This is a genomic window from Tateyamaria sp. LSS28 (assembly GCF_059611725.1).
The window spans coordinates 54,909-110,145 of record NZ_JCAPFI010000009.1 but is presented as its reverse complement, the minus strand read 5'-3'; the positions used below and the strand labels follow the sequence as shown (position 1 = coordinate 110,145).

General features: G+C 60.5%; 53 protein-coding genes, 1 tRNA gene and 1 riboswitch (1 of these 55 running past the window's edge). Of the genes, 28 read left to right on the top strand and 26 right to left on the bottom strand.

Translation table 11 applies throughout. The features are described 5' to 3' along the window. The 3 genes from ftsY to AC53L6_RS22390 all read left to right on the top strand — a co-directional run. Positions 1-1,141: signal recognition particle-docking protein FtsY (gene ftsY, locus AC53L6_RS22400; RefSeq protein ID WP_496909435.1), on the top strand; the 1,141-nt coding region annotated here is incomplete at its 5' end. A 60-nt stretch (positions 1,142-1,201) separates the two neighbouring features. Further along, a complete protein-coding gene (locus AC53L6_RS22395) occupies positions 1,202-2,104 on the top strand; it encodes an EamA family transporter (protein ID WP_496909434.1) in 903 nt (300 codons plus the stop codon). 13 nt (positions 2,105-2,117) lie between these two features. After that, positions 2,118-2,738 carry an inner membrane-spanning protein YciB gene (locus tag AC53L6_RS22390; protein ID WP_299603971.1) on the top strand — a complete coding sequence of 207 codons (621 nt, stop codon included), beginning with the start codon at positions 2,118-2,120 and terminating at the stop codon, positions 2,736-2,738. Here AC53L6_RS22390 and AC53L6_RS22385 read toward each other — a convergent pair. From AC53L6_RS22385 to AC53L6_RS22375, 3 genes are read right to left on the bottom strand one after another with little or no spacing between them, the layout of a single operon-like run. After that, entirely contained in the window at positions 2,735-3,451 is a 717-nt protein-coding gene (locus tag AC53L6_RS22385; RefSeq protein ID WP_472727429.1) for a cyclic nucleotide-binding domain-containing protein, read from the bottom strand. The genes AC53L6_RS22390 and AC53L6_RS22385 overlap by 4 nt on opposite strands. Before the next feature lie 29 nt (positions 3,452-3,480). Then, a complete protein-coding gene (locus AC53L6_RS22380) occupies positions 3,481-4,167 on the bottom strand; it encodes a glutathione S-transferase N-terminal domain-containing protein (RefSeq protein ID WP_496909433.1) in 687 nt (228 codons plus the stop codon). Positions 4,168-4,191: 24 nt separating this feature from the next. Then, positions 4,192-5,130, bottom strand: a complete 939-nt coding sequence (locus tag AC53L6_RS22375) for an alpha/beta hydrolase (protein ID WP_496909432.1) — start codon at positions 5,128-5,130, stop codon at positions 4,192-4,194. A 113-nt stretch (positions 5,131-5,243) separates the two neighbouring features. Then, a riboswitch (SAM riboswitch) is annotated at positions 5,244-5,321 on the top strand. 71 nt (positions 5,322-5,392) lie between these two features. Here AC53L6_RS22375 and metZ point away from each other — a divergent pair. From metZ to AC53L6_RS22350, 5 genes are all read left to right on the top strand, one after another. Then, entirely contained in the window at positions 5,393-6,580 is a 1,188-nt protein-coding gene (gene metZ, locus AC53L6_RS22370) for an O-succinylhomoserine sulfhydrylase (RefSeq protein ID WP_496909431.1), read from the top strand. A 152-nt stretch (positions 6,581-6,732) separates the two neighbouring features. Next, positions 6,733-7,836, top strand: a complete 1,104-nt coding sequence (gene folE2, locus AC53L6_RS22365; RefSeq protein WP_299750335.1) for a GTP cyclohydrolase FolE2 — start codon at positions 6,733-6,735, stop codon at positions 7,834-7,836. Positions 7,837-8,052: 216 nt separating this feature from the next. Further along, on the top strand, positions 8,053-8,280 hold the full coding sequence (locus tag AC53L6_RS22360; RefSeq protein WP_299209523.1) for a hypothetical protein: 228 nt from the start codon (positions 8,053-8,055) through the stop codon (positions 8,278-8,280). 104 nt (positions 8,281-8,384) lie between these two features. Continuing rightward, positions 8,385-9,833, top strand: a complete 1,449-nt coding sequence (locus tag AC53L6_RS22355) for a TrkH family potassium uptake protein (protein ID WP_299703698.1) — start codon at positions 8,385-8,387, stop codon at positions 9,831-9,833. 38 nt (positions 9,834-9,871) lie between these two features. Next, entirely contained in the window at positions 9,872-11,413 is a 1,542-nt protein-coding gene (locus AC53L6_RS22350) for a thiamine pyrophosphate-binding protein (protein ID WP_496909430.1), read from the top strand. 26 nt (positions 11,414-11,439) lie between these two features. On the opposite strand, the gene AC53L6_RS22345 is transcribed toward AC53L6_RS22350, so the two are convergent. Together AC53L6_RS22345 and AC53L6_RS22340 are read right to left on the bottom strand one after the other, a co-directional pair. Next, positions 11,440-11,718 (bottom strand): hypothetical protein, encoded by a 279-nt coding sequence (locus AC53L6_RS22345; protein ID WP_496909429.1) that lies wholly within the window; start codon positions 11,716-11,718, stop codon positions 11,440-11,442. A 124-nt stretch (positions 11,719-11,842) separates the two neighbouring features. Further along, positions 11,843-13,579: a serine protease gene (locus tag AC53L6_RS22340; protein WP_496909428.1), complete on the bottom strand. Its 1,737-nt coding sequence runs from the start codon at positions 13,577-13,579 to the stop codon at positions 11,843-11,845. Between the two features lie 176 nt (positions 13,580-13,755). Between AC53L6_RS22340 and AC53L6_RS22335 the strand changes: the two genes are divergently transcribed. From AC53L6_RS22335 to glmM, 9 genes are all read left to right on the top strand, one after another. Then, positions 13,756-14,697, top strand: a complete 942-nt coding sequence (locus tag AC53L6_RS22335) for a glycine--tRNA ligase subunit alpha (RefSeq protein ID WP_496909427.1) — start codon at positions 13,756-13,758, stop codon at positions 14,695-14,697. Continuing rightward, positions 14,694-15,215 carry a DUF6446 family protein gene (locus AC53L6_RS22330; protein WP_496909426.1) on the top strand — a complete coding sequence of 174 codons (522 nt, stop codon included), beginning with the start codon at positions 14,694-14,696 and terminating at the stop codon, positions 15,213-15,215. Before AC53L6_RS22335 ends, AC53L6_RS22330 begins: the two co-directional genes overlap by 4 nt. Then, complete coding sequence (gene gltS / locus AC53L6_RS22325) at positions 15,212-16,414, top strand: sodium/glutamate symporter (protein ID WP_496909425.1); 1,203 nt, start codon at positions 15,212-15,214, stop codon at positions 16,412-16,414. The genes AC53L6_RS22330 and gltS overlap by 4 nt, the downstream gene beginning before the upstream one ends. Positions 16,415-16,423: 9 nt before the next feature. Then, positions 16,424-18,607, top strand: coding sequence for a glycine--tRNA ligase subunit beta (gene glyS, locus AC53L6_RS22320; RefSeq protein WP_496909424.1), 2,184 nt, complete (start codon positions 16,424-16,426; stop codon positions 18,605-18,607). Positions 18,608-18,860: 253 nt separating this feature from the next. Beyond that, complete coding sequence (locus AC53L6_RS22315) at positions 18,861-21,398, top strand: putative PEP-binding protein (protein ID WP_496909423.1); 2,538 nt, start codon at positions 18,861-18,863, stop codon at positions 21,396-21,398. Between the two features lie 154 nt (positions 21,399-21,552). Beyond that, positions 21,553-22,194: a cell wall hydrolase gene (locus tag AC53L6_RS22310; RefSeq protein ID WP_299209493.1), complete on the top strand. Its 642-nt coding sequence runs from the start codon at positions 21,553-21,555 to the stop codon at positions 22,192-22,194. A gap of 92 nt (positions 22,195-22,286) precedes the next feature. After that, complete coding sequence (locus AC53L6_RS22305; protein WP_496909422.1) at positions 22,287-23,216, top strand: dihydroneopterin aldolase; 930 nt, start codon at positions 22,287-22,289, stop codon at positions 23,214-23,216. Next, complete coding sequence (gene folP, locus AC53L6_RS22300) at positions 23,216-24,193, top strand: dihydropteroate synthase (protein WP_496909421.1); 978 nt, start codon at positions 23,216-23,218, stop codon at positions 24,191-24,193. The genes AC53L6_RS22305 and folP overlap by 1 nt, the downstream gene beginning before the upstream one ends. A 1-nt stretch (position 24,194) precedes the next feature. After that, the gene (gene glmM / locus AC53L6_RS22295; protein ID WP_299209486.1) at positions 24,195-25,541 is read left to right on the top strand and encodes a phosphoglucosamine mutase; all 1,347 of its coding nucleotides are present in this window, start codon (positions 24,195-24,197) and stop codon (positions 25,539-25,541) included. A gap of 52 nt (positions 25,542-25,593) precedes the next feature. Here the strand turns inward: glmM and AC53L6_RS22290 are convergent, their stop codons facing one another. The 3 genes from AC53L6_RS22290 to AC53L6_RS22280 are packed head-to-tail and all read right to left on the bottom strand — an operon-like array spanning position 25,594 to position 27,168. Next, positions 25,594-26,511 (bottom strand): DMT family transporter, encoded by a 918-nt coding sequence (locus AC53L6_RS22290; RefSeq protein ID WP_496909420.1) that lies wholly within the window; start codon positions 26,509-26,511, stop codon positions 25,594-25,596. Next, a complete protein-coding gene (locus AC53L6_RS22285; protein WP_299603924.1) occupies positions 26,501-26,848 on the bottom strand; it encodes an antibiotic biosynthesis monooxygenase family protein in 348 nt (115 codons plus the stop codon). Before AC53L6_RS22285 ends, AC53L6_RS22290 begins: the two co-directional genes overlap by 11 nt. Continuing rightward, positions 26,845-27,168, bottom strand: coding sequence for an NIPSNAP family protein (locus tag AC53L6_RS22280; RefSeq protein WP_299209477.1), 324 nt, complete (start codon positions 27,166-27,168; stop codon positions 26,845-26,847). Before AC53L6_RS22280 ends, AC53L6_RS22285 begins: the two co-directional genes overlap by 4 nt. A gap of 71 nt (positions 27,169-27,239) precedes the next feature. On the opposite strand from AC53L6_RS22280, the gene AC53L6_RS22275 reads away from it, so the two are divergent. From AC53L6_RS22275 to AC53L6_RS22265, 3 genes are read left to right on the top strand one after another with little or no spacing between them, the layout of a single operon-like run. Then, entirely contained in the window at positions 27,240-27,923 is a 684-nt protein-coding gene (locus tag AC53L6_RS22275; RefSeq protein WP_496909419.1) for an ArsR/SmtB family transcription factor, read from the top strand. Positions 27,924-27,953: 30 nt separating this feature from the next. Next, complete coding sequence (locus AC53L6_RS22270) at positions 27,954-28,292, top strand: ArsR/SmtB family transcription factor (RefSeq protein WP_299703669.1); 339 nt, start codon at positions 27,954-27,956, stop codon at positions 28,290-28,292. After that, positions 28,264-28,716 carry an SRPBCC domain-containing protein gene (locus tag AC53L6_RS22265; RefSeq protein WP_496909418.1) on the top strand — a complete coding sequence of 151 codons (453 nt, stop codon included), beginning with the start codon at positions 28,264-28,266 and terminating at the stop codon, positions 28,714-28,716. Before AC53L6_RS22270 ends, AC53L6_RS22265 begins: the two co-directional genes overlap by 29 nt. Positions 28,717-28,754: 38 nt before the next feature. Here the strand turns inward: AC53L6_RS22265 and ilvC are convergent, their stop codons facing one another. Then, positions 28,755-29,777, bottom strand: a complete 1,023-nt coding sequence (gene ilvC / locus AC53L6_RS22260; RefSeq protein ID WP_299546074.1) for a ketol-acid reductoisomerase — start codon at positions 29,775-29,777, stop codon at positions 28,755-28,757. A 133-nt stretch (positions 29,778-29,910) separates the two neighbouring features. On the opposite strand from ilvC, the gene AC53L6_RS22255 reads away from it, so the two are divergent. The 3 genes from AC53L6_RS22255 to AC53L6_RS22245 all read left to right on the top strand — a co-directional run bounded on the left by AC53L6_RS22255 (position 29,911) and on the right by AC53L6_RS22245 (position 32,064). After that, positions 29,911-30,366 carry an Lrp/AsnC family transcriptional regulator gene (locus AC53L6_RS22255; protein ID WP_496909440.1) on the top strand — a complete coding sequence of 152 codons (456 nt, stop codon included), beginning with the start codon at positions 29,911-29,913 and terminating at the stop codon, positions 30,364-30,366. Beyond that, complete coding sequence (locus AC53L6_RS22250; protein WP_299603909.1) at positions 30,363-30,821, top strand: Lrp/AsnC family transcriptional regulator; 459 nt, start codon at positions 30,363-30,365, stop codon at positions 30,819-30,821. The genes AC53L6_RS22255 and AC53L6_RS22250 overlap by 4 nt, the downstream gene beginning before the upstream one ends. Positions 30,822-30,936: 115 nt before the next feature. After that, positions 30,937-32,064: an aminotransferase class V-fold PLP-dependent enzyme gene (locus AC53L6_RS22245; protein WP_496909439.1), complete on the top strand. Its 1,128-nt coding sequence runs from the start codon at positions 30,937-30,939 to the stop codon at positions 32,062-32,064. Positions 32,065-32,103: 39 nt separating this feature from the next. Here the strand turns inward: AC53L6_RS22245 and AC53L6_RS22240 are convergent, their stop codons facing one another. Further along, positions 32,104-33,309, bottom strand: a complete 1,206-nt coding sequence (locus AC53L6_RS22240) for a UbiH/UbiF family hydroxylase (RefSeq protein ID WP_496909417.1) — start codon at positions 33,307-33,309, stop codon at positions 32,104-32,106. A gap of 62 nt (positions 33,310-33,371) precedes the next feature. Beyond that, positions 33,372-34,019 (bottom strand): pyrimidine 5'-nucleotidase, encoded by a 648-nt coding sequence (locus AC53L6_RS22235; protein ID WP_496909416.1) that lies wholly within the window; start codon positions 34,017-34,019, stop codon positions 33,372-33,374. A 105-nt stretch (positions 34,020-34,124) separates the two neighbouring features. On the opposite strand from AC53L6_RS22235, the gene AC53L6_RS22230 reads away from it, so the two are divergent. Continuing rightward, on the top strand, positions 34,125-34,778 hold the full coding sequence (locus AC53L6_RS22230; protein WP_299209450.1) for a GntR family transcriptional regulator: 654 nt from the start codon (positions 34,125-34,127) through the stop codon (positions 34,776-34,778). Here the strand turns inward: AC53L6_RS22230 and AC53L6_RS22225 are convergent. Beyond that, on the bottom strand, positions 34,775-36,664 hold the full coding sequence (locus tag AC53L6_RS22225; RefSeq protein WP_496909415.1) for a glycosyltransferase: 1,890 nt from the start codon (positions 36,662-36,664) through the stop codon (positions 34,775-34,777). The genes AC53L6_RS22230 and AC53L6_RS22225 overlap by 4 nt on opposite strands. Before the next feature lie 81 nt (positions 36,665-36,745). Next, a complete protein-coding gene (gene carA / locus AC53L6_RS22220; RefSeq protein WP_496909414.1) occupies positions 36,746-37,894 on the bottom strand; it encodes a glutamine-hydrolyzing carbamoyl-phosphate synthase small subunit in 1,149 nt (382 codons plus the stop codon). Positions 37,895-38,099: 205 nt separating this feature from the next. On the opposite strand from carA, the gene AC53L6_RS22215 reads away from it, so the two are divergent. Then, positions 38,100-38,570 (top strand): GatB/YqeY domain-containing protein, encoded by a 471-nt coding sequence (locus AC53L6_RS22215; RefSeq protein WP_299209442.1) that lies wholly within the window; start codon positions 38,100-38,102, stop codon positions 38,568-38,570. A gap of 215 nt (positions 38,571-38,785) precedes the next feature. Here AC53L6_RS22215 and AC53L6_RS22210 read toward each other — a convergent pair whose 3' ends face one another. The 5 genes from AC53L6_RS22210 to ctaD form a co-directional block, all read right to left on the bottom strand. Beyond that, positions 38,786-39,268 carry a DUF2244 domain-containing protein gene (locus tag AC53L6_RS22210; RefSeq protein WP_299209439.1) on the bottom strand — a complete coding sequence of 161 codons (483 nt, stop codon included), beginning with the start codon at positions 39,266-39,268 and terminating at the stop codon, positions 38,786-38,788. Positions 39,269-39,378: 110 nt separating this feature from the next. Further along, complete coding sequence (locus AC53L6_RS22205; protein ID WP_299209436.1) at positions 39,379-39,984, bottom strand: peptidoglycan-binding domain-containing protein; 606 nt, start codon at positions 39,982-39,984, stop codon at positions 39,379-39,381. A 297-nt stretch (positions 39,985-40,281) separates the two neighbouring features. After that, complete coding sequence (locus tag AC53L6_RS22200) at positions 40,282-40,497, bottom strand: hypothetical protein (protein WP_299603892.1); 216 nt, start codon at positions 40,495-40,497, stop codon at positions 40,282-40,284. 6 nt (positions 40,498-40,503) lie between these two features. Next, entirely contained in the window at positions 40,504-40,896 is a 393-nt protein-coding gene (locus AC53L6_RS22195; protein ID WP_496909413.1) for a hypothetical protein, read from the bottom strand. Positions 40,897-40,930: 34 nt separating this feature from the next. Next, positions 40,931-42,604: a cytochrome c oxidase subunit I gene (gene ctaD, locus AC53L6_RS22190; protein WP_299209430.1), complete on the bottom strand. Its 1,674-nt coding sequence runs from the start codon at positions 42,602-42,604 to the stop codon at positions 40,931-40,933. Positions 42,605-42,980: 376 nt separating this feature from the next. Here ctaD and AC53L6_RS22185 point away from each other — a divergent pair, with 376 nt between their 5' ends. Continuing rightward, a complete protein-coding gene (locus tag AC53L6_RS22185) occupies positions 42,981-45,461 on the top strand; it encodes a Hint domain-containing protein (protein WP_496909412.1) in 2,481 nt (826 codons plus the stop codon). Between the two features lie 88 nt (positions 45,462-45,549). Here AC53L6_RS22185 and lipB read toward each other — a convergent pair whose 3' ends face one another. Together lipB and AC53L6_RS22175 are read right to left on the bottom strand one after the other, a co-directional pair. After that, on the bottom strand, positions 45,550-46,206 hold the full coding sequence (gene lipB, locus AC53L6_RS22180) for a lipoyl(octanoyl) transferase LipB (RefSeq protein WP_496909411.1): 657 nt from the start codon (positions 46,204-46,206) through the stop codon (positions 45,550-45,552). Positions 46,207-46,210: 4 nt separating this feature from the next. Next, on the bottom strand, positions 46,211-46,870 hold the full coding sequence (locus tag AC53L6_RS22175) for a DsbA family oxidoreductase (RefSeq protein ID WP_496909410.1): 660 nt from the start codon (positions 46,868-46,870) through the stop codon (positions 46,211-46,213). Positions 46,871-47,025: 155 nt separating this feature from the next. Between AC53L6_RS22175 and AC53L6_RS22170 the strand changes: the two genes are divergently transcribed. Together AC53L6_RS22170 and AC53L6_RS22165 are read left to right on the top strand one after the other, a co-directional pair. Next, complete coding sequence (locus AC53L6_RS22170) at positions 47,026-48,387, top strand: peptidoglycan-binding domain-containing protein (RefSeq protein ID WP_299703639.1); 1,362 nt, start codon at positions 47,026-47,028, stop codon at positions 48,385-48,387. Positions 48,388-48,506: 119 nt separating this feature from the next. Continuing rightward, a tRNA-Leu gene (locus AC53L6_RS22165) sits at positions 48,507-48,593 on the top strand. Between the two features lie 177 nt (positions 48,594-48,770). Here AC53L6_RS22165 and AC53L6_RS22160 read toward each other — a convergent pair. The 6 genes from AC53L6_RS22160 to AC53L6_RS22135 form a co-directional block, all read right to left on the bottom strand. Then, positions 48,771-50,528, bottom strand: a complete 1,758-nt coding sequence (locus AC53L6_RS22160; RefSeq protein ID WP_496909409.1) for an ABC transporter ATP-binding protein — start codon at positions 50,526-50,528, stop codon at positions 48,771-48,773. Between the two features lie 350 nt (positions 50,529-50,878). After that, complete coding sequence (locus tag AC53L6_RS22155; protein WP_299209412.1) at positions 50,879-51,214, bottom strand: hypothetical protein; 336 nt, start codon at positions 51,212-51,214, stop codon at positions 50,879-50,881. A gap of 1 nt (position 51,215) precedes the next feature. Beyond that, complete coding sequence (locus AC53L6_RS22150) at positions 51,216-52,904, bottom strand: thiamine pyrophosphate-binding protein (protein ID WP_496909408.1); 1,689 nt, start codon at positions 52,902-52,904, stop codon at positions 51,216-51,218. Further along, positions 52,901-53,692 carry an alpha/beta fold hydrolase gene (locus AC53L6_RS22145; protein WP_496909407.1) on the bottom strand — a complete coding sequence of 264 codons (792 nt, stop codon included), beginning with the start codon at positions 53,690-53,692 and terminating at the stop codon, positions 52,901-52,903. Before AC53L6_RS22145 ends, AC53L6_RS22150 begins: the two co-directional genes overlap by 4 nt. Continuing rightward, positions 53,685-54,281: an amino acid synthesis family protein gene (locus tag AC53L6_RS22140; RefSeq protein ID WP_299209404.1), complete on the bottom strand. Its 597-nt coding sequence runs from the start codon at positions 54,279-54,281 to the stop codon at positions 53,685-53,687. The genes AC53L6_RS22145 and AC53L6_RS22140 overlap by 8 nt, the downstream gene beginning before the upstream one ends. After that, positions 54,281-55,237, bottom strand: the 3' portion of a protein-coding gene (locus AC53L6_RS22135; protein WP_496909406.1) for an LLM class flavin-dependent oxidoreductase. 75 nt of this gene lie beyond the right edge of the window; only the last 957 of its 1,032 coding nucleotides appear in the window; its start codon lies off the right edge, out of view — the gene reads right to left on this strand; it ends in the stop codon at positions 54,281-54,283. Before AC53L6_RS22135 ends, AC53L6_RS22140 begins: the two co-directional genes overlap by 1 nt.

Sequence of the window (55,237 nt, the reverse complement as noted above, 5' to 3'; positions counted from 1 at the left end):
GCCTGAGCCTGAGCCTGAGCCTGAGCCTGAGCCTGAGCCTGAGCCTGAGCCTGAGCCTGAGCCTGAGCCTGAGCCTGAGCCTGAGCCTGAGCCTGAGCCTGAGCCTGAGCCCACACCGCGTCCGACGGACGTCGCAACCGAAGAACCTGTTGTGGCAACACAAGAGGCGCCCGAAACTGTTGCCCCGAAACCGATGGCAATGCCCGCTGCGGTCGCGCCCGTGTCGCTGGTCGACGACGCACCGGAGCCCGACCAACCCAAGCGCGGCATCCTCGGCCGCCTGCTGGGCCGCCGCGACGCCACGCCCGTCATGCGCCGCACGCTCGACGACGATATGCTGGAACAGCTTGAGGAGTTGCTGATCGCCGCCGACATGGGCGTCGATACCGCCCTGCGTGTCACCGCCAACATGGCCGAAGGGCGCATGGGCAAGAAATTGTCCGTGCGCGAGATCAAGGAACTCATGGCGCAGGAAATCGCCCGCATCATGGATCCCGTCGCCAAACCAATGCCGCTCTACCCGCAAAAGCCGCAGGTCGTGCTGGTCGTGGGTGTGAACGGCTCGGGCAAGACCACGACCATCGGCAAGCTCGCCAGCCAGTTCCGCGCTGCAGGCAAGTCGGTGGTGATTGCCGCAGGCGACACGTTCCGCGCCGCTGCCGTGGAGCAATTGCAGGTCTGGGGTGAACGGGCAGGGGTGCCTGTGCTGACCGCGCCCGAAGGTACTGACCCTGCCAGCCTCGCTTTCGATGCCATGACCAAGGCGCAAGCCGAAGGTGCGGACCTTCTGATGATCGACACGGCGGGCCGTTTGCAAAACCGCGGCGACCTGATGGAAGAGCTGGCCAAGATTGTCCGCGTCATTCGCAAGAAGGATGAAAGCGCGCCGCACAACACGCTCTTGGTGCTGGATGCGACAACGGGTCAGAACGCGCTCAATCAGGTTAAAGTGTTCCAGGAGGTCTCGGATGTGTCCGGCCTCGTGATGACCAAGCTTGACGGGACGGCCAAGGGCGGGGTTCTCGTGGCGCTGGCGGACAAGTTTGGCCTGCCCATCCACGCCATCGGCGTGGGCGAGCAGATCGACGATCTGTCACCCTTTGACCCCGAGGACTTCGCGGCCGCGTTAACGGGATTGTAAGGTGTTTTATCGCGTTCTATCAGGGGGTTGTAAAATGTCCCACGCTGGGACAGCCCCTGAATGACCGCATGGCTGGCCAGTATTGAGGGCACTGAAACGGGGCACACCGTGGCCCTGTACCTCGCCATTTTGGCGGCCTTTCTCCACGCTGTTTTTGGCGCGCTCCAAAAAGGGCGGCATGACCCCTGGCTGACCCGCGGGGCCATCGACGCTTCCTACGGCCTCATGGCCGCGCCCTTCGCCCTCTTCGTGGTGCCCTGGCCCGAACCGCATATGTGGCCCATCTTCGCCGTCGTTTTCGTGATCCACGTCGGCTACAAACTGTTGCAGGCATGGGCCTACACCAAAGGCGATTTCACGGTGGTCTACCCTGTCGTCCGGGGCACCGGCCCCCTGTTTACCGTCATCGGGGCCTACCTCCTCTTCTCCGAAACCTTCACCATCGTTCAATGGCTGGGTGTCGGCGTCTTGCTGGCCGGCATCTACGGCCTCGCGCTCTACAACCTGCGCCACCTCCAAACCAACCGCGAAACGCTTCCCATGGCGCTGGGCCTCGCCGTCATCACCGGCCTCTTCGTCGCTCTCTACACGACCTACGACGCCTACGGCATCCGCGCGACCGAGAACCCGTTCACCTTCCTCGCTTGGTTCTTCATGATTGACGGTATCTTCATGCCGCCCATCGCCTACATGCGCTGGCGCCGTATGCAGGACGCCCCCGCACTGCCGCCCTTGATGTTACGCGGCGTGATCGGCGGGATTGTTGCCTTTCTCAGCTTCGGCTCCATCATGATGGCGACGCGGCTGGATAAAGTGGGCGAGGCGGCGGTGCTGCGCGAAACTTCAACCGTGTTTGCGGCAATCATCGGTTGGCTGGTGCTGAAAGAAACGGTAGGACCGCGCAGAATTGCCTTGATGGCGCTGATCGCCGCCGGGGCGGTCATCGTCGAGATGGGCGGATAACTTGAGGAAGAGCATGGCAGACGCGCGCGAGATCAATCCCCTGTTGAAACAGGTGCTGGAATTGGGACCACCGTTGGTCTTTTTCCTGATCTACCTGCGCATCCGTGACAACACCTATGAAATGGCGGGGACCGAGTATTCCGGCTTTATCGTCGCCACGCTGATCTTCGTGCCCATCATATTGATCGCCATGGCTGTACTGTGGGCCCTGACCGGCAAGCTGAGCCGGATGCAAATCTTCACCGCGTTCATGGTCATCTTCTTTGGCGCGCTCACCGCATGGTTCAATGACGAGCGGTTCTTCAAGATGAAGACAAGCATCGTCTACGGTATGTTCGCTCTGCTTCTGGGGATCGGCCTGCTGCGCGGTCAAAGCTGGCTAGCCTTTGTTCTGAGTGATGCGGTGCCCATGCGGCACGAGGGGTGGATGATCCTGACCCGCAGGCTGTGTGCGATGTTCGCCACCCTTGCTGTGGCGAACGAGGTCATCTGGCGGACCATGTCCACGGATGCGTGGGTCAAGATCGAAACCTTCGGATTTCCGATCGCGATGATGCTGTTCATCTTCCTGCAGTTCGCAGCCCTTCAGGATCACATGATCTCGGACGAAGACGAGGATGCCAAGGGGGCCTAAGCCCGCGCACTCCGCGCATTTGCCGCGTCTTCGTTCCAATCTCCGGAATGGGGCGCGACCGCAAACGCGACCTTGAGTGCCAGATCCTTGGTGATCATCGCCTCGATTGCCAGCGCAAAGCGCGAGTTTTTCTGCGCCCGCTTGCGCAGCTCGGCCACGTCCCACTCCAGCACCTCGCTGCCCGCATCCAGACGGGTCGTGGCGGCACTTGTCTGATGGGTGGCATAGGCAACTTCTCCTACGAACAGGTTGGGCGGCATCGTGAAACGCTCACCCCGTTTCGTGATATGGATGGGGCCGGAAATCACGTAGTACAGCTTATCCGGCTGGACCCCTTCGGTTGTCACTTGCGTCCGTTCATCCAGCACGTGGCGACGTGCGCGTTTGATAAGATCGCGAAAGTCACCGGGCGGCAGTCCTTCGAACAGGGGGTAGATGTCGCGGTGCGCGGCAGGCACGGCAAGGTTAGAGCGGTGCCAGAGCAAGCTGCCCAGACCGATAAGGTTCGCGGTGCCCATGACCATCGACGTATAAATCGCCTCCCACAACGGCGTGTCTGCGGCGGTGAAGTAGTAGTAGGTGTAAAGGCACGTCCCCAGCAGGATCATGAGCCGCAGAACGATCTGGTTTGTGATCAGATAGCCGATGGTAAAGACGGCGCCGGCGGACAGTATCACCGCCTCAGGAGCCACGTAGTCGCTGACCATGAACATGTTTTGTTTCTCCCCCCAGAGCGTCTTGGTCAGTTCTTTGTGTTGAACAAGGTGTCTTGTGCCGACTTGCTTTGCTTGGTTGTGCGCAGATCCAGATGCAGCGCATGTCCCCGTTGCACGGCTGGTCGGTTGCCGACCGTGTCCAACCAGCGCGCCAGGTTCGGCTTGTCGTCCAAGGTTTGTTCCTGACCTTCCCACAGCGACGCCCAGGGCCAGATCGCCATATCAGCGATGGAATAGTCCCCGGCCACGTATTCATTCTCTGCCAATTGCCGATCCAGCACACCGTAGAGGCGCGCGGTTTCATTCCGGTATCGGTCCTTGGCATAGGGAATGTCCTGCCCCATCTGCGGCGCGTATTTGAGAAAATGATGGGTTTGACCGGCCATTGGGCCAACGCCGCCCATTTGCCACATCAGCCATTGATCAATGGCGATACGGTTTCGTTCGGTCCTGCCTCCGAACTGACCCGTCTTGCGGGCCAGGTATTGCAGGATTGCGCCGCTTTCAAAGATCGAGATTGGCGCACCGTCCGGTCCATCCGGATCGGTGATCGCGGGCATCCGGTTGTTGGGTGCGATCTTCAGGAACTCGGGTTTGAATTGATCGCCCGCGCCGATGTTGATGAGGTGGACGTTGTAGGGAAGCCCGAATTCTTCTAGCGCAATTGAGACCTTCCAGCCGTTGGGCGTGGGCCAATAGTACAGGTCGATCATGCAATCCTCCGGGCAGTCCGGCGGTCATGATGCGGTTTTCTGCCATCCAAGCAAGTCCGATGGCATATGTGGCATTGCAAAGATGCGGGACCAACGGGGGGCAGAGGCATCCGGCAGGGCGTCTTGCAGAGCATGCAATTGCAGCTCTTCGCTGTGACGCAGGGCACGAGCGTAGAACTGCAATGCACCGGGCCGGGTGTAGCCCGACCAGTGGCAGACCCGGCGCTTGGGCATGTGGATGTGACCACCAAACCAGGTCAATGCGCCCAATGTGCGTGGGCAATCCAATTGCAACGTAACCGCATTTGCCAGATTGATACCCGCCCCCATCGCACGGTCTTGCGGCACGTCAGCAGCAATCAGCTTTTCGAACATGGCATCGAACACGTCGTTTTCGCGGCTGGTTACATTGAGCAACTCAGCAGTGCGGCCTGCTGGTGTTTCCATCGCCGTTTTCACGGCGCTGGCATAGCTTGCGCCCGTGATAGTGATGATGCGCTGCACTGCATGCGCGGGCAGGTGGTGCAATGCTTCGAACATCACCTCGGACCCCATGGAATGGGTGATGGCGTGGATCGGGCGACGGGGGGCAACGATGCGGATCGTATGGATCGCCTGCGCCAATGCGACACCTGCCGCCCATGCCGAGCGTTGTGCCCGCCACAGATTTCCGCGGGCGCGCCAGCCAAAGGCTATCGCCAATCCTTCGTCCGCACGGCCGCAAGCAAAGCCCAACGCACGCGGCCACTGTGTGTGATACGCGCTTTCGGGGTGGCGCGTGCGTCCGAAGATACGGCCATGGGGGCAAAAGCGCGGTGTGCCGGGGTCGTATTTGAAGCCGTGGATCAGGATGATGATTGGGCCGTTGCCCCGCGCCGCGTTCCGCAGGGCGGGTAGGGCCGGGGCCGGAGAGCCATGCAGCACAAGCCCCTCCGGGCCAGCGTTCAGTCTCAGGATGGGCATGCTGCACCTCCTACCACATTTTGTGGAGCTCCTATGCTCTAGCCATATGACGCAGGCATGAAATTTAAGTTACAGCACCGTGACGGTGTTGACGCCCCTGGCGGGCAGGCGTAATCCAACCACGTGGCGATTTGTTACCGGATTGCGGGCCACGTTAAACATTTCCGCTAAAAGGTCAGGATGAAAGCCCCCCTTTCGCTTGACCCGCGTCTGGGGGTTTTTTGTGGCCTGACCCCTTTCAGGCCCGCGATGGAGTTTGAACATGTCCGACAAGTGGAATGCCCGCACCCGTGCCGTCCATGGCGGCGTCCGCCGCAGCCAGTACGGCGAGGTGAGCGAAGCGATCTTTCTGACGCAAGGCTTTGTCTATGACAGCGCCGAACAGGCCGCGCAGCGGTTTGAGAAAGCGGGGGATGACGAGTTCATCTATGCCCGCTACGGCAACCCGACCGTACGCATGTTTGAAGAGCGGATTGCGATGCTGGAAGGGGCGGAAGACGGCTTTGCCACAGCATCCGGCATGGCGGCTGTGTCCGGGGCATTGACGTCCATGTTGAAAGCTGGCGACCGAGTGGTGTCGGCGCGCGCGCTGTTCGGGTCATGTTTGTATGTCCTGGAAGAAGTCCTGACCCGCTACGGGGTCGAGGTTGAATTTGTCGACGGCACGGACATCGAGGCATGGCGTGCGGCCATCACGGTGGGCACCACGGCGGTCTTTTTCGAATCCATTTCGAACCCTACACTAGAGGTGGTGGACATCGCTGCGGTGTCCGACCTCGCACATGCTGTGGGTGCGACGGTTCTGGTCGACAACGTCTTTGCCACGCCAGTTTTTTCAGACGCCATCGCCCAAGGTGCGGATGTTGTCATCTATTCCACGACGAAACATGTGGACGGGCAAGGGCGCGCATTGGGCGGTGTGATCCTTGGCACGCAAGAGTTCATTCGCAAAACGGTCGAGCCATACATGAAGCACACGGGCGGATCGATGTCGCCCTTCACGGCCTGGGTGATGCTCAAAGGGCTGGAAACGATGGAATTGCGCGTGCGAGCACAGGCCGCATCTGCCCTGCAACTGGCCGAGTCCCTGCATGGGCATAGCGCGCTGGCGCGTGTGATTTACCCCGGTCATCCCGACCACGCTCAGCACGATCTGGTGGCGCGCCAGATGGGCGGGGCCGGGGGCACGGTCCTGTCGCTTGATCTTGCGGGCGGGCAAGAGGCTGCGTTCCGGTTCCTGAACGCGCTCACGATCCCGGTCATCTCGAACAATCTCGGCGACGCCAAGTCAATTCTTACCCATCCCGCGACAACGACGCACCAGCGTTTGCCGCAGGATCAGAAGGACGCATTGGGTATCACGCCTGGTCTTGTGCGCATGTCTGTAGGGATTGAACATGGTGACGATTTGGTTGCGGATATCCTGCAAGCCTTAGAAAAGGCACAATAATGCATCTTTGGGTCATGGTGCCGCAATCTGACAGCGCCCCCTTTTAATTGTCATCCATATTGCAGGTTCACACGTAACTGTTAGCAATATTGGAAATGTGCCTAAGGCGGCTTACCTACCTTGGGCACGCAGACAGAAAGGGGGGCTACTTTATGAACATTCATACGCCCGACATCACCGCAATACCCGAACGCGACGAGGCCGAAGCAGCACTGGATCTTCTCCGCCGCTGGGCCGAGAACGCCACAACAACAGATATCATCGAACTCGATCCATCGGTCGCACGGCTTGTGCCGGGCAGCGATGGTGTCGAGTACCCGGCCTTTTCCCGCGATTATCCCGACGGTTTCGACGTGGATGAGGGATACAAAAACACTTTGCCAGACCTGCAGAACGGTCCATCCAGCCTGATCCGTGGGGCAAAGACACGTATCCAACATGTGGGTATCTCGAACTTTCGGCTGCCTCTGCGCATCGAAAGCCGCGACGGCGCCCCTCTGACGCTCGAGACGTCGGTGACCGGTACTGTCAGCCTTGAGGCGGACAAGAAGGGCATCAACATGTCCCGCATCATGCGGTCGTTCTACAAGCATGCAGAAGAGACGTTCTCCTTTGGCGTAATCGAGGCGGCACTGGATGACTACAAGGCCGATCTCGACAGCTTTGACGCGCGCATTCAGATGCGTTTCAGCATGCCGGTGCAGGTGGAAAGCCTGCGTTCAGGTCTGTCGGGCTACCAATACTATGACATGGCGCTGGAATTGGTCGAGCAGGCGGGCGTGCGCAAACGCATTGTGCATCTCGACTATGTCTATTCATCGACCTGCCCATGTTCGCTGGAACTGAGCGAACATGCCCGCGCAACCCGTGGTCAATTGGCGACACCCCACTCGCAACGGTCAGTGGCCCGCATCTCGGTTACGCTCGAGGATGACGCAGACACGCTGTGGTTCGAAGATCTGATTGACGCCTGCCGTCGTGCAGTCCCAACGGAAACGCAGGTGATGGTCAAGCGCGAGGACGAACAGGCCTTTGCTGAACTAAATGCCGCCAACCCGATCTTTGTCGAGGATGCGGCGCGTCTGTTCAGCGAACAGCTTCTGGCGGATGTGCGCATCGGGGATTTCCGTGTGGTCGCCAGCCATCAGGAAAGCCTGCACAGCCATGACGCTGTTTCAGTCCTAACCGAAGGGGACACGTTCGCTGGCGACAGTATCGACCCGCGCATGTTCCAGACGCTTTTCCACGTGGGCTGATCGTCGGCAGGGCGGAGGACACCTCCGCCTTACGAAGCATGAAGGCGTGCCGCTACAGGCACGCTTTTTTCGTTTCGGCGGGGGACACCCCCGCCTTACAGCCTACAATTGCGCAAGGCGGCCATGCAGTATCGGCATTGGTGTTTTTGCGGCCCAACACCTATGTTTCGATCAACGGGAGGACACAGTTAAACGCATGATATGCAAGGTATCCCAATGGCTTATGTCACCCATTCCAACACATCTATCCTGAGCGCGATCCTCGACCGGATCACCAATTTCTTTGCCGCTCTGGGTCACTCCGCTGCCATGTCGGCCGCGGCGGAAAGCCGCTTCAATCGCATTGAAGCATTGAACGCCAAAACAGACGAAGAGTTGGCTGCGATGAACCTGCGCCGCGAAGACATCGCGGCATATGTGTTCCGCGACATGATGCATCTGTGAACTCCGATCCGGCCCGGTAATGTTTCCGGCCGTTTGAGGACTTACCCTACGGCGCGGTGTCACCTGCTTGACACCGCCCGCGCGGCCCGCCAACGCTGAGCGCAATGATCGACTTGCGCCCTGTTGGATATGTGATTGGCCTGCTCGTGGCTGTACTTGGTCTGGCCATGATCCTGCCCATGCTGGTTGATCTGGCCGAAGGACGCGGGCATTGGCCCGTCTTCGCCGAATGTGCGCTGATCACTGTCATGGTCGGAGGCATGATCGCACTCAGTTGCCAGAATGGTCTCAAGCAAGGGCTGACCATTCAGCAGACATTTCTTCTGACCACCGGTGTCTGGCTGGCACTGCCCATTTTTGGTGCGCTACCCTTCTTTCTCGGTGCAACCGAAGCCCGATTTGTCGACGCCTTTTTCGAAGCGATGTCGGGCCTGACCACAACCGGGTCGACAGTCCTGTCGGGCCTCGATGCGCTGCCCAAGGGGCTGTTGTTGTGGCGCGGCATCCTGCAATGGCTGGGCGGCATTGGTATCATCGTTGTGGCGATGGTGTTCCTGCCCGAACTGCGCGTGGGCGGGATGCAGATTTTCCGTACCGAAGCCTTCGATACATTTGGAAAAATCCTGCCTCGTGCGACCGAGATTGCAAGCCGTATCTCGGTGATCTATGTCGCCCTGACGTTGATCTGTGCGCTGGCCTACATCGCGGCAGGCATGGGCGCATTCGATGCCACGGTGCATGCGATGACCACTATCGCAACGGGCGGATTTGCCAACTACGACACGTCCTTTGCCGTCTTTGGCCCTGCGCCATCCTATGTCGCGACCTTGTTCATGATCCTGGCGGCCTTGCCCTTCGTGCGCTTTGTGCAGCTCAGCGCGGGCACCGCGCGTCCCTTGCTGAAGGACCGGCAAATCCACGTCTTTCTGGTCACGGCCTTGGTTATCGTCACGCTGATCGCCGGGTGGAATCTGCTGCAGCAAAATGCAGTGAACGAGGGGGCTGTGCGGGCGGCCCTGTTCAATACCGTGTCGTTGATGACGGGCACAGGGTATGCCAACGCCGACTACGGTCAGTGGGGCAGTTTCGCGGTTGCCGTGTTGTTCTTTACTGGCCTCATTGGCGGCTGCGCCGGATCAACCGCCTGCTCGATCAAAGTGTTCCGCTATCAGTTGCTGTTCGCCTCGATCAAAGCACAGCTGCAAAAGACGCGCAGCCCGCATGGCATCTTCACCCCGCGCTACGCGGGGCGGCCTGTGGGCGAGGATGTGCTGAACTCGGTCATGTCCTTCTTCATGTTTTTCGTGGTGACGCTTGGTGTCCTATCGGTGGCATTGGCGATGACAGGCCTTGATTTCGTGACGGCGCTGTCCGGTGCGGCCACGGCTCTTGCGAATATCGGTCCGGGTTTTGGCGACCAGATCGGTCCGTCGGGCAATTTCGCGGGTCTTAACGACACGGCCAAGTGGTTGCTGGCTGCCGCAATGCTGATCGGGCGGCTGGAACTGATGGCCGTCTACGTCATCTTTACAATTCAATTCTGGAGAGCCTGATGGCCCAAACTCGCCCCCTTGGCGCGCAAATCTCACACATGCTCAAAGACCGCGGCGTCGATGTGATCTTTGGTATTCCGGGGGTGCACAATCAGGAAATGTACCGTGGTATCGAAGAGGCGGGGATCACCCATGTGCTTGCACGGCACGAGCAGGGTGCCGGGTTCATGGCCGATGGCTACGCGCGGGCGACGGGCAAGCCCGGCGTGGCCTACGTCATCACCGGGCCAGGACTGACGAACATCATGACGCCCATGGGGCAGGCATATTCTGACAGCGTGCCAATGTTGGTGATCTCTTCCTGCCTGGATGAGGTGTCTGCGACGAAGGGGCAGTTGCACCAGATGAAAGACCAGCGCGCGGCGGCTGAGACGGTCTGTGACTGGTCAGAAGAGGCGCGGACGGCAGCGGCGGCGTATGCACTGATTGATCGTGCGTTGATGGAGTTTGAAACTAGGCGCCCACGCCCGAAGTGCCTACAGGTCTCCATTGGATTGCTTGAAGCCGCAGCTCCGGAACCTTTCCGAGAGGTAGAGACTGAGCCTTATCGTACCGATGATGAGGCCGCTGCTGAAACATTGATGGCGTATCTTGGCGATGCGAAAGCGCCAATCTTTATCTTCGGTGGCGGGGTGCAGACTGGTCTTGCACCAGCTGTGGCGGAAGCTGCCGGTGCGGCCAGTTTTACCACCTATGCCGGTCGCGGATTGATGGCGGGCTACCAACTGAATTTTGGAGCATCGCTTGCCAGACCAAGCAGCGCTGATGTGCTTGCGCAGGCGGATGTGGTCATCGCGATCGGCACCGAGTTGGCAGAAGTAGACTTATGGCGCAGAGATTTGGGCCACACCGCAACACTTATTCGCGTCGATATCGATCCGATCGTGCTGAGCGATAGTCAGCGAGCCGATGTCTGCATCCAGGCACGCGCGGATGACGTGCTGACCAGCCTCGCTGAAATGCTCGAACATCATCAGTCAGCGACCCTATGGAGTGCGGATGAAGTTGCCGCGCAGCGTAGACGCTGGCGCGCTGAGGTCGATGCCGAGCGCCCTGCCATTGTGCCGGTTTGCGACGCCCTGCGCGACTGCCTGCCAAAAGGCACGATGATCTACTCCGACATGACCCAGTTTGCCTACACAGCCAAGGAAGTCTGGGACATGGACGAACCCGGCCACTGGCACCACCCAACCGGCTTCGGAACCCTAGGCTACGCTACACCTGCGGCGATCGGCGGCGCCGTTGCACGCAAAGGCAAGCCCACAATGGCCATTATTGGCGACTACGGCTTTCACTACACGATGCAGGAACTGGGCGTGGCCGTTGAGCTTGGCCTGCCGCTACCCATCATTCTCTGGGACAATGGCAAGCTCAAGGAAATCGAGGAAAGCATGGTGCGTGCCCAGATCGCCCCCAACGCCGTGGTCGCCCGCAATCCGGATTTCTGCAAACTGGCCGAAGCCTTCGGAGCTCATGCAGCCGCCCCGCAAACGCTGGACGAGATGCAGGACACCGTCCGCGCTGCATTCAATGCCGACGGTCCGACCTTGATCTACCTGACGCCCCAGATATCAGGGTAAGGCGCACGTGTGGTGCGCCCACCAAACTACATCTTGGAACCCTGAGCGCGGTAGATCCCGCCCCAGGTGGTGCCTGAGATATAGGCCGGGCATCCCTTTTTCCGTGTGTTGACGATCAGAAACCACATCGTTTCGCCGGGACGGCCCGCGCGGCTGTATTCGCAGCCCAGCGGATGGGTCCACCACTGGCCCTGATAGGCGGGCGATGGTTTAACGACCGCAGTGCTTGCCGTTGCAGTGCTGGCGGTTCCGGCCAGGACGATTGCGGCAGGCACAGCGACGGTTTTGAAAAAGGATTTGAACATGACACACTCCAATCACTGAATAAGGTACAGCGCTCCCACGCCTTGGCCTTAACCTGTGTTCATGCCTGTTAACGCAGTCCTAACGACCGTCGGCGAAGTGTGTTCGATTTGATTGAAACCCTTGTCAGTCCCAGCAGCTGACTAGCACCGTCATGCCCGTTGCAGCAGCAGACAGATCAACCGGATCGATCGGAGCCGCGCTGTTCGTGCTGGCCGCAGCCAACCCTGCCTCGGCAAGCACGTCCTGCAGCGCCTCCCGATCCAGTGCAAAGCGCACGCCATCGGGCAGGGCGCGGCCGCCTTGCTCCTGGGGCAAGAGCATCCCCAGAACACCGCCACCGGCGTCCAAAACAGGACCGCCCACGTCACCCGGCAACGTATTCATGGCAAGGCGCGACAGGTTCTGCTCACCGCCCAGACCACGCACATCGCTGAGCGTGCCAAACGTCATCGAAGGGGCGCCCAGCACGCCTTCAAAGCTGAACCCGGCGGCGGCCACTTCGGACTGCAGGCGCGGTTGTGCATCGCTGAAACGCGCGATTGCCAACGGGGCGAGGGTGGAGGTGGGCTTCAGTACAGCAACGCCAAGCGTTTCATTTACCACCGCAACCTCTGCATCCGTTTCGGAATCGACAGTTACGCGTGTACAGCTGTCCACGGCTTGGGAAGTGGTCAGAACAGTGCCACGATTGTCGACAAAGAACCCAGAGCGCGACAAGCGCGGTTTGCGCACCTCCAGCCCGGAAACCAGATCAATCGCCTGTTCCTGCGTGCTGGCGCTGGCAGGGATTACGCCTTCGATCCGGACAAAGCTCTTTTCCATTTCGTCCAGCAAGCGTGTGCGGCGCTCTTCATCACCCGCGGGCCACACCACGGTAAACCCCTTGATCTGCCCATCTTCCAGCGCAACCCGGGTCTCCGACACGCGCGTTGCATCTTCCCCAACCAGGACAAAGGACCGGTCCTTGCGCTCGCGCGGACCGTCCAGCGGCACGATGTCCAAGGTCTGCATGATGTCATAGAGGCCAAAAAGGGTCGTCTGATCGCCCTCCTGGCTGATCAGCAGTACGGTTGCTTCAATGTCCCCCATGCCTTTGTAATGGGCGAACGGATACTCGTATTTCTCAAATGCAACGACACCGGTGGGCATCACCATCTCGATCCCGGCCGTTTCGTCCCTCAGGACCTCAAGGCCCAGACCATCCAGAACGGAATTGTAGTCCTGCAACAGGACAACCCGCTGCTGTGTCGTCAGAATGCCGGTAACGTCAAAGCCCTTTTCCTCTTGCCACCGTGCCATTGCGTTGCGGGTGCCACGGCCAAAGGCGCCATCAATGCCCCCCTGATAGGTTCCGGCCCACTGCAACGCGATCTGCAAGTCTTCGCGCTCGGCGCGGCTCAACTGCCGTTCGCTGCGTTGAGCCTGTGCCGGCGTTTCGTCAGCGGGCGGCGGGGCAGGGGTGTCCAGGACGGGCGTGGTCTCTTCGGGCTCGGTTGGCACAGGGGCCTGTACCACGCCCCGGTTCAGCACATTCGCACCGATGGGCCAGAATTGCTGTCGGAAAGACGAGGTGAACGCGATGAAGCTGTCGCGCGGGATCACGCCCTCGGACCGGTACACACGCAACACCTGTTCGGCATCTGATCGGGCATAGGGGCCAAGGGCAATGCCGTACCAGCCGCCACCCAGGGAAAAGCCATTCACATCAGGCAGATCAGCGGCATAGACGCGGGCGCGCGCGGTCGCTTCGTTCAGGTTGGGTCGCGCCTCGATCTGGATCCAGACGGCGTCGTCCTGGGCACTCACGGTCACCACCGACGCAAGCAGGACAACCCACGCCAGCACAATACGCTTCAACATCACCCGATATCCCCTTGGTTGGTCTTGGTGCCATGCTTTCCGTGGGCGGCAGATTAAGCAGGATTCCGCTCTAATGGAAATGGTGGAATACCCGTAAAAAACCCACCTCGCGCGCAATTGACCATTCGGGGGGCGGGCCGTAGGTAAGTCACGCAATTCAATCGATGGCTTGACCCATGTCCGACACCGTTACACCGCCCCGTTCCTTCCAGGAAATCATCCTACGCCTCCAGACTTATTGGGCGTCCAAGGGCTGCGCGGTGCTGCAACCCTATGACATGGAGGTGGGGGCGGGGACCTTCCACCCCGCCACAACCCTGCGCAGCCTCGGATCGCAGCCCTGGGCCGCGGCCTATGTCCAGCCCTCGCGCCGTCCAACGGACGGGCGCTATGGCGAGAACCCGAACCGCTTGCAGCACTACTACCAGTACCAGGTGTTGATCAAACCCAGCCCCCCGGACTTGCAAGACCTCTACCTTGGCTCGCTCCGGGCCATCGGTATCGACATGGACCTGCATGACATCCGCTTTGTCGAGGATGACTGGGAAAGCCCAACGCTTGGTGCGTGGGGCCTTGGGTGGGAAGTGTGGTGCGACGGCATGGAAGTCTCGCAATTCACCTATTTTCAACAGGTTGGTGGGCATGACTGCCATCCGGTGTCGGGTGAGCTGACCTATGGGTTGGAACGTCTGGCGATGTACATCCTGGGTGTCGATCACGTGATGGACATGCCCTTCAATGACCCGCAAACGCCCATCGCCCTCAGCTACGGCGACATCTTCAAGCAGACGGAAGAAGAATACGCCCGTTGGAACTTTGATGTCGCCAACACCAAGGTGTTGCTGCGTCATTTCGAAGAGGCAGAGGCCGAGTGCGAAAAAATTCTAGCCCAGGCGCATGACGACCCCAAAACCGGCAAGCGCATCATCATGGTGCACCCGGCTTATGATCAGTGCATCAAGGCCTCCCACATCTTCAACCTTCTGGACGCCCGCGGCGTGATCTCGGTCACAGAGCGGCAGGCCTATATCGGGCGGGTCCGCGCGCTGGCCAAGCAATGCGCCGATGCCTTCGTGCAAACTCCGGCCGGTGGCTGGCAGCCGGAGGATGCGGCGTGAGCGGCAAAATCATCGGGGTTGTCATCGTGCTGAGTTCCATCATCGCAGGCGCAACCCTCTACTACTTGCAAATCTACGGCTTCTACGAAGAGGTTGAGACAGCAGAGGTGCAGCTGGTGTCCGTCATCTCCGACACGCCGGAACCCATCCCCTTTGCCGATTTCCAGGCCATCGACGCCGACAGTTCGCCCATCCGCTATCGGGCCTGCTTCACGACGGACATGTCGCTGGCCCTGCTGACCGAAACCTATGTGGGGCTGGAACAGGCAACGCCGCGCAACGCGCCGGGCTGGTTCGACTGCTTCGACGCCGAAGCCATCGCGGCAGAACTTGACGCGGGCACCGCCCTCCCGTTCCTCGGGCAAAAGAACGTCGATTTCGGTGTCGACCGCATCGTCGCGATCACCGAAGATGGGCGCGGCTATGTCTGGCACGAATTGAACGATTGCGGCGACAAGGCCTATGACGGCACCATCGTGGGCGAAGAATGCCCGGACCGTGACCAGATCAGGCAATGACACTGGCCGTTCCAGCCTTCATCACCGCCACGCTGGGCCTCGCCGTTTTCCTGTTCGGGACAATTCTCAACGGACAGTTCGAGGTCCTGCGCCGGTTCAACATCCCGGAACCTGTGTCGGGCGGGCTGATCGCCGCCGTGATCGGGCTGCTCCTCTACTTGTTCCTTGATGTACAGTTCGCATTCGAGATGGACGCCAGGGACTTCTTCCTCGTCCTGTTCTTTGCCGGCATCGGTCTGAATGCCCGGTTCGAAGACCTGCTTACCGGCGGTAAGCCACTGGCAATGCTTCTGATCCTGACTCTGGTGATGATCCTCGTGCAAAACGGGATCGGCGCGGTGGGGGCAGTCCTGTTGGGCTATCCCGCCGCTACGGGTGTCTTGTTCGGCTCCGCCGCCCTGATCGGAGGGCACGGCACGGCAATTGCGTGGTCGCCCGAGGTGGCCGAAGCCAGCGGACTGACCAATGCCCCGGAGCTTGGGATTGCCGTTGCCACGCTTGGGCTCGTTCTGGCCGCGCTGATTGGTGGCCCCATTGCGCGCTACCTCGTCGAAGGCAAAACCCTGACCCCGGATCGACCGGACGAAGGGCTGACGGTTGGCCTGCCCGCCGACAACGGCCCCAAAACACCCATCGACCCGATCACCGTCTCGCGCGTGCTGCTCTACCTCAACCTCGCCATCATCGGCGGCTTCTCGGTCCATCTTGGCCTGATCGAAGCGGGTGTGAAGCTGCCGCTCTTCGTGCCGTGCCTGATCATGGCCATCCTGATCGCCAACACCCGCAGCGCGCTGTTTCCAAACGCAATCCCCGTGGCGCGGACCCCCGCACTGGCGCTCATCTCTGAAATCGCACTCGGCGCCTTCCTCGCCATGTCGCTCATGTCCCTGCAACTCTGGACACTGGTTGAACTGGGGGCGGCCATCGGGCTGATCCTCGCGCTGCAAACGCTGGCCACACTGGCTTTCGTGATCTTCATCCTGTTCCCGCTGATGGGCGGCGGCTACCGGGCCGCCGTTCTGGGGGCAGGGTTCGGCGGCTTTGCCCTCGGCGCCACCCCCACGGCCATCGCCAATATGACGGCCGTGACCAAACGATATGGCCCGTCGCCCATGGCCTTTGTCATCCTGCCCTTGGTCTCGGCGTTCTTTGTCGATATTGCCAACGCCATCGCTATCCAATTCTTCGTCAATCTCTAGAGCGTCCCAATGCCTGACCTTCTGATCGAACTCTTCTCCGAAGAAATCCCTGCTCGTATGCAAAAGCGCGCAGGCGAGGACCTGCAAAAGCTGGTCACAAACGGTCTGGTCGAGGCGGGGCTGACCTACGCCTCGGCCGCCGCCTTCACCACGCCGCGCCGCCTGACGCTGACGGTCGAAGGTCTGCTGGATCAAAGCCCCACCACGCGGGAAGAGCGCAAAGGCCCCAAGGCCGACGCCCCCGAAAAAGCGATCGAAGGGTTCCTGCGCGGCGCGGGCCTGACCCGCGATCAGGTGGAAGAACGCGAGACGCCCAAGGGCAACGTGCTCTTTGCCGTCATCGAAAAGCCGGGGCGCCCCGCGGCCGAGATCATTGCCGAGGTGCTCGAGGCGACCGTCCGCACCTTCCCATGGCCCAAATCCATGCGCTGGGGCACCGGCGCGCTAAAATGGGTGCGTCCTCTGCACTCCATCCTCTGCATCCTGACGGATGAGGCAGGGCACAAAGTCGTGCCGGGCGACGTCGACGGCATCACCTTCAGCGACACGACCGAAGGGCACCGCTTCATGGCCCCGGGCCGCTTCCCCGTCACGTCCTTTGATGACTACAGCGCCAAACTGGCCCGCGCCCACGTGGTGCTGGACGCCTCCGAACGGGCCAACACCATCTGGAACGATGCCACCAACGCGGCCTTTGCATCCGGCCTTGAAGTGGTCGAGGACAAGGGCCTTTTGGTCGAGGTCGCTGGGCTTGTCGAATGGCCCGTGGTCCTGATGGGCAAGATCGGCGACGACTTCTTGGACCTGCCGCCCGAAGTTCTGCAAACCTCGATGAAAGAGCATCAGAAATTCTTCTCGGTGCGGAACCCCAAAACGGGCCGGATCGAACGGTTCATAACGGTTGCCAACCGCGAAACGGCAGACAACGGCGCCACGATTTTGGCGGGCAATGAAAAGGTGCTGAGCGCAAGGCTCGCGGATGCAAAATTCTTCTGGGAGAATGACTTGCGCACCGTTCGTGAAGTTGGACTTGAAGGCATGGCAAAGCCATTGGCTGACGTCACCTTCCACAACAAACTTGGGTCTCAAGCCGAGCGTGTCGCCCGGATCGAAGCACTGGCCCGTGAACTTGCGCCAGTGGTCGGTGCCAAACCTGACCTCGCCGCCGAGGCCGCCCGGATTGTCAAAGCCGACCTCGCGTCCGAAATGGTCTATGAATTCCCTGAATTGCAAGGGATCATGGGAAAATATTACGCCGAGGCCGCAGGTCACGACGATGGCGTGCCTGAAGCTTGCGGCGAACACTATTCGCCGTTGGGGCCGTCCGACGATGTGCCGACAGGGCCCATTTCAGTAGCAGTTGCGCTTGCCGACAAATTAGATACGTTGACCGGCTTCTGGGCGATTGATGAGAAACCGACAGGCAGCAAAGACCCGTTTGCTCTACGCCGCGCTGCGCTGGGCGTCATTCGTTTGATATTGGAGAACGAGTTTTCCTTCTCGTTGCTAATGCACATGGGGGGAGCGGTAAACTTTCACATGGTTTTGGACGGTCCAATATCCGGCGAACCTGCGACTGAATTGGCCGAGCAGATCGGCATTGGCGCGCGGATAGCTGGAGAAGACCAACCTGGTGCCTTGGTTCTTGATGATCCATATGGCTTGCCGCTTGAGGTACTGTCCTTCTTCCACGACCGCCTCAAAGTCTATCTCCGCGACCAGGGCATCCGGCACGACATCATCGACGCCTGCATAGCGATGCCGAACAATGACGACCTCACCCTCCTCGTCAAACGGGCTCGTGCCCTCTCGGAAACCCTCGCCACCGACGATGGCGAAAACCTGATCCAGGGCTTCAAACGCGCCAACAACATTCTCACCCAAGCCGAAGAAGCGGATGGTGTCGAATACTCCTACGGCGCCGACATCAAATTCGCCGAGGAACCGCAGGAAACCGCCCTGTTCGAAGCCCTCGATACCGCCGAGGCCAAGATCGCCCCGGCGATGGAGGCACAGGATTTCACAACCGCCATGCAAGCCATGGCATCCCTGCGCGGCCCCATCGACGCCTTCTTCGAGGCGGTGCAGATCAACGCGAAAAACCAAACCGTCCGCCGCAACCGCCTCAACCTGCTCAGCCGCATCCGCACGCTTTGCCTGTCGGTCGCAGACCTCACCAAGGTAGAAGGCTAGGGCACCGACCCCACTCTTCCCTGTTTCAAAAAATCCCGGGGGTGAGGGCGCAGCCCAAGGGGGCTGGCCCCCTTCCAACGCCCGAAAACCGTTGCGCTCACCCACTTTTCTGCGCGCGCGCCCGGTGTACAGGGGGTGTACGGATGCTGCACGGGGGGTGCCCCCCTGTCACAGGCCAAAAGTCGCGCACGCTAAACCCTTGTGTGGTCAAGGTTTACGGCTATGCTGCGCCTCGCAAAGGAGCGATGCCGCAGTGCAGAATAACCCGAACACCACCCTGGTCACCCCCACCGCCCCCATCACCACTGAAACCCATGGCGGACGGGCGAAATGCCTGCAACGGCTGACCAGGCTTGACCTGCCGGTCCCTCCCACGGTGGCGCTGTCTTTCGACGCCGTGCACGACATCGCCAGTGGCCATCTCCCTGATATTCCAGCGATTCTCGACCAATTCCCGGACGAGGCGCTGCTCTGCGTCCGCCCCTCGTCCGAGGACCCGGATTGGGGCGGCCCCTCCGCCATCCTTAATGTCGGCATGAACAAAACACGGTACGCGGCGCTCTGTGACACGCTTGGTGCTGACGCAGCCGCGGCATTGTTCACGCGCTTCGTGCAAAGCTACGCCATCCATGTCGATCGCCTGGACCCGGACATGTTCGATGACGTGACGGGCGAAGGCCCGGACGCGCTGCGACAGACCTTGGAAGCTTATGAAATTGAAACGGAATTCGCGTTTCCAGCAACGCAGGCCGAGCAACTGGCAGGCGTTCTCAAATCCATGGCCCGTGCGTGGGAAGGCACCTCCGCCCGCCTGCTGCGGCAGGCGAAAGGCGCCCCGGCGGAAGCAGGTCTGGGCCTGATCGTACAGCAAATGGCCTTTGGCGTCGGGCAGGGCGAAAGCGGCTCGGGCGTCCTGCAGCTGGTGTCGTCAAAGACCGGCATGCCGCAGATCACGGGGCGCTATTTGCGCCAAAGCCAGGGGCGCGACGCCCTGCGGAGCGATGCAAAGTCGCTATTCATCACACGAGACCCCCGTGGCCCCTCATTTGAGGAGCTGGTGCCGGATGTTTTCGCCCAATTGGTTGAGCATGCCCGCCTGATGCGCACCAAACTGCGCGAAGAGATGCAGGTCGAATTTACCATTGAAAACGGGGGTTTGCACATTCTTGATGGTGTGCGCGTGGCGCGCTCTTCCCGCGCAGCGGTTCGGATCGCCGTACAGCTTGCGCGTGACGGAATCATTCCGCGGCAAGAGGCACTGATGCGGATCGAACCGCGCGCACTGAACGAGTTGTTGCACCGGCAGGTGGATCGCCATGCCAAGCGGGATATCCTGGGAACCGGCATTGCCGCTAGCCCTGGTGCTGCCACAGGCAAGCTGGTCTTTTCCTCCAATGAAGCACAAGCAAGTGCAGCTCGAAACGAAGATTGCATCCTCGTCCGCCGCGAAACCTCGCCTGAGGATATTCGGGGTATGCATGCGGCCAAGGCCGTTATCACTGAACGTGGCGGGATCACCAGCCATGCGGCTGTGATCGGGCGCGGCATTGGACTGCCTTGCGTGGTGGGGGTGAGCGACATTCGCTTCCAGACCCGCAAAGGGCTGTTGACGACGCCGGACGGGCGCACAGTCGCCGCGGGCGACGTCGTCACCGTGGACGGCACCAATGGTACGATCCTTTTGGGCGCGCCCAAGATGCAGGAAGCGGCCCTTGATGACGCGTTCACCGACCTGATGGATTGGGCCGACGCCGAGCGCGATATCGACATCCGCGCCAATGCCGACACTCCAGCCGACGCCAAAACCGCAAGTAATTTCAATGCCCAAGGAATCGGTCTGTGCCGGACAGAGCACATGTTCTTCGAGCCGGGTCGACTGACGCTCATGCGTGAGATGATCTTTGCCGAAACCAGCGACGACAGGCGGGCGGTGCTGGAACGGCTCTTGCCCATGCAGCGGACTGACTTCAACCAGCTTTTCCGCATCATGCAGGGCAAGCCGGTTTGTATCCGCCTGTTTGACCCGCCGCTGCACGAATTTCTGCCCACCGATCGCAACGGTCAACGCGAGCTTGCCGATGCGCTGAACCTGCCCCTGTCCGATGTCACCCGTCGGATCGAGGCGATGACTGAATATAACCCGATGCTCGGTCTGCGCGGCGTGCGTCTTGGCGTGACCGTCCCCGAGATTTACGATATGCAGGCCCGTGCGATTTTCGAAGCAGCGCTTGATGCTGGCCGTGACCGTGCACCAGTCGTACCCGAGATCATGATCCCGCTGGTGAGCGCCAAGAGAGAGGTCGAGTTGGTGCGCACACGCGTCGACGCAATTGCGGCAGCCGTTGCAGCTGAAAGGGGAGAGGACTTTGACTACCGTCTTGGCGTCATGGTCGAAACACCACGTGCGGCATTGCGGGCGGGTGACATCGCGCAGCACTGTAGCTTCCTGTCCTTTGGCACGAACGACCTGACACAGATGACATATGGATTGTCGCGGGACGATGCTGGGCGGTTCATGTCCGACTATGTCCGGCAAGAGGTCTTTGTCGAAGACCCGTTTCACTCTCTCGATATCGATGGTGTCGGCGAGTTGCTCAAACTTGGTTCAGAACGCGGGCGGGCGGCCAGGCCGGACGTGACGCTGTCCATATGCGGTGAACATGGCGGCAACCCCGAATCAATCGCCTTCTGTCGGCAGGCTGGTTTTGACTATGTTTCGTGTTCTCCGTTCAGGGTTCCGGTGGCTCGGCTGGCTTCCGCTCAATTGGCAATTTCCCACAAAATCGGGTAGGTTTCCGCTCCATTCGCCACAGTATGCTGAGGCGTCTCACAAGCGATATCGCGCCCACGCATAGCGGCCATGTGCGACCAAATCGCCCAAAAACTGGACGAACTGGTCAATTTTCCCTAAATGCCGCTGATCGGAAACGATCCTGGGGTGATCAATGCGACGTTTGGTAAAGGCGCTGCTGGCATGGTCCATGCTGGCAGGGACGCAGCTTGCTGCGGCAGATGCCGAGAATACGAGTGTAACTGGTGAGGCGTTGCGAAACGCGGAGAATCGTGGATTGCGAGGTGTGCCGTCAACACGGCTTGCGGCTTTGCTGACGGAACCGGACAGGAATACCGACATATCGTTTTCGCGCAGCTGGGTTGATGCACAGCCCAAAGCCTTGGGTGATGCACATTGGCGGTGCCTGAGCGAGGCGCTGTATTTCGAAGCCCGTGGCGAAACGGTCAAAGGGCAGTTTGCCGTGGCCGAGGTTATCATGAACCGGGTGCGCAGCGCGCGTTTCCCCGACAATGTCTGCGGTGTGATCAATCAGGGCACGGGTCGCAAGTACCAATGCCAATTCACCTATACCTGCGATGGCGCGCCGGAAACCATCCGCGAGCAACGCGCATTTGAGCGTGTGTCCAAAGTGGCCCGCACCGTTCTGGATGGTCGTGCGCCTGCCCTGACAGAAGGTGCCACGCACTACCACACGACTGCTGTGCGCCCGCGCTGGAGCCGCGTTTACACCAAGACCGCAGCGATCGGTGTGCATGTCTTTTACCGTCACACCTTCCGCACCGCCTCAAACTGACGTTTTCGGGCCGAAGGGCGGCGTCTTTGCCCCTGTCCCCGCGGGGACAGCTTGGGTAGAAGGGCGCAACTTTGACTGCATAGGTCCGCATCATGGCGTCCGAAATCCGTCTTGCCTTTTCCCATCCGTCTGAACGGTCGGAAGCAACTGCCACATCAGCGCCGCTGGATCGCATCTCGGTCCGTGATCACACGGTCGAGGTCGAAATAGGCGCCTTTCAGGCCGAGCGTGGGGTCACACAGCGCATCTGTTTCAACATCGTGGTCGAGGTGCGCCCGCTCACCGGACCGATTGATGACGACGTGGATCGAATCCTGTCCTACGACAAGGTGACTGAGGCGATCGCCTATGAACTGGCCGCCGAACGTCTGAACCTGCTTGAAACCCTGTCCGAACGTGTGGCCGACCGCATCCTGATGGAACCGCAGGCGATGCGTGTCTTTGTCCGCATCGAGAAACTGGACCGTGGCCCGGGCGCGCTGGGGGTCGAGATTGTGCGCAGCCGGGGCACGGCCCGTCCAGTCGCGACCGAGGATATGGAAGAGGACGTGATGCACCCCGAACTGGTGTATCTGTCGAACGACGCTATTGCCTCGGACAATTTGAGCGGTTGGATTGACCAACTTGAGGCGATGGGCCGCCCGCTGATCTTCTGTGTTGGGCCCGCCGATATTGACGCGCCTGAGGCCAGCCACCCGCTGGCGCAACGGCGCATCGACTTGCTCGCCATCGAACAGAATGCGTGGGTGCTCGCGGCCCGTGATTCGCGGTGCAAGGTCGTGGACACCCGGACCGAGCTGGATTGGGCCATGCGGAACGGTCAGGCCTGCGTCTGGGCGCCCTCCAAGATCGTTTTGGATGCGGTGGACGGCCCCTCTGCTAAAGGCGCGGATGCTGTCGCATTGGCATCTTGGTTTGCAGCCACGTTTGATGTTCTGGAAATGCTTGTGATTGGCGATGATGGTCCCAAGGATGCCCCGGTTGCTTTGCGCGCGGTTCCCGTGGATCAGGCCAAGCTGTAATGCGGTATGTCCGCCCGTTGATGCAGGTGGGACCAGCCCGTCCGGATGAGGCGATTGTCTTTGGCGGGTGCTGGTTCACACATGTCGAAACCCTGTCACGTACCGACGCCGCACATATCGTTCCGGTGTCTGACCTAACAGATGTCGAAGGCGCGCGGTTTCGAGATTCTGGGTCTGCGCCGCAGATCATGGGCATCCTGAATACTACACCCGACAGCTTCTCGGACGGGGGACAGCACAACGCGCGCCACGATGCAGTAGCGCATGGTCAGGCGTTGATAAAGCAGGGCGCAGATATCCTCGATATCGGGGGCGAAAGCACCCGGCCGGGCGCTGCAACAGTGGACATGGATGAAGAGATCGCGCGCACTGCGCCGGTGATCCGCGACCTGCGCGCTGCAGGCGTGACCACGCCCATCTCTATTGATACGCGCAAGGCTGCGGTCGCAGAGGCGGCGCTGGATGCCGGTGCGTCCATTGTCAACGATGTTTCGGGCTTTATCTACGATCCTGCTCTTGCCACGCTCTGCGCCACGCGCGGTGTGCCTGTTTGCGTGATGCATGCGCAGGGTGATCCGCAGACCATGCAGGACAACCCGGTCTACGATGATGTTCTGCTGGACGTGTACGACTTTCTGGCCGCACGGATTTCGGCATTGCAGGCGGCGGGCATTGCCAGGGACAAGATCATCGCTGACCCCGGCATCGGGTTTGGCAAAACGCTGGATCACAACCTGACCCTGCTGAACCGGATCAGCCTGTTTCACAGTCTTGGTGTGCCGATCCTTTTGGGCGCGTCGCGCAAGCGGTTCATAGGCACCATCGGCAACGCGCCCGAAGCGTCCGCCCGTGCGCCCGGTTCGGTGGCTGTGGCCCTTGCCGCCCTTGCCCAAGGGGTGCAGATCATTCGTGCGCATGACGTTGCCGAACACGCGCAGGCCATTGCGCTGTGGCGCGCTTCCGTGGCACATCGCTAACATGACAAAGCTTTTTGGGACGGACGGCGTCCGGGGCACGGCCAACACCGCGCCCATGACGGCCGAGATGGCACTGCGCATCGGTGCGGCAGTGGGGCGGTACTTTCGGAGGGATGGCGACAGTGTGCACCGCGTGGTGATCGGCAAGGACACGCGCCTGTCGGGCTACATGTTTGAAAACGCGCTGACGGCAGGTCTGACCAGCACCGGCATGAATGTCTTGCTGCTGGGGCCGGTGCCAACGCCCGCCGTCGGGTTGCTGACGCGATCCATGCGGGCCGATCTGGGCGTGATGATTTCAGCCAGCCACAACCCCGCCCATGACAACGGTATCAAGTTCTTTGGTCCCGATGGCTACAAGCTGAGCGATGCGGCGGAAGCGGAAATAGAAAACCTTGTATCCCAAGGGGTTGACCCTGTCCCCGCGGGGACAATCGGGCGTGCGAAGCGGATCGATGACGGTCGCTTCCGCTATGTGGAACGTGTGAAATCCTCGTTCCCGCGTCAGATGCGGCTGGACGGACTGAAGGTGGTTGTGGATTGCGCGAATGGCGCCGCCTACCGCGTGGCACCCGAAGCCCTTTGGGAACTTGGGGCCACGGTCATCCCGGTCGGGGTGGCGCCGAACGGGCACAATATCAACGAGGGATGCGGGTCCACCCAGCCCCAAACGGCAGCGGAAGCGGTTGTGGCGCATGGCGCCGATGTCGGCATTTGCCTTGATGGGGATGCTGACCGGGTCATCCTGCTGGACGAAAAGGGGCGTGTGGGCAACGGCGATCAGTTCATGGGCCTCATGGCGGCCCGCTGGGCGGCTGAGGGGCGGCTCAAGGGCAATGCGCTTGTCGCGACAGTCATGTCCAATCTGGGCCTTGAGCGCTTCCTTCAAGGGCGCGGTGTTGGTCTGGAGCGCACGGGTGTGGGCGACCGCTACGTGGTTGAACGCATGCGCGAGGGTGGCTTCAATCTGGGCGGTGAGCAATCGGGTCACATCGTGATGACCGACTACGCCACGACTGGCGATGGGCTTATGGCGGGGCTGCAATTCCTGGCGGAACTGGTGCAGTCCGGCAAGCAGGCCAGCGAGGTACTGCATGTTTTTGACCCCGTTCCTCAACTTCTCAAGAATGTGCGTTTCGCTGCCGGGCAGGCTCCGCTGGATATGGACAGCGTCAAGACGGCCATCACCGAGGCCGAGGGCCAGTTGAATGGCAACGGTCGGTTGCTGATCCGCAAATCCGGGACCGAGCCGCTGATCCGGGTTATGGCGGAAAGTGAAGACGAAACCGTGCTTAACGCCAGTGTGGAGCACGTCGTCAAAGCGGTAGAGGCAGCCGTCGCGCCGTGATTTCAACCGGGCGCCCCCCGGGGCCGGTGTACTTGGCGAAATGAAGCTGGGATCAGCGTGCGAACAACCGCTGCAATGCGCCGTATTGGCTGAGGCCCACACCGGCGAGGATCAGCAACATGGCCCAAAGCAGGCTTGGGGGCAGTGGTTCGTTCAGGAGTGCAGCGCCCATGACGACGGACCAGACCGGCACCTGGTAGTTCGTGATTGACATGAAGACTGGTCCTGCGCTGCGGACCACCAAGACGCGCAGCATGTTGGCCGCGGCTGTGGGGATCAGCCCGAGAAAGGCGATGACCACGACAGTCTGCGTGTTCGGCAGGGGCGGCGGCCCCTCAACAATCCAGGCGGCGGGCAGCACGATCAGAGCGGCGATCAGCAGCAGAACAGTCGAAAGCCCGATCGGATCCACCGGCGGCAGGCGCCGCATCAGGATGGATGAGATGCCGTAGCAGCTGGCGGCCCCGATGCAGGCAATCCGTCCAGCAGTCTCTAACTGCGCACCGCTGGCCTCAAAAGCTTGGCCGCCGATCAGGATACAGACCCCTACAAACCCGATGACAAAGCCGAGGCTACGTCGCAGGGTCATGCGTTCGCCAGGAACCAGCAGATGTGCCAGCGGCAGTACGATCAGCGCGACGGATGCCATCGAAACGCCGGCAAAGCCTGAGGTGACATATTGCTGGCCCCATGCCAGCAGCATGAAAGGGATCGCGGAACTGAACCCGCCAATTGCACCCAATGACAACCACGTGCCCGGCGGCACGGGGTCTTTAAACAAGCGGGCACCAAGTGCAGTCCAAATGGCGACCATCAATATGGCGGCAAAGCAAATGCGCCCAGCGGCCAGCCAGAACGGGGTGATCCCGGTCAGGGCAATCTCGGTCACCAGAAAAGTGCCACCCCAGGTGAAACCGAGGATGGCCACCATCACCCAACTGGCGGCGGTGATGCGCGGGCTATCGGTCATGCAGCGCCTTGCTGTCGGCGGGCGCCTCGTCTCGTTCCGTCATGCCATAGTCACGGATCACCCCCGCCACACGTAGGCGGTAGTTGTCGAAATGGATATCGCGGCCTGCGGATTGTGCGTCGCGGTGTTCCGGCAGCTTGCGCCAATGTTCGAGGGCGGCCTCGTCTTCCCAGAACGACAGCGACAGCAGCTTGCCCGGCTCCACGAGGCTCTCGAATCTCTCGACAGAAATGAACCCGGGGATATCGCCAAGGTGTTCTTTGAGCGCGGCAGCCCGGTTCAGATAAGGGGTGCGATGCCCGTCCTTGGGCCAAACCTCGAAGATGACAGCGATCACGTGGAACCTCCCTGCGGCATTGAGACGTTGGTCAGCCATGTCCGATCTTCTTTGAGAATGAATTTCTCGGATTGTGCAAACAGGTAATTCTCACGTCCCAGCGGGTCTGCGGCGAGGCGGGCGCGGTATTCTTCGTAAGCGGCAAGGTTTTCAATGTGATAGATGCCATAGGCGAGCGTGGATGATCCTTCGTGGGGCGCAAAATATCCCACAAGGTCTGCGCCGCAGCGTGGGATCGCTTCGCCCCATCGTTGACCATACTCGGCAAAGGCCGCGCGTTTGGTTGGGTCGATCTGATATTGAATGATGCAGGTCAGCATGTGGGGTCCTTTCTTTCGCGCCGCCGGTGTAGCACTTTGACTTACGTCAATACTTCGGTTACCATCGAACTATGAAAGAAGGTCCAGATATCTCGCAAATCGCGGCGCTGATCGGCGATCCGGCGCGTGCCAATATCCTCACCGCCTTGATGGACGGGCGCGCATTGACCGCGTCCGAATTGGCCGAAGAAGCGGGCGTGGGGTTGTCCACGGCCAGTGGGCATTTGTCCAAGCTGACGGACGCGGATCTGGTCAGCCCGCGCAAATCAGGGCGTCACAAATACTTTCATCTTGCGGATGCCGAGGTTGCGGGTGTGCTGGAAGCGCTGATGGGATTGGCCGCACGGCGTGGCGCCACGCGGGTGCGGACAGGGCCGAAGGATGCTCAGATGCAGGTGGCGCGGGTGTGTTACAATCACTTGGCCGGACGGATGGGGGTGCAGATGTATCGCAGCCTGATCGCGCGTGACGTGCTGGCTGAAGATGGTGAAGACGTCATACTGACCGGGACTGGGCGCGACTTTGCATCCGGGTTCGGCATTGATCTGGCGGCGCTGGAGAAGGGGCGGACCCTTTTGTGCCGGACCTGCCTTGACTGGTCCGAACGGCGCAACCATCTGGCCGGTTCCCTTGGTCGTGCCATGCTGACCCGGATGGAGGGGCAAGGGTGGATGCGACGGGATGCGGGCAGCCGCGCCGTTTTGATGACACCCAAGGGGCAACAGGCGTTTGCAGCTGCATTTCCACGACTTTGACAAACCGTAAGTCATCGCTTACCGTAAGTCATGGCTTACGAAGAATCGCTTGCAGCCCTTTCTGATCCAACACGGCGATCCGTGTTCGAGGCAGTGGCCCATTCGCCCAGTTCAGTTGCAGTTCTTGCGCGCAACCTTCCTGTATCTCGACCGGCGGTTTCACAGCATTTGAAGGTTCTGTCAGATGCTGGCTTGGTTTATGCGCGCGCCGAGGGAACGCGGCGCATCTACTCGGTCAGGGCCGAAGGACTCGCGGAGTTGCGGGCCTATCTTGATCAGTTCTGGGATGCGGTGATGCAGGGGTTTGCCGAGGATGTTCAGCAAATGGAGAGCACGGCGCATGACCAGTCCAATCATCAAAACAATTGACGTACCATGTGCGGCTGACCGTGCATTCGATATCTTTGTCACTCGAATTGCGACATGGTGGCCGATGGATCGGCACGCTGTGTCTGTCGCGACAGGGAAAGCTGCGCTTGCAGTGACAATCGAACCGCACGTGGGCGGGGCGGTGTATGAGACGATGTATGACGGTACACGCAGTGACTGGGGCAAAGTGCTGGAGTTCGAGGTGGGCCGAAATCTGGCAATGACTTGGCACCCGGGCAGCAATGCGGATTCCGCAACACGCGTTGATATTCAGTTCGATGCGATCAACGAGGCCAAGACGCGTGTCACGCTGACCCATAGCGGTTGGGAAGTCTGGGCAGATGAGGCCCACGCCAAGCGTGAGAACTATGACAGCGGTTGGGATTTCGTATTGGGCGAGCGTTACGCCGCCGCTGTTGGATGAAAAAGGCGCCCAATTGGGCGCCTTTTCCGTAGGACAACTCAGTTCTTGGACTTGTCGACCATCTTGCCAGCCGAGATCCACGGCATCATGCCGCGCAGCTTCTCGCCCGTTTCTTCGATCTGGTGTTCGTCGTTGATGCGACGTGTGCCTTTGAAGAAGGGCTGACCAACGGCGTTTTCCTGCATGAAATCGCGCACGAACTTGCCGGTCTGGATGTCGGTCAGGATTGCCTTCATCCGTGCCTTAGTCTCGTCGTAGGGCAGAACGCGTGGGCCGGAGACGTATTCGCCATACTCAGCAGTGTTAGAGATCGAGTAGTTCATGTTGGCGATGCCGCCTTCGTAGATCAGGTCCACGATCAGCTTCACTTCGTGCAGGCATTCGAAATAGGCCATCTCGGGTGCGTAGCCCGCCTCAACCAGCGTCTCGAAGCCCATGCGGATCAGCTCGACCAGACCACCGCAGAGAACGGCCTGTTCACCGAAGAGGTCGGTTTCGCATTCTTCGCGGAAGTTGGTTTCGATGATGCCCGAGCGGCCGCCACCGATAGCGGAGCAGTAGGACAGACCGATTTCCAGAGCACGGCCGGATGCGTCCTTATCGACGGCTACCAGGCAGGGCACGCCGCCGCCTTTGACATATTCGCCGCGCACGGTGTGGCCGGGGCCCTTGGGCGCCATCATCACCACGTCGATGCCGGGCTTGGGTTCGATCAGGCCGAAGTGGACGTTCAGACCGTGAGCGAACGCGATGGCGGCACCTTCGCGGATGTTGTCGTGCACGTATTTCTTGTAGGTTTCGGCCTGCAGTTCATCGGGCATTGTGAACATGATCAGGTCGGCCCAGGCTGCCGCCTCGGCGATGCCCATCGTTTTCAGGCCTTCGCCTTCTGCCTTGGCGATGGATGCCGAGCCTTCGCGCAGGGCGACGACGACGTTCTTGGCACCCGAGTCGCGCAGGTTCAGCGCGTGGGCGTGGCCTTGGGAGCCGTAGCCGAGGATGGCCACGTTCATGTCCTTGATCAGGTTGATGTCGCAATCGCGGTCATAATACACGCGCATGTTGGTCCCTCCGGGTTTGGTTGCTGAGGGGCGTTATACTCAGGCTATTGCCTCTGGTCAGCGTTGTATTTTGAGTTTATTTAGCAAGATGAAGGTAGTTTCATGCGTCAAATAAATGAAAGACGGGAAAATCATGTTAGATGATGCGGATCGTCGTATCCTGCGGCAATGGCAGTCCGACCCGACGCTTGCCCCCGCGGAACTGGCGGAACGCGCACGGGTCAGTCCAGGGCAACTTGTGCGACGGCAGGCCAAGCTGCGCGATGCGGGATTGGTCAAGTCGGTGCAGGCCTTGATCGATTGGGCTGCACTGGGTTACGCGGTCGAGGTGTCCTTGCGCGTCACGTTGGATAAGACACAAGCGCGTGCCTTCGATGACTTCATCGAAGCAGCACGAGAGGTGCCCGAAGTCATCGAAATCCAGACCTTTCTGGGGCGTGTGGACGTACGCCTGTCCGTCATCGCGCGCGACATGCCGCACTATCAGCACCTTTATCGCAGCCGTATCCTGACCTTGCCCCATATCGCGGATATCGAGGCTCTGATGCAGGTGGCGCGGATCAAGAGTGATGAGGCATTGCCGCTGTGATCGATCTTGATGATACGGATTTCGCCATTCTGCGTTTGTTGGTCGACGACGCGGGGCAGGGGGCAGGAGCCATCGGGCGGGCTTGTGGGCTTTCGCAGCCTGCCGCATGGCGGCGCATCAAGCGGTTGCGCGAGGCTGGCGTGATCCGTGGACAACGGTTGAGCCTTGATGCGGAAAAGCTGGGTTTCGGTGTGACAGTTTTTCTGGGGGTGAAGTTGGCGACCAAGGGTCGGGTGAGCCTTGAGGATTTTGAACGCGCGGTCTCGGCCATCCCTGAAGTGCAGACCGTTGAGCATGTGCTGGGGCTGTATGACTACCGCCTGCGGGTGGTGGCGCGCGACTTACCTGACTTTGAGCGCGTGCTGCGGCGCCGGATCATGACATTGCCCGGCGCAGGTGAGGTTGAAGCAAACGTTCTGCTGAGTGAAGAGCGCCGACCGGGGCCCATCGGCTGAAAACCGTTCCCATAGGCGACGCGCCATGCCGCACTGCCGCGAATGTATACGGTGATAGGCTTTGTTCTGCCCGACCCAAGCCGCTATGTCCTGCTGAAAGAGAAAGGACCGCATGATGCCCGCATTGCTTGATACCGTTGATCCGCAAGGTCTTGAGGAGTTTTCCGTCGTTTTCACCGACCGTTCGCTCAATCATATGAGTGCGGCGTTTCAGGGCGTGATGAACGATATCTCGTTCATGCTGAAAGAGGTCTATGCCGCTGATGCCGTTGTCGTGGTGCCGGGCGGCGGTACCTTTGGGATGGAGGCCGTGGCCCGCCAGTTCGGGCGCGGCGCAGATGTGCTGGTGGTGCGCAACGGATGGTTTTCCTACCGCTGGAGCCAGATTTTCGAAACCGGGGGGCTGACCGGCAATACCACCGTGTTGAAAGCGCGGCAGACCGGAAACGCGTCGCCGTCGCCTTTTGCCCCGGCCCCGATCGACGAGGTCGTGACAACCATTCGCGATCAGAAACCGGATGTGGTTTTTGCCCCGCATGTTGAGACAAGTGCCGGAGTGATCCTGCCCGACGACTATGTGGCGGCGATGGCGGCGGCCGCGCACGAGGTTGGTGCGTTGATGGTTCTGGATTGTATTGCGTCGGGCTGTGCGTGGGTGGATATGCGTGCACTGGGCGTCGATGTGCTGATCTCTGCCCCGCAAAAGGGCTGGAGTGCCTCGCCCTGTGCTGGCTTGGTGATGTTATCTGCGCGCGCAGTGGCACGGATGGAAGAGACAACATCCGACAGCTTTGCCATTGATCTCAAGAAGTGGCACCAGATTATGCAGGCCTATGAAAACGGTGGTCATGCGTACCATGCGACGATGCCAACAGATGCGCTGCGTGATTTCCGTGACACAATGGTTGAGACGCAAGCGTACGGGTTCGACAAGTTGAAGGACGCGCAATGGGCGTTGGGCAATGCCGTGCGGGCCATGCTGGCTGAGAAAGGTGTGACGTCGGTTGCGGCGGATGGGTTTGGCGCTCCGGGTGTGGTGGTGAGCTACACCGCCGATCCGGATGTGCAGACCGGCAAGCGTTTTGCTGCGCAGGGCATGCAAATCGCTGCGGGGGTGCCTTTGCAATGTGATGAGCCCGCTGATTTCCGGACGTTCCGCATCGGGCTATTTGGTTTGGACAAACTTTATGACGTGGACCGCACGGTCGCGCGGCTCTGGCGTGTCGTAGATCAGGTTCTGTAAGGCGCACGTGCCATGCGCCCGGCGGACCAAGGGTCCGCCTTACCCCGCGCGTCGTACGCCCAACCCCAATTCCATCAGTGATTTGCGGATAGGAGTGATCTCATGCAACGCGTTCAGGCCGAGCGCCCTTGCATCGCGAGCCAGTGGTGATGTGGCCTGGCTTGCCCGGTTCAAGAGGTCGATGCCCGTCACGCGCATGCGGATATCGCCATAGCGCGCCTTATGGTAGCGGGCGAGCATTGCCGCATCCCCCAGGTTTTCGGGTTGATCCATCACCAGATCGAGCAGCGTCGCGGTATCGGCTAGCGACATGTTCAACCCCTGCGCCCCAATCGGCGGTACGACGTGGGCGGCCTCGGCAATCAGAGCCACGCGTGTGCCGCTCAAACGTTCGGCAATCTGGCTGATGATCGGCCAGATCGTGCGGCGCGAGGCGAGGGTGAGCGGCCCGAGTATATGGCAACTGCGTTCGGTCATCTCTGCTTCGAATTCCGCGGTCTCCAACGCCATGCGGGCCACCGACTTTGCACCGTCATCCATCCACACAACGGCTGAGCAAGGCATGCCTTCGTGGTCTGGCAGCGGAACGAGCGTGAACGGACCACCCGTGCGGTGCACTTCGGTCGAGACATTGTCGTGCGGAATTGTATGCGTGACGGCAAAGGCCAGTGCCTTTTGACCATAGCGCTTGGTTGTGACCCCAATTCCGGCTGCCTGTCGCACGGGCGAGTTGCGGCCATCCGCGGCCACAACCAGTTTGGCTTTGATACTTGTTCCGTCGCTCAGCGTGACCCGCGCTTCTGCTGTGCGACCCAGGAAGCGGCTGGTGCCGGTTCCCGGTTGGAAGTCGACATTTGGCAGGGCATCAAGTCTTGCCACCAGTTCGCGCCGCAAGCGCCAGTTGGGAAAGTTCCAGCCAAAGGGCAGATCAGACACGTCCGACGCACGGAAGGATTTGACCTCGCGTGCCGCACCTGTGTCGGTGGCGGCGTCAGCGATGCGCATCACCTCAAGTGCCGCGCCGTGCGGGGCGAGCGCGTCCCAAACGCCCGCACGCTCAAGCAAGTCACGCGCCGGTTGCAGCATCGCCGTGGTGCGCATGTCCGAACCTTCGGCCTCACGCTCTGTCACGGGTGGGGCTGGATCAACGCAGATGACATTGAGCCCTGCCGAACCAAAGGCAGCCGCGGCGGTCAGACCCGCAATGCCGCCGCCGGAAATCAGGATGTCACAGGTTTTGGTCATATCGCACCTCCGATACAGGCAAACTATGCCGCCCGGTCCCGGTGCCAAGGTGGCATCCTGTCCTACCCGGTAAGTCGGGACAGGAACTCTGCTAGGTCATCGGTGTGGTAATGAATGTGGTCCCCATCGGCCCGTGCTGGGGCCACGTGAACGGTGCGCATACCCATGGCATGGGGCGCCGCCAGGTTCCGAGGTTCATCCTCGAACATCGCACCGCGTTCGGGGTTCAGTCCGTCACGGGCAAAGACGCGATCGAACGCGGCGCGGTCCGGCTTGGGCTGAAAATCCGCATGTTCGATACCATAGATCGCATCGAACTTGCCCGACAGCCCGCGTGCGGCCAGTACCCGTTCGGCATAGGGCGCGCATCCGTTTGTGTAGACTATCTTGCGACCGGGCAGCGTATCGATCCGCGCGGCCAGATCGGCGTCGGGTGACAGCTGATCGAAGGAGATGTCGTGCACATCTTCGAGAAATGGCAGCGGGTCGATCTCGTGTTCCCGCATCAGCCCGGCAAGCGTCGTGCCGTGGGTGCGCCAATAATGCTTGCGCAGGCGATCAGCCTCGGCGCGCGAGACCTTCAAAGCCTCCATGACATAGGCGGCCATCCGCACTTCGATTTGATCAAAAAGGCGTACCGCAGGCGGGTAGAGTGTATTGTCCAGGTCAAAGACCCAGGAGTGTACATGTGCAAAATCATCAGCTGGCATGGGGTCGTGGATAGGCGTGGCGCGCCCGGTACGCAAGTGCTTGGGGTTGCGTGAATATGGGCGTGCACACTATGGTTTGGAAATTCAATGACTTGCGAGGATGCCATGCGCGCCGCACGCCCGACACATACCGATGCCTATTCCATGATCCTCGAAGCGATCGACATCGGCACCTACCGGCCCGGTGACCGGTTGGTGGAAAGCGAGCTGGCGGAACGGTTTGGCGTGTCGCGGACGCCTGTGCGCGAGGCCCTGCAACGGTTGGAAACGCAGTCCCTGCTGTCGCGTGACGGGCGCAGCCTGATCGTTGCCTCGCTCGATCACAACCAGATGTCCGAATTGTACGTTGTACGGCGTGAGCTTGAGGGCTTGGCTGCATCACTGGCCGCACAGCATGCGACGGCGGAAGAGGTGCGCATCCTGCGCGAGATGGTGGAGGCCGACAATGCGTTGATCAATGATCCGCCTGCGCTTGCACGCGCGAACCGGCGGTTCCATACGCAGATCCATCTTGCGTCACACAACCGCTACCTTGTTCAACAGCTTGACCTTGTGCACAGGACCATGGCGCTGATGGCGACCACGTCGCTGGCTGCGGATGGGCGCACGCGCATCGCCCAGGATGAACATGACCGTATCGTACGCGCGATCGAGGCCAAGGACGAAGCCGAGGCAGGGCAGGCGCTGCGCGATCATATCTCGGTCGCGTTCATGACCCGATTGAAGCAGGATGCAGAGACGCGGCGCGACGAAGCCTAATCCGCGTTCTTGATCGGTTCGACTACATCGCCACTGGCGGTGCCGTGCTGGGTTTTGTCCCAATAGAACGGGGCGCGCACCAGTTCGTAGATGGCCTTGTAGCTGGCGATGGCGCCGAGCGGGAAATAGAACGGCACGGTCAGAACCCAAGGCAGGAGATGACGGTGATCACGGTCCGATACTGCAAGCATCCCGATGGCCATGTTCAACAATTCCGCTGCTATGAAGAATGATGCGGCGGACCAGAGAGCGGTTTCGCCCAGTGTCGCCGTAACCGGGTGTGGCAGGCCCGCGGCGGGCAGCCAGAAGCTCCAAAGCAATGGGAGCGCCGCGAACTGCGAGACCGTGGCCAGAAACATCGCCTGTACGCCGAGAAACTTTTTGAAGCCAAGATCACGCAAGAGCTCCTTGGGGCGCCGCATGTGTACGCAATAGGTAATAAAAAAACCTTTGATCCAGCGAGATCGCTGTTTCACCCAAGGCCAGGCGCGACAGTTTGCTTCTTCATAGGTGACAGTGGGGATCAATTCGGTGCGGTAACCACGGCGTGCCAGTCGTATGCCGAGGTCCGCGTCTTCGGTTACATTGTGTGCATCCCAACCGCCCAATTCGTCGAGGATCGCACGCCTGAAGAACAGAGTCGTGCCGCCCAGGGGCAAAACCAGCCCAAGACGTTGGACACCGGGCAGTACCAGCCGCCACCAGCTTGCGTATTCTATCGTGAAGCAGCGCGCGAGCCAGTTGTGCCGAGCGTTGTAGTAGTCAAGCATACCCTGCAGGCATGCAACGTCAGGGCCCGCAGCCGCAAATTTTGATACGACCTTTTCAATCTGATCCGGTTCGGGCGCATCTTCGGCGTCCCATACTCCGATGATTTCGCCCTTGCAGAAGTCCAGCGCGTAGTTGAGAGCGCGGGGTTTCGTGGTGATGGTGCCGTCATCGGGCACTTCGACGACGCGCATCCATTTTGGCAAACGCGTGCGGGCGAGGGTTGCACGTGTCACGCTGTCCTTGGATTCGAGGACCAGAACAACATCCAGCAAGGCCTTGGGATATGTCAGGCGGGACAGGCGTGTGATCAGCGCCTCCGCGATCCGCTCTTCGTTGAACAAGGGAACCATTACAGAGACGCGGGGCAAGCGGCCGGCCAACGGCGTGGAAACAGGTTCGGGTTGCGCGGGCAAACGGTGCATCAGCCGGGCAACGACCGCGGCCAGTTTAAGCCCCGTTGTCAGTGCCAGTGTAAACACCGCCCAGCCAATCAGTGCCGTTGCGGTCCAGGCGGGAAACAGCACCAGAGACAGCATCAAAAGAGCCAGCAAAGTGAGTGCGGCGAACATGCTTGGGGTCCATGTACGGCAACTGACCTCTTGCGGTACTTTGTGCGCGGCCTGATGTGCAAGCTGCACGCCATAGATCAAGGTGATTTGGTCGTGGATTTGGTCGATGGATGCGATGACCGGCAACAGCGTGATGGAGGATTGATCGAGCATGTGGCTTACTTCTGACAGCTGATCCGGCCGGGCCGTAGCCACCAGAAGCGTATTGCCGATCCAACGCCATGGCACGACACCAAAGTGTTGGCATATCTGTGCAGGCATGGCCTGTTTCATCAGCGGATTGGGTGGATCGATGGCCAGATCTACACGGTCTGCATCGTGTTGCACCGCAAGTGCGGCCAGCACGTCATCAGGCTCAACATGTCCTTCGGCCACCAGTATCTCGCCCAGCGGAGCATCGAGCTGATGTTGCAGTGCGAGCGCCTCAAGCAAGGTAGTCTGGCTGATCAGTCCGGCGTTTACCAACTGTCGTCCCACGGGCACAGCAGGACGCACAGGCCGGGTCACCGGCTGTGGATAAGACAGACGTAATAGCGGATCGCTCATTGCGGGTCCCAGGCTCAGGAACCTTCAGCAATGGCGTCTCGTGGTTAACAGGTCGTTAAGACTGTTGTAATCGCTTGGTTTTCAACGGGCGCGAGCGGCCATTGCCTCAGCAAACCGCTCGAACAGGTAGTAGCTGTCTTGGGGGCCGGGGCTGGCCTCCGGATGATATTGCACGGAATAGACCGGCTTGCCTTCGACGCGGATACCGCAGTTGGACCCGTCAAAGAGTGATGTATGTGTTTCCACAACGCCCTCTGGCAATGTTTGTGCATCAACCGCAAAGCCGTGGTTCATCGACGTGATCTCGACCTTGCCGGTATCGAGGTCCTTCACAGGGTGGTTTGCTCCGTGGTGACCGTGGTTCATCTTGACCGTCTTGGCCCCAAGGGCGAGGGCCAGCATCTGGTGGCCGAGGCAAATCCCAAAGACGGGCACGTCCTTGTCCAGAACATCCTTGATCATGGGCACGGCATATTCGCCTGTGGCTGCGGGATCCCCTGGGCCATTCGACAGGAATACACCGTCGGGCTCGTGCGCCATCACCTCGTCGGCTGTTGCGGTTGCTGGCAGCACGGTAACATCACACCCGGCGGAGGCAAGGCAGCGCAGGATGTTGCGTTTTGCGCCGTAATCTACTGCAACAACCTTGAATTTAGGGTCTTTCTGCGGGGTGTAGCCGTCAGGCCAAGCCCAGCGTTTTTCGTTCCAGCGGTACGACTGGGCGCAGGTGACGTCCTTGGCCAGATCCATGCCTTCCAGCCCTGTAAAGTCGCGGGCAGAAGCGACCAGCGCTTCGATATCAAAAACACCATTAGGGTTGTGGGCAAGGGCGACGTGCGGGGCGCCGGCCTGCCGGATGGCCCGGGTCAGGCGTCGTGTGTCGACACCGCCAATTGCAATGCGCCCCCGCGATGCCAACCAGCCCGACAGCCCTTCGGCTGCGCGCCAGTTCGACGGGTCAGTGGGCATCCACTTGACGACCATGCCGGACGCGACCGGATCACCCGTTTCGTCATCTTCCGGGTTCACGCCCACATTGCCGATGTGAGGGAAGGTGAAGGTGACGATCTGGCCGGCATAAGAGGGATCGGTCATGATCTCCTGATAGCCGGTCATGGCGGTGTTAAAGCACAGTTCAGCCTGTGTTTGACCGGTCGCCCCGAAGCCTTGTCCGTAGAACAGGGTGCCATCGGCGAGGGCAAGGCATGCGGTGGGTTTGGCGGGGGTCATGGCAGGGCTTCCTGATGCGGGCAAAGACAGCGGGTGCAGGCAAATTGGGCGGAAACTAATGTGGGGGGTGGTATTGGTCAAGCCTATTGGTGAATTTACTTTATTGTTTTAAATCAGTAATTTACAGAGTTGGCGTGCCCTTGCTTCAACCTGGCGTATCACGTACCTTAAACCTTCAACACGTGCCCATGGGGATGGACATCAAATGGATTTGCGCACCAAGATTTCGGCCGCGCTCAAGCAGGCCATGAAAGACAAGGATGCAGACCGACTTTCGACGCTGCGGCTGATCAACGCCGCCATCAAGGACAAGGATATCGACGCCCGTGCCGCCGGTCAGGATGACGGGGTTGGCGAGGGTGAAGTCCTTGCGATCCTTGGCAAAATGGTCAAGCAGCGCAACGAGAGTGCGAAGACCTATGAAGAAGGTGGACGACTTGATTTGGCTGAACGCGAGCTGGCCGAGATCAAGGTCATCGAAGAGTTCCTGCCTCAAAAACTGGGCGCGGATGCGTCGGCCAAAGCGGTGGATGATGCCATTGCCGAGGTTGGTGCCGAGAGCATCCGGGACATGGGCAAGGTCATGGGTGTTCTGAAGTCGAAATACACCGGCCAGATGGATTTCGGCGCGGTGGGTCCGATGGTCAAGGAACGGCTCTGCGCGGCGGCCCACTAAGGGGATCGCACGATGCATTAAAGCGGGTTAATTTCCGCTTTTTCGGACCTTCGCTGGCTCACTTGTTCGCGAAGAATGCGCAGTTTCGTCCTGAAACTGCGGCTTATGCATCCACTCAAAGCGACTGGTTTCAGGTCTGTTTGGCGAAACTGCATGTTTTCGAGCCGAAACTGCACATTTGCCGGACCCCACCCCAAAGACGGTGTTAAGACATGTTAACGCCGCAGGGCGCGTGTCAGGTCGTCGTAGAGCGCGATGCGCTCTTCTTCACTCAGGAAAGCACCTATTTCGACTTCGCGCCCCTTGCCCTTGAGCGTGACATAGTGCGGCACCGGCCCTTCATCTTCGTACTTGGTCACTTTGGTCCAGTAGCGGTTGCAATCCCATTCCTGCACCTCGCCATTGGCATCGGTGCGGGTCAGATGGGTTTCGTCTGCATCCAGTGTCAGCACTTCGATGATCTGGCGCGCGCGACGGTTGCGGCGCAGGGCGAAATACATCGCCCAGACGGCCCCCATGGCGAAGGGGAGGAGACCCCACAACACGACAGAGCCCAATAAGGGCAGTGTCGGGATCAGAATGAGGGTGAAGGTTGCCAGCACGAACGCGGCCATACCCCTTTGTGGAAGGGAGTTGTGTGGCCAGAGGTGGAGTTCCTGCACCTGAGCTTCGGGTTCTGTTGTCCAGCGGTACGGCATATGGATGTTATACGCCGCGCACGAAACAAGTCGAAGGTCAGGTTGTCGCGGCTAGGGTGCCACCGCCCCCCTGGAGGAGTATTAGGGGCGGTGGCTTAGCGGCGGGGGTGTTACAGGTCGGTGTAGGAGGCCGACGGTTCCGGGCTCAGGCTGCGCTGTTGCGTGCCGCCCGAGGCAAGGTCCTCGCGGTAGAGCTTCAGCAGGCCACGGGTGCCGTCAGGCAGGCTTGCGATGTCCTGCAGCGTGCGGCTGCCGCCCGCCTCGGCACGCAGATAGGACGTTGTCAGCAGGTGCTGTTGGAACGTCGTGAGCGTGCCGGTGCCCTGATAGCCCATGTAGCGCTGGTAGTCTGCGATGGCGTCGCGGGTCTTGCCCCCGACCTGACCATCGATCGGACCGGCGTCAAAGCCGAAGTAGTTGAGCGAGGACTGGATCTCGCGCCCTTCGGGTGTGGCCGGGATCGAAGGCCGGTAGCTTTTCTTCTTCGGAGCCGAGTAGCTGCGCGGTTGGGCCGCGTAGGTGCGGGGCGCCACGGCGCGCGAACGGGCGGCCTGGCGCTGTTTGTTCTTGCGCACCTCATTGTTGATGATTGCGCCGCCGATACCGCCAAGGATGGCGCCGGCGATAAAGTCCTTTTTGTCGGCCGCGGCGCGGGTGGCAGGCACAAGGGCGAGCGAGGCTGCAACGGCAGCGGATAAAATTGTTTTCGACAGCATGAAATGCTCCTTTCGTCTGGTGTCCTGCGGGAAGCGGTCACGGTGTTCGGGCAACGCGGTCCGCGGGCAGCAGTAGTGATTTGCATATGGGACGGTGTGCAGACGTTGGAAGGCGGTTTGTGTGCCTTGCGCGCGCGTGGGCGGTGATCTGCGCGTTTTGACCGGGAGGTGGGCGGCGAATGGCCCAGTTTTGTTACGTGATATTGCATAACAACGCATGTGGGAGTGCGGTTTTTGCACGTGTTTCTTGGGGCTTTTCCCCAAACCCCGAAGTCTATCTGGCTAAAGTGAAGGGGGTCAGACCTTTCGGCACAAACGGAGCACCAGGGGCAGCACAAAGATCGCAATGACAAGGGCAATGTATCCCAGAACTGCATGTTCATGAAAACGAACGGCAGCGGAGTTTTGTTCGAAGAATGCGACACGTTTAGCGTCGGACATATCTGACAACGCGTGCGTGAGCGCAAAAGTGTTGGTGGGGCGCAGAAGGCTTACGGCAAGCCAGCCGATCACAATGTTTCAGTGCATCGCATAGGTGAATGGGCGCAAAGACAGGTTCTGCCAACGGTGCATCACCCAGTGCCACCCGCTGAGGCATAGAAAAATGAGAGCTGGAACCGTGAATTCGCTGGCGACCGAGAGGGGGCGGTTTGCCGCGGCAATTATGTCAGTGGTTGGGTCGGAGCCTTGGGCGAGCAGACTAAGCGTTTTAACCGCAATCCACATTGCAACGATAACGCTGCACAATCCCGCAAGTACAAGCGCATGTCTTGATGCTGAGAGCTGGCGTCGAAACATGACGATGCTCAGGGCAAACAGCACCAACACACAAGCGATTGAAAACGGGTCCAGTACGGTGGTGTGCAGTATAGCTTTTTGACGGTTCAATTTAAAAAGGGCTCCGGTCGCCACCGGAGCCCTTTGGATTTTCAGGTTAGCGCAATGCTTAGTGCGACGGCGCTTTGTCCCAGTCTTCCTGCTTGGGCAGGGTTTCGAACGTGTGCTCTGGCGGTGGGCTGGGCAGTGTCCATTCCAGCGTGTCCGCATATTCGTTCCACGGGTTGTTTTCGGTCACGACGGCGCCACGGCGCAGGGCGTAGGCCATCACCCCGAAGAAGAACAGGAACGAGGCGAAGCTGATGAAGGCACCAATGCTCGACCACCAGTTCCAGTAGGCGAACGCCTCGGGGTAGTCGATGTAGCGGCGTGGCATGCCCTGACGGCCCAGGAAGTGCTGCGGGAAGAATGTCAGGTTTGCACCAACGAAGAACGCCCAGAAGTGCAGCTTGCCCGCCCATTCAGGATACATGCGGCCCGTCATCTTGGGGAAGTAGAAGTAGATCCCCGCGAAGATGGCGAAGACAGCACCAAGGCTCATCACATAGTGGAAGTGCGCCACAACGTAGTAGGTGTCGTGGTAGTAGCGGTCCACAGCGGCCTGGCTGAGAACGATGCCTGTCACGCCGCCCACGGTGAAGAGGAACAGGAAGCCGAAGGCCCAGAGCATGGGGGTTTTTAGCTCAACCGAGCCACCCCACATCGTTGCGATCCAGCTGAAGATCTTCACGCCCGTTGGGACGGCGATCACCATGGTCGCCAGCATGAAATAGGCCTGCTGGTTGAGGCTCATCCCCACGGTGTACATGTGGTGCGCCCAGACCACGAAACCCAATGCGCCGATGGCAATCAGGGCCCAGACCATCGGCAGGTAGCCGAAGATCGGCTTGCGCGCGAAGGTCGCGATCACGTGGCTGATGATGCCAAAGCCCGGCAGGATCACGATGTAAACCTCGGGGTGGCCGAAGAACCACAGGATGTGCTGGTAGAGCACTGGGTCACCGCCGCCTGCGGGATCGAAGAAGGTGAAGCCGAAGTTGCGGTCCATCAGCAGCATGGTGATTGCGCCCGCCAGAACTGGCAGGGACAGCAGGATCAGCCACGATGTGACAAAGATCGACCACGAGAACAGTGGCACCTTGAAGAGCGTCATACCCGGCGCGCGCATGTTCAGGAAGGTGGTGATCATGTTGATCGCACCCAGGATCGACGACGCGCCCGAGACGTGGACCGCGAAGATTGCGAGGTCCATGGACATGCCCGCTTCGTTGGTGGACAGCGGCGGGTACAGAACCCAGCCCACGCCAGAGCCAAGCTGCCCGTTGCCACCTGGTGCCAGGACCGAGCACACCGCCAGCGTGGTGCCAACGACATATAGCCAGAAGGACAGGTTGTTCAGCCGCGGGAACGCCATGTCCGGCGCACCGATCTGCAAGGGCATGAAATAGTTGCCAAAACCGCCGAAGAGGGCCGGGATCACCACGAAGAACATCATCAGGATGCCGTGCCCGGTGATCAGAACATTCCAAAGGTGCCCGTTGGGGGTACATTCGCCCGCGGCTGCGGCAGTCAGGCGAGCGCCTTCCATACACATGTACTGAACGCCCGGATCCATCAGTTCGAGGCGCATGTAAACAGTGAATGCGACCGAGATGAAGCCGGCGAGGGCCGAGGTGACCAGGTACAGAATACCGATGTCTTTGTGGTTGGTGGACATGAACCAACGGGTGAAAAAGCCCCGTTCGTCTTCGTGCTCGTGCCCGTGAATGGCTGCGTCTGCCATGCGGTGCCTCCTGGCTGTTGGTTACTTCGCGCGCAGGGTTCCCTCTCCGCGCGCGGATTCTTGAGTGGTTCTAGAGTTTTGGCCCGCCCGCATCAATGGAAGATACGCGCAAGGGCCGGGATGAATTGTCGCGTGTGAAACATCCTGCACCCTTTGATCTGACTTCTTGATCCGAACCCAGGGCTGGGGTTTGCACGTTTATGATGCAGAAACAGATCGGCAGTTTACCGCTGCATCGTTTCCAGTTTGCTCGTACTGCCCTTGAAATGCCATAATAAAGGGCCATTCAAGGCATTGTTCATCCTTCGTAACGCCCGAATCCGCAGCCAAACCGACCGCAAAGACGCATCAATGCGTCGAGCAGTGAGTGCAAAACATGGCGACCAACGACAATACCAATCCGGGCACCGAAGGCGATCAGGTCATTTCGGGCACTACCGGAACCGACACGCTGACCGGTGGGTTGGGCTCTGACACCATCACGGGCGGTTCGGGCAACGATGTCCTGAGCGGGGACGGCCCGGTCGAAGGTGCTTGGCATTTCGAGACATTCGATTTCGACTTTTCGTCGTCGGCGGGGCAGGCCTTTGACATCGAAAGCGGTGTGCGGACCGGATCGGGCTATGTCACCGATTTCAACGAAAGCGGGCTGACCAACACGGTGCGCGGCACCACCGGCAACCCAGAAGATTTCGGTGTCATCTATACCAGCACGCTCAACGTTGCGAGCGGCGGCACCTACCGTCTGACCACGTCGTCAGATGATGGATCGACCATCCAAATCTTTGATTCCAATGGCAATCCGCTTCAGTTCAGCAACCAGACCGGTGGCACACTGGACTATCTGAACAATGACTTTCACCAAGGGACGACCACGCGCTTTGGCGATGTCACGCTGGACCCGAACGAAACCTACACGATCCAAATCCGGTATTGGGAAAACCGGGGGGGTGACGCGCTGTCGGCCACGATCAGTGGGCCGGATACGGGCAATGTCAGCGAAAACCTTTTGACCTCATCCATGATCGGCACGCCGCCGGGTCCGGAATACTCGGTGACCGGCACGCCTGCCGGTGTCGAAGGCGACGATGTGATTGACGGCGGTGCTGGTGACGACACGATCACCGGCGACGGCGGCAATGATACCCTGTCCGGCGGCACCGACAATGACAGTGTCGATGGCGGCAGTGGGGATGACGTTGTGCAAGGCAACGGCGGTGCCGACACGCTGACGGGCGGATCGGGTGACGATTCGATGACGGGCGGTGGCGGCAGCGATAGCCTGAGTGGCGGAACCGGTGATGACACGCTTGAGGGTGGCGGTGGCGCAGACACCCTGGAGGGTGATCAGGGGTCAGACAGTATTGTGGGCGGTGCGGGAGCCGACATTCTGGTCGGCGATAATGGGTCCGACACCACAACACTCTACGAAGAGGACTTTGAAAGCGGCGCCAGCGGCTGGACCAACAACACGACCGAGACGGACCCGGACCTTGGCACATCGCTGGGGCGCTTTGGATCACCGGATGGCACCATCGCCACCGAGCGCAGCTTTGATCTGGGTGCAGATGCCGAGCAGGTGCAGGTCGAGTTTGACGCGCTATTGCTGGACAGCTGGGATGGCGAAGATTTCATCATCACCCTGAACGGGGAAGAGGTGCGCTTCAGCCACCTTGCGGGTGACACGTCCTCTCCGGCCAGCCAGACGTTCGTTGGGGCGGACGGGGCGACCTACACGCTGGACTTCACCAACACCGCAACGGGTGAGTTGGGCTATACTACCGGCGGATCGGTGTCGAACTCGCAAGACACGATCATGAATGTTGTGATCACGATCGACAATCCGCCGGAAACGCTGGACCTGGGACTGGGCAGCACGCTCAATTCCGGTATCACCAATGAAAGCTTTGCCATCGACAATTTCAGCGTTGTGCGGGTGGATACCGCCGATGACACGCTGGCCGGTGGAACAGGCGACGATACGCTGACCGGCGGGGCGGGTGATGACATCTATGTCTTCAACCCGGGCGACGATGACGATGTCATCACGGATTTCAACGCGGGCAACACGGGCTCCATCACGGATGGCGACCAGACCAACAACGACTTCATCGACCTGAGTTCATACTACACGAACATCTTCGAGCTGCGCGCGGATCTGGCAGATGACGGTGTCCTGAACCAGTCGGTAGGCGATTTCGGCGACAATACCGGTCTGGGCGGGTCGATCACCATGACCGGTGTCACGGGCGGCGATCTGACCTTTGACAACACCAACGTGGCCTGTTTCACCAAAGGCGCGCTGATCGACACGGTCGATGGGCCGGTCGAGGTGCAAAACCTGCGCAAAGGCATGCGCCTGCGCACATGGGACAATGGCGACCGGCCAGTCAGGGCTGTCCTGCGCCGTCAGGTTGATGGATCGGGCACGCTTGCGCCTGTCCATATCTCGGCCGAGGCACTGGGCAACGCGAGAGACCTGATCGTATCGCCCGCGCACCGCATGTTGATCTCGGACTGGCGGGCGCAGATGCTGTTTGGCGCTGACGAAGTGCTGGTGAGTGCTGCAAACCTTGTGCGGGGCGACCTGATCTACCGCGCACCGATGCGGACGGTGACCTACTACCATATCCTGATGGACCGACATGAAGTGATCTTTGCCGAAGGTGCGCCAACGGAAAGCTTCCATCTCACTCGTGAAGCCGCTGAGGCTGCAGAATATGGTGACGGCGAAGAGTGGGCGGTGGCCGCCGAAATCGCCCGGCTGTTCCCGGAATTGCTGATGTGCGCCAGCCGCTGCGTGCGCCCGGTCATGAAAGGCTACGAGGCACGGGCGCTGGCCGGGATGGTCGGCTAAGCCTTTCTTCTGGCCGGAAATACCTCGGGGGAGCCGCAGGCGGGGGCAGAGCCCCCCGAAACATGGTGTCGCGCAAGCGGCCTTGGGATCACGCTTGTTCGGAGAACACGCTGTCAAAGCTTTGGCGCAAGGCCACATCCACGTCTTCCATCGTCACGGGCAGGCCAAGGTCCACCAATGACGTCACCCCGTGCTCGGCTATGCCGCAGGGCACAATCCCATCGAAATGGGACAGGTCGGGTTCGACATTGATACTCAGGCCGTGGAAGCTGACCCATTTGCGCAGCCGGATGCCAATCGCGGCGATCTTATCTTCGGCCAGCCCGCCATCGGGGCGGAGCGGTTTTTCGGGGCGTGTGACCCAGACCCCGACGCGGCCCTCGCGGATCTCGCCCTTGACGTTGAACCTGTCCAGCGTGGCGATCACCCACGCCTCGAGGTCCTGCACAAAGGCGCGCACATCATGCCCGCGCTTGCCCACGTTCAGCAGGGTATAAGCCACCCGCTGCCCGGGGCCATGATAAGTGTACTGGCCGCCACGTCGCGTTTCAAAAACGGGAAAGCGATCAGGGTCGGTCAGATCGTCTGGCTTGGCTGACGTGCCTGCGGTATAAAGTGCCGGGTGTTCGACCAGCCAGATGCATTCCTCGGCCTCACCCGCCGCAATCGCGGTCGCGCGCGCTTCCATCCAGGCCTCGGCCTCTCGGTAATCGGTCAGCCCCGGGGTCGTGATCCATTCGACCATTGCGTCAGCTCGCCTCGTCCTCGGCCGCCTTGCGGAGGATCTGGGCATAGTTCTCCGCCCCTTGCGCACCTGTGACCAGGTATTTGCCTCCAAAGACCATGGACGGGACCCCGGAAATACCGTTCGAAGTCCAGAAGGCCTGTTTCTCGCGGACGCTATCCTTGACTTTGCCCGACTGTAGGACCTCTTCTGCCTCTGACCGGTCCAGACCGACGCCTTCGGCGACATCCAGGAGAACGGTGCGGTCAGAGACATCGCGTTGGTCGGTGAAGTGGGCCTTGAACAGCGCCAGCTTCAGCGGGTGTTGCAACCCTTGGGCCAGGGCAAAATCCAGAAGCTGATGGGCGTCGAAGCTGTTGACGATGCGGCTGTCGGGCGAGAACGCGAAGTCGATGCCCAGATCGCGACCCAAGGCTTGCATATGTGCCCGGTTTTGCGCGGATTGTTCGGGGGAAGAGCCGTATTTCTCGGCGATATGTTTGGCCAGGTTCTGACCTTCGGGTGGCATGTCCGGGTTCAACTCGAACGGGTGCCACCGCACCCGCGCGCCCATGCCTGTTGTGCCCAGAGCCTGTTCCAATTGACGGAATCCCACGATGCACCAAGGGCACATCACGTCTGAAACGATGTCGATATCTATGACGGGTGAGTCTGTGTCGGGCATGATTTGCGCTCCTGTGGCGCTGTTGGTTCGGCCTACATCACCCTCATGAGCCCAAGTTTCAAGCTTTTGGGCCTCTGAACGGGCAGGTATGGAATTTGTGACTCCCCAAATCGCGCGGAATTGATAGCATATGCGCATATTCTGGAGGGTTATTCATGTTTACAAAATCCATTGCTGTTTCTTTCGTTGCACTGTCCATGGCCATTGTTCCCGCGACGCGTGTGACGGCGGATGCCGGCGACTTCGTGGCCGGTGCCATTATTGGCGGCATCGTCGGTCACGCGGCCACCAAGCAGAACCAGCGCCGAAAGGCGACACAGCGCACCTATACCAAGAAGACCTACAAGCCGCGCCTGCCATCCACGCAGGAAGGGCGCGAGATACAAGCATCGCTGAATTATTTCGGCTTCAACGCGGGCACGGTCGACGGGCAATTGGGTCGCCGGTCCAGAAATGCGGTGTCGGCCTACCAAGCCTATCTTGGCTATCCCGCAACCGGCCAACTGACCCCGTTTGAACAGAACCTGCTGATCACGTCCTACAACCGTGCGCAGGCGGGTGGCTATGCCGTCACGCAGCAGATCGCGACGACACCGGATGGCACGCGCGGCCTTCTCAAGACCTACCGCGCCGAGTTGGCGGGCCAACAGCCTGCCGTACCATTGGCGCCGAACACGACCATTGTCGTTGCTCCGCAGCCGGTCACGCCGACCGTCGGCACGACTACGACAACCACGGTTGTCGCAGCAGCACCCGAAGCAGCGGCACCCGCGGCACCCACCGAAGCGGCCGCACCCGCCTTGCCCAACTTCCTTGGTGGCGGTGCAACCGCATCGCTTGCATCGCATTGCAACACCGTGTCGCTGCTGACCAACACCAATGGTGGTTTCACCACGGCGGCGGCAATGACCGACCCGGATGTCGCGCTGAACGAACAGTTCTGCCTGGCGCGGACCTATGCCATCGCCACGAGCGAGGACATGATTGCCAAGGTGCAGGGCTTTACACCTGCTCAGGTTGCCTCGCAGTGCGAGCAGTTCGGTCCGGCGATGCAGCCCTATGTGGCGTCCCTCGCGCTCAAGTCGCAGCCTGAAGTGGTTCAGGATGTTGCGGGCTTCATCCTGACAACAGGCATGTCCCCCGCGCAGTTGCAGGGCACCGCCAAGATTTGCATGGGTGTCGGATACCGGACGGACAACATGGATGTCGCGCTGGGCTCGGCCCTGATGCTGTTTGCCATGGGCGACCAGGTTTACGGTGAGATGATGGGCCACCATCTGGCGCAGGGCTTTGGCACCAGCAAACGGATTGATAGCGCCCGTGTCTGGTATGCCGAAGGACTGAAGGCCGTGGATTCCGGCGCACCGGCCGTGTTCGCACCCGGTCAGCCCGAGCGTGTCGAGTTGCTGCGTCAGGCATCGCTGCGTCTGGGCACGTCAAACTCCGGTCTGGTGGCACCTGCCCAACCCACGGTGCAGCCTGCTGCGTTGCCGACCTTTGGTCTGGCGAGCGACTGATAGACACCTCGTTTGAGGACAGACACCGGGGCCGATCCACGGCCCCGGTTTTTCTTTGAGTTTTCGGTCTTGGCAAGGGGCGCGTTCATCGCTAAACCCCGCTCACCAAGTCAAGGCGTGCGGCCGTGGCGGAATTGGTAGACGCGCAGCGTTGAGGTCGCTGTGAGGTAACACTCGTGCGAGTTCGAGTCTCGCCGGCCGCACCATTTCCCACATCTTGTTTCGAGACCATGGACGTCACGGCAGATGCCTGCGCGTTGCGAAGGCCGCTGTTCATTCGTGGGCTATTGAGCCTTGAACGTGAGTGGCAGCGTTTTCCGCGCAAATCAGACATATGGCGGGGCATATCTCCAACAAAAGGAGATGCGCCCCGCTTGTTTTCATCAAGCTGCAAGCATCTGGCGCTGGCGGAGCGCCCGGTACAGGCCATCTTCGCGTTCCATCAGTTCGGCGGGTGTGCCGTCCTCCACGATTCTGCCGCGGTCGAAGACGAGGATGCGGTCCATCCTTTCGACCGTCGCAAGCCTGTGGGCGATGACCAGTGTCGTGCGCCCTTCCATCAACCGCTCGGCGGCCTCGGCAACCTTTGCCTCGGCTTCCGAGTCGAGCGAAGACGTTGCCTCGTCCATCACGAGGACAGGCGCATCGGACAGGAAGGCGCGCGCGATGGCCACGCGCTGACGCTCACCCCCCGACAGCTTAACCCCGCGCTCGCCCACTGCGGTCCCGTATCCTTTGGGCAGACGGGCGATAAAGTCACCCGCGCCTGCACGCTCTGCCGCTTCGCGGACCTCATCCAAAGTGGCCCCGGGACGGGCATAGGCGATGTTTTCAGCCAGCGACCGGTGAAACAGCACGGGCTCCTGTGGAACAAGCGCGATGTGGCGGCGCAGTTCGGACAGCGAAACCTGCGCAATGTCCGTGCTGCCCAACGTGATCGACCCATTGGTCAATTCGTGAATCCGTTGGATCAATTTGACAAAGGTCGTCTTGCCCGAGCCCGAACGCCCAACCAGCCCCACCTTTTGACCAGCGGGTATGTGCACATTGAGGTTGCTAAAGAGCGGCGATTGCGCCCCGGCATAGCCGTAATCCACGTGATTGAAGGCAAGCGTTGCCGCGCGTGCGGGCAATACTGTGGCGGGCAGGCGGGCCACGTCACGCTCGGCGACGGCGGACATCAGATCGACCAGTTCCTCGGCATCGTTCACCGACTTCTGGAGCTGACGCACATGATTGCCGATCTGCCGCAGGTAGCCATCGAGCATGCCAAGGGCCGACACGACATAGGCAATCTCTCCGGCACCGGCGAGGCCCCTGACGAATGCAAGCAATGCGCCACCAAGTACCGCGGCACGCAAGGTCCAAAGCGACAGGTCCTGCGTCAACCCGGACCAGGTGCCACGCCGCCATGTCCGGCGTGTCCTGTGCGCCCATTTCGACAGGACACGGCCCAGCCGGTCGTCTTCGCGCACTTCACCCGCATGGGCACGGACAACGGCGTTCGATGTGATCGCATCGGCCAGGGCACCCGAAACCCGGCTGTCCTGCGCGTTTGACAGCCGCGCCGCCGGAGCAACCCAGAACAGCGTGAGCAGCAGGGACAGCGTGAGGAACAGTGCCGCCCCCAGGGCCGCGACAAGGCCGACCTGCCATTGGAAGGCCGTCAATGTGCCGATCGTGCCCAGCAGGACCAGCGTGGACGGCAGCAGCGCCAGCAGCAATACGTCGGCCATGTCATCCAGAGCCCAGGTGCCGCGCGTGATCTGGCGCACGGTCGAACCGGCAAAGGCGTTGGCGTGCCAGTCTGCAGGCAGTCGCTGGACATGCGCGAAGGCTTCGGCCTCGGCCACACGCATTGTTGGAATGGTCAGCGCAATGATTGAGAAATAGCTGAGAATTTTGGCAGCAATCGACACCACGCCCAGGCCAAGAAGCAATCCGAACGCACCCCAGGGGGAGGCTGTTTCAGAGACGGCGGCGACAAGGCGTCCGGTGACAACCGGGATTGCCACGTCAGCTGCGGTTGAGGTCAGGACAAGCAGGAGAATGGCCGCAAGAAGGCCACGCCTGCGCAACCAAAGACGCAGGGCAAAGGTGAGCACGCGCGCAAAGGCGCCACTGGCAGTAATGCGGGACATGGAACGTTCGCGGACAGTAAAGCCGCGCCTATTATTCAAATGGAAGGATGTCCGAAGGGTGGACGTTTGCAACTGACGTGAAAGGCTGCGTTAGCCTTGTGCTGTCAGGACGGGGAAGCTCCGACACGGAAGCGTCCCGGGAGGAAATACATGCTGATAATCATAGTTGCCCTCCTTGCTAAACGACACCTTGAGGTTGAAGTAGTAGTATCGGAATGTCCGAGTCAAGCGCCGCATCCAGCGGTAGGCAATTCTGCGCCGAGAGCTGTGTCCGTAGACCTTTTGCGGATCCAAAAGACGTTCGGATGTGAACGGCTTAATGTGGTGGGTGAGGCCGGTGTCTTGCTGCGCTAGTCGAAATACTGCTCTCGATCCATCAGGTAGTGCCAAAGCTCGATCTTGTCATAGAACCGGTCGTACAACTCTGGCAGTCGCGCCTTGGCGGCGTGACGGGCGGGGCTGGTAATCCCCTTTTCCATGGCCGCGCGGTCCGCATAGGTGATCGCTAGGATCAGGGGGATGTTTGGCCCGTCGGCGTCCTGATCCATCCCGTAGAGCACGCGCACTTCCTCGGCACAGGCAAATTTGCGCCAGAGCGGGGTGAGATGTTCGGTGACCCACGCCCGCATTTCGGCCTCTTTGCCGTCTTTGACCTTGCCGCCGAAAATCGCATAGCGCGTGATCATCTTAGCCACCTCTGTGTTTGAAGCTGTCGCGCCGGAAGGAGTAGAGCGCGTTGGGGTCAACGGCCACATCCACGACCGCAGGCGATCCGCAGGCCAATGCCGCCTCGATTGCCGGGGCGACATCGGCGAGCGCGTCGGCGCGGTATCCTTTGGCCCCGTAAAGTGCCGCCAGTTCATCAAAGCGGGGACTGGAGACATCAGCCCCGATGTAGCGCCCGTTGAAGAAATCGCGTTGGTAGGCTTTTTCAGCCCCCCAGCATTGGTTGTTCATCACGACCGTGACCGTGTTGATGTTGTGGTCGACCGCAGTGGACAGTTCGCTGACTGTCATGCCGAACCCGCCGTCGCCCATGAGGCTGACGACCGGCCGGTCAGGTTGGGCGCATTTCACCCCCATACCGCAGGCCATGGAAAAGCCGACCAGCCCGAAATCGAGCGGTGTAAACAGGCTGCCGGGGGTCCAGTAGTTCAGCGCATCGGTGGCTTGCAGACATAATGTGCCTGCGTCCATCGTGATGGCCGCGTCCCGGGGCAGGACCCCGCGCAAGGCCTTGAACAAGCCGGACGGCTGGGTCGGGTTGGTTTCGATGGCGTCCGTGTCGCGCTGGGCCAGAAAGGCTGCGCGCTCTGACTGGAATGCCTTCGTCCAGGCGTCGGCCTTGGCGCGGTTTTGCAATCTTTTGAGCGCATCTGTGAGTTGCCGGGCGGCGGTGGGCGCATCGGCCCAGATGCCAAGATCGACAGGAAAGAAGCGCCCGATGGCGGTCGGCTCAAGTTCGATCTGGATGATCGCCGCATCGCGGTTGATATTGTCGTAAGTGTAGAACGTCGCATTGAACCCCAGCCGTGTGCCCAGTGCGAGGATCACATCCGCTTCTTTCACAAGGCGCGAGGCGACGGCATTGCCGCGTGGCCCCATTTGGCCGGCATTCAGGGGATGCCCGAACGGGATCGCGTCACCGTGTCCGGGCGAGGTCACCACGGGGCAGTTCAGGGTTTCCGCCAGCGCAATCGCCGCCTCGTGCCCGTGCGTGTTCTTGATGCCGCCACCGGCGATGATGACCGGTTGTGTCGCCCCGGCGAGCATCTTGGCCGCGCGCGCAATGCTCTCTGGGTGGCCTGCGGGGACAGACATGTTTCTGTATCCCTTGGGCTCTTGAAACGGTGGGACCTCTGCCTGTGCTGACAACACGTCGCGGGGCAGGTTGAGCTGCACCGGACCCTGTCGCGGTGACAGGGCCGTCCGAAAGGCTTCGCGGAACAGTTCGGGCACGCGATCGGCAGAGGGGACCGTCCAGGTTTTCTTGGTCACCGGTGTGAAAAGCGATTGCTGATCCACCTCCTGAAACGCATCGCGGTAGATATGGCCCTGCGCCAGCATTCCCGCGATGGAGACAACGGGCGAGAAGGCCGCCTTGGCCTGGCTAAGACCCGTCACCAGATTTGTTGCGCCCGGACCGTTTTGCCCGGCCAGCACAACCCCGGCTTTTCCTGATGCGCGGGCAAACCCGTCGGCCATATGCGTGCCGGTGCGTTCGTCGTGCACCCCGATGAAGGCGATGTCCTTGGCGTCGTAGAGCGCATCAAACATCTCCATCGTGGCCGATCCGATGAGGCCAAAGACGTGACTGGTTTCTTCGGCTTGCAGGGCTTCGATTGCAGCCTGTCCGCCGCTCATTCGGGTGGTCATGTGGCGTGTTTTCCCAGGAATTGCAGAAGTGGTTTTGTGAAGGCGTCGGGGTCTTCCATCAGGCCCAGATGTTGCAGGTGCGGGATGATGATCGTCTGAGCACCGGGAATTTCTGCGGCGATGTCACGGGACATGGCGGGGGTTGAGCCGCTGTCATTTTCGGACGTCATCACAAGGGTAGGCACGGCAATCTCATTTGGGCGTCCGGTCAGCTCTCGGACCCCATGGGCCAGAACCCAGGCGGTTTGTGCATAGCTTTCTGCATCGACGTGGCCGCGCCATGCGCGCACCTGCGCTGGGCCATCGCCTGTGGCAAGGTAAGCGGGGGTGAACCATCGTTTGAGCGCGGCGTCGAAGGTGGAAAAGGCGCCCTGATCGCGGACTGTGCGTGCGCGTGCTTCCACCTCGGCCTGTGCCTTGGGGCCACGGTTGTGGGGGGAGTTGAGTATGGCGAGCGACAGGCACTTGTCCGGATGATCGAGTGCGAAGCGGCGATTGATCATGCCGCCGATGGAGAAGCCGACGATATGGGCCTGATGGATGCCAAGGCTGTGCATCAATCCGGCGATCTGATCGGCGAACAAGGTCAATGTGGCGGGCGCAGGTGCCGGGGCGCTGTCGCCGTGGCCGTACAGGTCATAGCGGAGCACGCGCCAGTCCTTGAACGCGGCCAGATGTGGGTCCCACAAGGCACGTGACAGGCCCAGCCCGTGGATCAGCACCACGCAGGGCGCATCCGGCGGGCCCGTCAGGTCATAGGCTGTGCCGTCTGGCGCAACCTCAGACACCGGCCGGGTTATCCACGTCGTGTCCCATTTCCTTGAGATCCTCATAACGGTTGCCGATCCGGTGGTTCGGGTGCCCGCCGATCGATGCGCCCAAGGCCACGATGATCTCATCTTCGGCCGGGGCGTCTTGGACCGACAGGTGGATGGTTTGGTAATGTGATCGCATGCCGCCATCGTCCTTGTGCATCAGTGGTATCATCAATGATGTTCCGGCAGCGCCACGTGTGTTTGCAAAGACCAGGTAGGACTGCGCGTTCACGGCTTCGCGGTACTTGTTGCCGAACCAAAGCGTGTGCGTCAGTGCCTGGGCGTGCTCAATCTCACCGCCCATACCGACCACGGACGCCTTGCCGTAGCCTTCGAGCTTGTCGCCGGTCACATCGAGGATCATCTTGGTGAGCAGCGCGCCAATCTCCGGCCCGATCTCGCGGATCTCGGGGCGGAGGTTTTCGACATGGCCGCGCCCGAACCATGGGTTTTTGATGATGGCCATGGCCGCGACAAGGCGTGTGGGCGTTTCGACCTTTTTCCAGCCCTCGATATGGGTGTCCTGAATGTTGAGGATCGTTCGGCGAATTTCGGCAGGCATTAGGCAAACTCCGGCATGACTTTGGTGATGAACAGGTCCATGGAGCGTTTCTGTACCTCCATATCGAGCCCCATCGAGGCGTAGTAGATAAAGGCGTCGACGCCCAAGGCTTCGTAGGCTTTCAGCTTGGCGATGACCTGTTCGGGGGATCCGAACACCAGGTTCTCTTCCAGCATGTCCGGGTCCACCCTGACATTGCCTTCCAATTCATCCAACGGCACGATTTCGGGGAAGCCATTGATGACGTCCCCCTTTTTCATCATCAGATTGCCAAACCGGCCGAGGGCGCTGCGCACGGCGGTCAAAACGGAGGCCCTGTCGGCCTCTGTCTCATAAACCGCTGTGTGGCGCATCAGGGCGAAAGTGCGGTTCCAGCCACCCGCCTTGGCCACGGCTTCATCCAGTTGCTGTTTGTACTTCTCCGCTTCGGACATGGGCATCGTCAAAGGCCAACACATGACGTTGCAGTCATTGGCAACGGCATAGTCAAAGGTGATGGGCGACCGCGCGGCGACCCACATTGGGACCTCATCTTGTAGCGGTTTGGGGCAGGCGGTGGATTTCGGGAACTGCCATTTTTCGCCGTTGTGTTCGACATCGCCTTTCCACAGCTTGCGCACCAGTGGCATCATTTCCTGCATGAAATGATGGCTGTCCTTTTGATCGAGGCCCGGGTGCATCCGGTCAAACTCACGCTGGTAGGCGCCTGATCCCAGTCCCAGTTCCAGGCGTCCGTCGGACAACAGATCGACCATTGCCGCCTCTCCGGCCAGGTTGATCGGGTGCCAGTATGATGCGTTGGCGACCCCACAGCCGATACGGATGTTTTGGGTGTGGTTCGCCCACCATGTCATCAGTTGGAACGGGTTCGGCGCGATGGTCATTTCAAGCGCGTGATGTTCGGCCGCCCACACCACGTCGAACCCGGCGTGATCGGCTGTCTTTACCATCTCAAG

Bases quoted from the DNA above. Each gene is read 5' to 3' on its own strand.
- AC53L6_RS22395 (WP_496909434.1), top strand. From the start codon at position 1,202: ATGACCGCATGGCTGGCCAGTATTGAGGGCACTGAAACGGGGCACACC.
- AC53L6_RS22390 (WP_299603971.1), top strand. From the start codon at position 2,118: ATGGCAGACGCGCGCGAGATCAATCCCCTGTTGAAACAGGTGCTGGAA.
- AC53L6_RS22385 (WP_472727429.1), bottom strand. From the start codon at position 3,451: ATGTTCATGGTCAGCGACTACGTGGCTCCTGAGGCGGTGATACTGTCC.
- AC53L6_RS22380 (WP_496909433.1), bottom strand. From the start codon at position 4,167: ATGATCGACCTGTACTATTGGCCCACGCCCAACGGCTGGAAGGTCTCA.
- AC53L6_RS22375 (WP_496909432.1), bottom strand. From the start codon at position 5,130: ATGCCCATCCTGAGACTGAACGCTGGCCCGGAGGGGCTTGTGCTGCAT.
- metZ (WP_496909431.1), top strand. From the start codon at position 5,393: ATGTCCGACAAGTGGAATGCCCGCACCCGTGCCGTCCATGGCGGCGTC.
- folE2 (WP_299750335.1), top strand. From the start codon at position 6,733: ATGAACATTCATACGCCCGACATCACCGCAATACCCGAACGCGACGAG.
- AC53L6_RS22360 (WP_299209523.1), top strand. From the start codon at position 8,053: ATGGCTTATGTCACCCATTCCAACACATCTATCCTGAGCGCGATCCTC.
- AC53L6_RS22355 (WP_299703698.1), top strand. From the start codon at position 8,385: ATGATCGACTTGCGCCCTGTTGGATATGTGATTGGCCTGCTCGTGGCT.
- AC53L6_RS22350 (WP_496909430.1), top strand. From the start codon at position 9,872: ATGCTCAAAGACCGCGGCGTCGATGTGATCTTTGGTATTCCGGGGGTG.
- AC53L6_RS22345 (WP_496909429.1), bottom strand. From the start codon at position 11,718: ATGTTCAAATCCTTTTTCAAAACCGTCGCTGTGCCTGCCGCAATCGTC.
- AC53L6_RS22340 (WP_496909428.1), bottom strand. From the start codon at position 13,579: ATGTTGAAGCGTATTGTGCTGGCGTGGGTTGTCCTGCTTGCGTCGGTG.
- AC53L6_RS22335 (WP_496909427.1), top strand. From the start codon at position 13,756: ATGTCCGACACCGTTACACCGCCCCGTTCCTTCCAGGAAATCATCCTA.
- gltS (WP_496909425.1), top strand. From the start codon at position 15,212: ATGACACTGGCCGTTCCAGCCTTCATCACCGCCACGCTGGGCCTCGCC.
- glyS (WP_496909424.1), top strand. From the start codon at position 16,424: ATGCCTGACCTTCTGATCGAACTCTTCTCCGAAGAAATCCCTGCTCGT.
- AC53L6_RS22310 (WP_299209493.1), top strand. From the start codon at position 21,553: ATGCGACGTTTGGTAAAGGCGCTGCTGGCATGGTCCATGCTGGCAGGG.
- AC53L6_RS22305 (WP_496909422.1), top strand. From the start codon at position 22,287: ATGGCGTCCGAAATCCGTCTTGCCTTTTCCCATCCGTCTGAACGGTCG.
- folP (WP_496909421.1), top strand. From the start codon at position 23,216: ATGCGGTATGTCCGCCCGTTGATGCAGGTGGGACCAGCCCGTCCGGAT.
- glmM (WP_299209486.1), top strand. From the start codon at position 24,195: ATGACAAAGCTTTTTGGGACGGACGGCGTCCGGGGCACGGCCAACACC.
- AC53L6_RS22290 (WP_496909420.1), bottom strand. From the start codon at position 26,511: ATGACCGATAGCCCGCGCATCACCGCCGCCAGTTGGGTGATGGTGGCC.
- AC53L6_RS22280 (WP_299209477.1), bottom strand. From the start codon at position 27,168: ATGCTGACCTGCATCATTCAATATCAGATCGACCCAACCAAACGCGCG.
- AC53L6_RS22275 (WP_496909419.1), top strand. From the start codon at position 27,240: ATGAAAGAAGGTCCAGATATCTCGCAAATCGCGGCGCTGATCGGCGAT.
- AC53L6_RS22270 (WP_299703669.1), top strand. From the start codon at position 27,954: ATGGCTTACGAAGAATCGCTTGCAGCCCTTTCTGATCCAACACGGCGA.
- AC53L6_RS22265 (WP_496909418.1), top strand. From the start codon at position 28,264: ATGACCAGTCCAATCATCAAAACAATTGACGTACCATGTGCGGCTGAC.
- ilvC (WP_299546074.1), bottom strand. From the start codon at position 29,777: ATGCGCGTGTATTATGACCGCGATTGCGACATCAACCTGATCAAGGAC.
- AC53L6_RS22255 (WP_496909440.1), top strand. From the start codon at position 29,911: ATGTTAGATGATGCGGATCGTCGTATCCTGCGGCAATGGCAGTCCGAC.
- AC53L6_RS22245 (WP_496909439.1), top strand. From the start codon at position 30,937: ATGCCCGCATTGCTTGATACCGTTGATCCGCAAGGTCTTGAGGAGTTT.
- AC53L6_RS22240 (WP_496909417.1), bottom strand. From the start codon at position 33,309: ATGACCAAAACCTGTGACATCCTGATTTCCGGCGGCGGCATTGCGGGT.
- AC53L6_RS22235 (WP_496909416.1), bottom strand. From the start codon at position 34,019: ATGCCAGCTGATGATTTTGCACATGTACACTCCTGGGTCTTTGACCTG.
- AC53L6_RS22230 (WP_299209450.1), top strand. From the start codon at position 34,125: ATGCGCGCCGCACGCCCGACACATACCGATGCCTATTCCATGATCCTC.
- AC53L6_RS22225 (WP_496909415.1), bottom strand. From the start codon at position 36,664: ATGAGCGATCCGCTATTACGTCTGTCTTATCCACAGCCGGTGACCCGG.
- carA (WP_496909414.1), bottom strand. From the start codon at position 37,894: ATGACCCCCGCCAAACCCACCGCATGCCTTGCCCTCGCCGATGGCACC.
- AC53L6_RS22215 (WP_299209442.1), top strand. From the start codon at position 38,100: ATGGATTTGCGCACCAAGATTTCGGCCGCGCTCAAGCAGGCCATGAAA.
- AC53L6_RS22210 (WP_299209439.1), bottom strand. From the start codon at position 39,268: ATGCCGTACCGCTGGACAACAGAACCCGAAGCTCAGGTGCAGGAACTC.
- AC53L6_RS22205 (WP_299209436.1), bottom strand. From the start codon at position 39,984: ATGCTGTCGAAAACAATTTTATCCGCTGCCGTTGCAGCCTCGCTCGCC.
- ctaD (WP_299209430.1), bottom strand. From the start codon at position 42,604: ATGGCAGACGCAGCCATTCACGGGCACGAGCACGAAGACGAACGGGGC.
- AC53L6_RS22185 (WP_496909412.1), top strand. From the start codon at position 42,981: ATGGCGACCAACGACAATACCAATCCGGGCACCGAAGGCGATCAGGTC.
- lipB (WP_496909411.1), bottom strand. From the start codon at position 46,206: ATGGTCGAATGGATCACGACCCCGGGGCTGACCGATTACCGAGAGGCC.
- AC53L6_RS22175 (WP_496909410.1), bottom strand. From the start codon at position 46,870: ATGCCCGACACAGACTCACCCGTCATAGATATCGACATCGTTTCAGAC.
- AC53L6_RS22170 (WP_299703639.1), top strand. From the start codon at position 47,026: ATGTTTACAAAATCCATTGCTGTTTCTTTCGTTGCACTGTCCATGGCC.
- AC53L6_RS22160 (WP_496909409.1), bottom strand. From the start codon at position 50,528: ATGTCCCGCATTACTGCCAGTGGCGCCTTTGCGCGCGTGCTCACCTTT.
- AC53L6_RS22155 (WP_299209412.1), bottom strand. From the start codon at position 51,214: ATGATCACGCGCTATGCGATTTTCGGCGGCAAGGTCAAAGACGGCAAA.
- AC53L6_RS22150 (WP_496909408.1), bottom strand. From the start codon at position 52,904: ATGACCACCCGAATGAGCGGCGGACAGGCTGCAATCGAAGCCCTGCAA.
- AC53L6_RS22140 (WP_299209404.1), bottom strand. From the start codon at position 54,281: ATGCCTGCCGAAATTCGCCGAACGATCCTCAACATTCAGGACACCCAT.